Here is a 57,671-nt window from a genome sequence, read left to right on the forward strand (position 1 = left end):
GACGAATTCCTGAATCACCTTCGCGACGTGCGGCTGGACGTCTGAAGCCACCGGTTACTGCCCCCTGCGTATCAGGTAGATGAACAGATTGTCAGACTCCGCCTGACCCACCAGCTCGTGCCCGAGGAACTGGCAGAATCTTGGAATATCCCGTGTGGTGGAGGGATCCGTGGCAAGAACCCGCAAGATGCCTCCAGGTTCCACATCGTTTATGCGATTATGCAACATCATTACCGGTTCCGGGCAGAAAAGACCGCGGGCGTCCAGTTCAGCGTCGTATTCAGATGCACTCAAACCCTGTCTCCTGTCATTTGAGCTGATTTTTCGAAAATACCTGCTAAATTATTGTTTATAACAGTTAAAACATGTGGAGGTTTACCATGATCCGGGTTCTGATTGAACGTCATATTGCTGAGTCACTGGAATCAGCTTACGAAGAGCGCTCGCGCATGGTTTTGCAGCGTGCAGTCAGCGCCCCTGGCTTCATTTCAGGAGAAACACTGATCGACAGCCACGACCCGAATCACCGGATCACACTAGCCAACTGGAGATCCGAGGCAGACTGGGACCGCTGGTTCCATTCCGAGGAGCGTCGGGACCTGATGCTTGAGCTGATTCCCATGATGGATCAGGAAGAGCGCATAACTGTTCTGGAGCAGAGTGTTTTTTAACCTGTCCGCTCGATGAAACACGTTATTTCTTCTCGATCGTGATACAGGTGGCGGGCCCTCAGGCGAAAGCCTATGCCCGCCTCACTGAGCCCGTTTACCAGAATATCGCGGCATATCAGCCACTCATCATAGCGCTTCTTCATCGGCAACTTGAGGTTAAACACCGCGAAGCGGCATAAACCCTCACCAAACCAGGAAACCGCCAGTTTCGCGGTTTTTCTGGGCTGGTCCACAATGTCGCAAACCATCCAGTCGATGCCCCGCTCTGGGCGCCAGCCGTAACCATCCGCCTCAACATGCTCCACCTGGCCCGTGGCCATCAGTTCCGGATTCATCGGTCCGTTATCCACGGCCGTTACCATCATGCCTTGGCGAACCAGCTGCCAGGTCCAGCCACCGGGGGCAGCCCCGAGGTCTACGGCTTTTTTACCGCCGCCGAGGTAGTCCAGCTCCTGTTCGGGTGGAAGGAACACCTTCCATGCCTCCTCCAGTTTCAGGGCAGAACGGCTGGGCGCAGACGCCGGTAACCTGAGCCGTGGAATGCCTCCGGCATAACGGGCCCGGTTATCCGCGAGGCTGAATCCGACAACCGCACTGGAAAAATCTGACAGAAAAACCTCAAGGCGCGCTGGTGCCGGTGCATTCTGGTCTGCCTTGAGCAAACCGGCCCCACGCAGGCCCCGGGAAAGCGGTGAAACCCACTTTCGGGCAAAATTTCCAAGGTCCCGGTCTGTGTTATTTTCCGATAACCGGATTTCGACCCGTGCGCATCCGGGATAGCCTCGCCCCAGACCCTTCAAGCCATCAATAATAGCGCCGACGCGATCCGCGTCCGGCAACCGGAATTCGCCAAGCACCACCGTCCAGTCCCGGACAAACACCAAATCATCCAGAGCCAGGCGAGACATGATGTCATCGGCAGTTTCCGGCGCAGACGGGAAGAAACGCACCAATCCACGGTCTTTGTCCGGCTCGAAGTACCCGAAGACGCCCTTTTCTGCGACCGAGTCAGTCATTTCACGTCCAGCCTCGGTTTCAAACCCGGGCCGGCAAAATACAAGAATCTGTTCCATGCAATACCTGAAAGATGCGAACTGAAGGCCAACCCGCAAAAGTTGAATCTGTTTAACAGCGTCGATTGTCTTCTCTGGCTACACTTCCCGATCTGATATCCGCGGGAAGTACCGAATGTCGCCGATTTTGCGCCTGTTTGCCATCCTGAGCCTTTTGCTGTTTCCTGCCCTGGCAATGGCAGACACCGCCTCGCTAAGGACCGGGTGTCCGACGCTTGAAGCGACGGACAGTGGAGCGCGGGATTCACTGATGCAATACATCTGCTTCTACAGCGCGCCCCCCGGCGAACCCGCCCACAATGCATCGAGGCCCGAGCAACTTCCGGAAGATCTCGCGTGGACACCGGCACATGGCCGGGACCTGGTGTTCAGCGCCACGAAATCAGTGTACTGGGTTCATCTGCATATCCGGAACCCCGGGGAAGAACGCAGCCTGTGGTACCTCAAGCTCAACTACCCCCTGCTCGATGAAATCACCTTCTGGCAAACCGGGAATGATACTACAGAGTCCATCGTAACCGGTGATCAGCACCCGTTTTCTTCCCGTGGAATAGACTACCGGTATTTTCTGCTGCCGGTCTCACTGGATGCCGGGGAAACCCGCACGATTACGCTCCGGGTTCACAGCAGCGGAGCACTGAACGTCCCGTTAAGCCTGGAAACCCCGGCGGAAGTGATTGCCCACAGTAACCACCTGACGCTAACCCATGGGTTGTTCTACGGGGCGTTACTCGTGTTTGCCGTATTCAACCTGCTGCTCTTTTTCAGCTCCGGAACGGCTTACTACTTTTACAACGCCTTTTATTTGGCCGCCCTCGGGCTGTTTCTGTTTGCCATGGGCGGCTTTGCCAATCAGTACTTCTGGCCGAACAACCCCAGCTTTGCCAATGCTTCCATCCCGCTGTCTCTGTCACTGTGCGCGCTGTCCATGACTCTTTTTGGGCGCTCATTCCTGGAAGTCGCCAAAGGAACCATGTCGGAAACCGCTCTGAAAACCCTGGCCGGGTTTTGTATCGGCTTTCTCGCCCTCACGCTGATACTGCCCTACACAAAAACCATTCTTCTGAACACTGTCCTGGCACTGACGGTTATTTCAAGTCTGTTCATCATCGCTGCCGTTCGCTGGAAACAGGGTTACCAGCCGGCCATGTGGTACCTGCTCGCATGGCTGGTGATGCTGATTGGAGGTCTTATCTATGCCCTGGCGGCGTTTGGCTATCTGACTGATTTCCTGGCACGGGAAGCGCTGATGCAGTTCGCAGTGGGCGGACAGGTTATTCTGCTCAACTATGCCATGGTGCAGCGCTGGCGCCTGCTCAACCAGAAACTACTGGAGGTAGAGCACAATGCGCGCACGGAACTCGAATTCAAAGTGCATGAGCGTACCGCACAGCTGAGAAACACCATGCGAGAACTGGAAAAGGCTAACCGCAAACTTTCAACGCTGAGTTTGAATGATGCCCTTACTGGACTGCATAATCGCAGGCATCTGGATAACATATTCCCTGAATTGTGTGCCGAAGCGCGCCGAACGGGCCACACCCTGACACTGGCTCTGGTGGATGCCGATCATTTTAAAGTGATCAACGACACCTGGGGGCACAGTTTTGGAGATACCTGCCTTCAGTTCATAGCCGAAATGCTAACCAGGCATGTTAAGCGCCCCCGGGATATTGCCATCCGGTTTGGTGGTGAAGAGTTTGCGCTGCTGCTCCCGGGAACCGACGCGGCCGGAGCACTTAAAGTCTGCGAGGCATTGCTGGCAGACATCGCCGACACACCGCTGGCATCACCAAATGGAACCGAGGTCAGGATCACCCTGAGCGCAGGTATCGCATCCCTGAGGGCCGGCGAAAGCCAGACTCAGCTTTTCGAGCGGGCAGATGAAGCCCTCTACGCCGCGAAAAACGAGGGTCGCAACCGGGCCCTGCTCTCTGAGACAACCGAAGCCTGACATAACGCATGCCTGAAGCAACCGAATTGCCTTGGCCAGACTCTCAGGAGCTCAGACACTCATCAATGAAACGCCGCGTTTCCCGGGCAGCTTCGGTAATCAGGTCATTCTGGCTGAGCTTCTGGCTCTTCAGTGGCTGAAAATCGTGGTTGCCCCCCTCCAGCCAACGAAGTCTGACAACTTCAAGCTCATGTTCATGTCCGGTCACTTCCTCCGGTTTGCCAAAAGGGTCCCTGGTGCCCTGGAGGACCAGCATTGGCGATTTCAGCTCATGGAAGTGCCCGGTGCGCCACCGATCCGGCTTTCCCGGTGGATGGAAGGGAAACCCGAAGCACGCGACACCATCAATACCTTTACGTTGGCTCGCCAAAATGCTGGCAACCCTGCCGCCCATGGACTTGCCACCAACCAGCAACCTGGTTTGTTCGCCGAGCTCCCCGCGAATCTCGTCAACAAGCAGGGAATAACATTCAAGTAACGCAGGCTGTCGATCCGGCGGGCGCTTTTTTCCATCCAGACGCCTCTTCTGCATGTAGGGGAATTCAAAACGTACCGTGTCGATTCCTTCCTGGGACAGAGCTTTGGCAACTGCTTCCATAAAGGGAGAATCTGCCGGTGCACCGGCACCGTGCGCAAGAATAAGAACAACTTCCGGACGATTCCCACAGCCTTTGATCTTAATCAATCTCATGGAATTCACCTCTGGTGTTTGAGGGTCTATCATTGCAAATCAGGCAACACACATTCCAAGCGCTGAATAACTCCAATTACGGCATAGAAAAGGAAGCCATGTTGCTGATTTCGGCGCATTTGACGGATGTCAGGAGTTGACCTGAGTCATTGCAAACAGCTAATGGTTTCTCCATACTTGCGCCCGCATATTTCCCCACTTTAAACCCATTGGTAAGGCTATGAGCACAGTAAATGCAAACCTGACATACAACTACAAGGTGGTGAGACAATTCGCCATCATGACGTTAGTCTGGGGCATTGTTGGCATGGGAATGGGCGTGTTGATCGCGTCCCAGCTTGTCTGGCCATCGATGAACCTGGACATGCCCTGGACACACTTCGGGCGTCTCCGACCTCTTCATACCAACGCCGTGATCTTCGGCTTCGGTGGTAGTGCCCTGTTTGCCACCTCTTATTATGTGGTACAGCGTACCTGTCAGGCCCGCCTGATCTCAGATGGACTGGCGGCATTCACCTTTTGGGGCTGGCAGGCAATCATCGTTTCGGCAGCCATTACTCTGCCACTTGGCCTTACCTCTTCCAAGGAATACGCCGAACTGGAATGGCCGATCGATATTGCCATCACCATTGTCTGGGTCAGTTACGCTCTGGTGTTCTTTGGAACAGTCATGAAGCGAAGCACGCCACACATCTACGTCGCCAACTGGTTCTACGGGGCGTTTATCATCACGGTTGCTGCCTTGCATATTGGCAATAACCTGGCGCTGCCCGCCAGTGCTTTCAAATCCTATTCCGCCTATGCGGGTGTGACCGACGCCATGATGCAGTGGTGGTATGGTCATAATGCCGTGGGCTTCTTCCTGACAGCCGGCTTCCTGGGCATGATGTACTACTTCGTCCCCAAGCAGGCTAACCGTCCGGTTTACTCCTACCGTCTGTCCATCGTTCACTTCTGGGCCTTGATTGCGACCTATGTCTGGGCCGGTGGTCACCACCTGCACTACTCCGCTCTGCCAGACTGGGCACAAACGGCAGGTATGGTTATGTCCCTGATTTTGCTGGCGCCTTCCTGGGGCGGCATGATCAACGGTATGATGACCCTGTCTGGCGCCTGGCACAAATTGCGCACCGACCCGATCCTACGCTTCCTCGTGGTTTCCCTGTCGTTCTATGGCATGTCCACATTTGAAGGCCCCATGATGGCCATCAAAACAGTAAATGCGCTCTCCCATAACACCGACTGGACCATCGGCCACGTTCATTCTGGCGCCCTTGGCTGGGTTGCCATGATCAGTATCGGCGCGATCTATCATCTGATCCCTAAACTGTGGGGTGTGCAGGCGATGTTCAGCACCAGCCTGATCAACGTTCACTTCTGGCTGGCAACCGTGGGCACGGTGCTTTACATCGTTGCCATGTGGGTGAACGGGATCATGCAGGGCCTGATGTGGCGCGCAGTAAACCAGGACGGCACGCTCACCTACAGCTTCGTTGAAGCACTGGAAGCCTCGTATCCTGGCTACTTCGTCCGCTTCGTCGGTGGCGTGATCTTCCTGACCGGTATGCTTGTTATGGCCTACAACGTCTATATGACCGTGCGCCAGAAAGACGCGGTTGCGCAGGACAATGCAGCAACACAGCCTGCGTAACGGGAGAGAGATCAGATGAAACACGAAATTGTCGAAAAGAATATTGGTCTGATGATCGTATTGATTATCCTGACCATCAGCGGTGGCTTTCTTGCCGAAATAGTACCCCTGTTCTTCCTGAAGAGCGTAAACGAGCCAGTTGAGGGCCTTGAGCCCCTGTCCGCGCTCGAACTGGAAGGCCGGGATATTTACATTCGTGAAGGCTGCCACGTGTGCCATACCCAGCAAATCCGCCCGTTCCGTGCGGAGACCGAGCGGTATGGTCATTACTCCGTCGCGGGCGAGTTCGTTTACGATCGGCCGTTCCTATGGGGTTCCAAGCGTACCGGCCCGGATCTCGCCCGCGTAGGTGGTCGTTATTCCGATGCCTGGCAACGCCAGCACCTTTACAATCCGCGCAGCGTGGTACCCGAATCGAATATGCCAGCGTTCCCGTGGCTGTTTGAGGACCAGGTAGACCATACCAAGACCGCCGCGAAGCTGGAGACTCTCCAGACTCTGGGCGTGCCCTACACCGCCGAGCAGATTGCTGATGCATCCGCTCAGGTTGAAGGCAAATTTGAAATTGAAGCTCTGGTCGCATACCTGCAACAACTGGGTACAGTGATTTCAGAAAAACGGTGAACCCATGGATATTAATGAGTTACGCGGCATTCACACTCTTCTGGTAATGGCGGTGTTTTTTGGAATCGTCTGGTGGGCCTACAGCGCCCACCGCAAGAAGGCCAACGAGGAGGCAGCCCACCTGCCCTTCGACGACGACGACGTGGAAAAGCGTACGCTCGAACAGGAAAAAACGGAGAAGAAACAATGAGTACCTTCTGGAGCATCTGGATCAGTGTGATCGTGCTCGGTACCGTTTTTGGCTGCTGGTGGCTGCTTTGGGCAACCCGTAAGAGCCAGACGACCGATAGCGAAACCGACCGCACTATGGGCCATTCCTTCGATGGCATTGAGGAATACGATAATCCCCTGCCCAAGTGGTGGTTCTATCTGTTCCTCGCTACCTGTGTTTTCGCGCTCGGCTACCTTGCTTTGTACCCTGGCCTTGGCAACTGGAAAGGCCTTCTTGGCTGGACTTCGACGAACCAGTGGGAAGCAGAAGTTGCCGCCGCTGAAGACAAATACGGCGAGATTTATGCCCAGTTCGGCCAGACGCCGGTTCCGCAGCTGGCAGAAAACAGCGATGCCATGAAAATCGGCCAGCGCCTTTTTGCCAACAACTGCTCGGTCTGCCATGGCTCTGCTGCCCGCGGCCAGGTTGGCTTCCCCAATCTGACTGACGATGACTGGCTCTATGGCGGAACGCCGGATGCCATCCTGACAACCCTGCACAACGGCCGTATGGGCAACATGCCTGCTAAAGGCGTGATGCCTAATATGACCAATGAGCAAGTCGACCAGGTGGTTAATTACGTTCTGAGTTTCAGTGGCCGGGAAAAAGACGCCGAGGCTGCAAAGGCTGGCGAACAGGTCTTCGCTCAGGCCTGTGTGGCCTGTCACGGTGCTGACGGCAAGGGCAATCAGGCCGTGGGCGCTCCAAACCTGACAGACAACACCTGGCTCTATGGCTCTACCTATGACTGGATCAAAGAAACTGTCATGAACGGTCGCCAGAACCAGATGCCTGCCCAAAGCGGTCGGCTCTCCGAAGATCAGATTCAGATTCTGGCCGCTTACGTATACAGCCTGTCTAACTGAGTCACCCAGCCGGGGTCTGCCCCGGCTCGGTCTTTTCAACCCTGTGTCTGCTCTTGCGGGCACAGGCTTGAAAAGATCAGCAGCCCCAAAGACTGTTGCGCCGCAATAATCTTCATCTGGAGGTAACGATGAGCAGTGAGATCCCGGTCAAACAGGTTGACCCATCCTCTGACCCCTCCGACAAAAATAATAAATCCGGAACCGTCGAGCTTTACGCCAGCCGCAAGAAAATCTACGTCAAGGAAGTCCAAGGCTTTTTCCAGAGGATCCGGAACGTCAGTTTGCTGGCACTCATGGGCATGTACTTTGCGTTCGTCTGGTTCACTCTGGACGGACAGCCACTGATTCATTTTGACCTTCCCGCACGGGAGTTCCACCTCTACGGGGCAACCTTTTATCCAAAAGACTTCATCCTGCTTTCAGGGATGCTGATCATCTGCGCCTTTGGCCTTTTCTTCATCACGACCCTGTTTGGAAGGGTCTGGTGCGGTTACACCTGCCCTCAAACGGTGTGGACCTTCATCTTCATGTGGGTGGAGGAGCGTATCGAAGGCAGCCGAAACAAGCGAATGAAGCTGGACAAAGCGCCGCGTTCCGCAGAGAAAATGTTCAAGAAATCCGCCAAGCATACGATATGGCTGCTTATTGCGCTGGCCACCGGCCTGACCTTTGTCGGTTATTTCTACCCCATCCGGGAGCTGCTTGCAGATATCTTCACCCTTCAGGCCAATGGCTGGGCCTATTTCTGGGTCGGGTTTTTCACCGTCGCGACCTATCTGAATGCGGGCTGGATGCGGGAGCAGGTTTGCCTCTACATGTGCCCATACGCCCGCTTCCAGTCGGTGATGTTTGACCCCAACACCCGCGTCGTTTCATACGACCCGAACCGAGGCGAACCAAGGGGTGGCCGTAAGAAAGGCGTTGACCCTGCCGAAGCCGGTCTGGGTGATTGCATTGACTGCGGTCAGTGTGTGCAGGTGTGCCCCACGGGCATTGATATCCGTGACGGGCTGCAATACGAATGCATTGGCTGCGCCTTGTGTATTGATGCCTGCGACGAAATCATGGACAAGATGAATTACCCGAGGGGCCTGATTCGCTATACCACAGAGAACGAGCTGGAAGGCAAAACGTCAAAATTGCTGAGACCGCGCACCTTTGGTTATGGCGCGGTGCTGGCATTGATGATCGCGTCGATTATTTTCACCATTGCAACCCGGGTTCCAGCTCAGTTGGATGTACTGCGTGATCGCGGCGCCCTCTATAGCTTTAACGGCGAAGGCCGGATTGAGAACTCCTACACGCTGAAAGTTTCAAACCTTACCGAAGTGCCCCAGACCTTCTCCCTGTCGGTGACCGGCATGGAAGATATCCGGATTCTTACCGAAACCAGAATCATGGTGGAAAGCGGGGAAAACCGTGCGCTGCCTACGGTTGTTGACGTGCCGCCAGAATCCATTAAGGAATCGAATAGCAAAATTCTGTTCAGGGCCCAATCGGAAACAGATACTTCTCTGAACCTTGAAACTGAAAGCCGATTTGTCGGTCCAACGCGCTGATCCTTCATTTCGCGGCGGTTCCAATCATTTTTACTGGACACTGATTTATGACTACTGAAACGCAAATAGGCCCCTGGTATCGTCAACCCTGGTTCTGGTTCCTTGTCATGTTCCCTGCGGCGTCGATCGTTTATTGCGCCATCGCGATTACCATTTCCCTGAACATGGATAATTCGTTGGTGACGGACGACTGGTCGAAGCAAGGGCGCGGCATCAACATGTCCATCGCACGGGATGAAAAAGCTGCCGATCTGGGGATGGAAGCCCAGATAGACTTCAATCAAAGGGACGTCACCATCCACCTGAATACCGTTGATGGTCCTGCGAATTTTCCGTATCTGGTTCTTAACCTGTTCCACCCTACTTTGTCGAACCAGGACCGCACCGTCCAGTTCAATCAGCTTGCACCCGGCATATTCGCCGGCAAGCTTCATGAAGACATTGAAGGCCGCTGGTATTACGACCTTCGGGGACCAGCCAATGAATGGCGTTTGAAGGGCGAAACCCGGCTACCCTCGGAAAGCGGAATCACGGTCAAAGCTGCGGAGTATGCTCAAGGTTGACCGGCCTGGATTGCTTTCATTGCGGTGAGCCAGCCGACGGTGAGCCGCTCATTACCCTTGAACTGGATGGTACAACCCGCCATTTTTGCTGCCAGGGCTGCAAGGCGGTTTGCCAGACCATCCGCAACGAGGGTTTGACAGGGTTCTACGAGTTCCGGACAGAGCCTGCGGTTACCCCCAAACAGTTGACCCCCGCGGAGGTCCAGCGTCTGAGAGAAATGGACCATCCACTGGTCCAGGCGTCGTTTGTTGCACCCGTGAAAGGCGCTCAGGAAGCCCAGTTACTGATCGGCGGCATTACCTGCGCCGCCTGCATCTGGCTGTTAGAAAACCACATGAAAAAGCAGCCTGGCGTGGAGTCCTTCTCGGTCAACCATACCACGCAGCGGGCAAGACTGGTCTGGTCCCAGGATCAGGCGCCACTGAGCGACCTGCTGATTGCCATCCACGAACTGGGATACACCGCCCGCCCTTACCAGGCAGACGAAGCTGAACACGCCCTCAAGGTCGAACACCGGTCCATGCTGATCAGGCTTGCGATTGCAGGCATCGGCTCCTTCCAGAGCATGATGCTGGCGTTTCCGCTGTATTTTGAGTTGGTCAACGATTTGTCACCGCAGTTCGTCAGCTTCTTTCGCTGGTTTAGTCTGCTGGTCGCCACGCCGGTGGTTTTCTACAGTGCTGCGCCTTTTTTCCGGAACGCCCGGCGCGATATCCAGAGCCGGCAACTGACCATGGACGTGCCCGTTGCCATCGCTATTGGTCTTGCCTACGTCGCCAGTGCCTGGGTGACCGTGGTCGGCGGCGAAGAGGTGTACTTCGAGTCAGTATGCATGTTCACCTTTTTCCTGCTTCTGGGACGCTATGTTGAGGTTCAGGCCCGCTACCGCGCTGGGCTGACAGGCAATGCGCTTGCCGGATTCCAACCAACCGTTGCCACTCTGGTGAGGGATGATGACTCTGAAATTGTCCCCGCTCATCAGGTAAAACCCGGCGATATAATCCGCGTGCGCCCGGGAGAAACCCTACCCATTGATGGCGAGATTGTCCGGGGCCAGTCAACCCTCAACGAGGCGGCCCTGACCGGCGAGTATCTGCCTGAGACCCGGTTCCCCGGTGACCCGGTCCACGCCGGGAGCGTCAACGGTGAAAATCCCCTGGACATCCGGGTGGTAAAAGCCGGTTCCCAGACCCGGCTCTCTGGCATTCTGAGGGTCCTGGACCGGGTGCAGTCAGAAAAACCCCAGGTCGCTAGGATGGCCGACAGGATAGCGGGCAAATTCGTTGGGAGAGTTCTGATCCTGGCACCGATTGTCTGGCTCGGCTGGTGGCTGGCCGGTGCCGATAATGCGTTCGATATTACCCTCTCCGTCCTGGTTGTTACCTGTCCCTGCGCGCTATCGCTAGCGACGCCTACAGCGATCACCTCCGCAACAGTGAAACTGCGCCGCCTCGGATTCCTGCCAACCCGGGGGCATACGCTGGAAACGATGAATACTGTCGATACTGTGGTATTCGATAAGACCGGGACCCTGACCCGGGGTGAGCTGAGCCTGGTGGAAATCAACATCGTCGGTAGACTGGATGAAAAAACCTGCCTAAATTTTGCTGCTGGGCTCGAAAAATACTCCGAGCATCCCATTGCCAGAGTTTTCCATAACCGAACCGCTGCTTCGGTGGAAAACGTGGAAAATCACCTTGGCGGAGGACTTTCTGGAACGCTGGACAATCTCGCGCTTTTTATTGGTCATCGTGGATTCGTGGAACAACACACGGCGGCGCCATTCCCGGATATCGAGCAGCACCGGGGGATGGAAATCTGGCTGGCCTCTGACAGCGAATGGCTGGCCTGTTTCAGGCTGGACGACCAACTCCGTTACGATGCTTACTCAGCCATCAGGGCTTTGCAGAATGAGGGCATTCGTACACTGCTTCTGAGCGGCGACCGCTCGGGCCACGTCAATCAGGTTGCCGGCCTCCTGGGCATTGATGAGGCCATTGGCCAGGCATCTCCAGAAGACAAACTCGCCGTACTGGAAAAGCTGAAAGCCGAGGGCCGACACATTATGATGGTGGGCGATGGGCTGAATGACCTGCCCTCCATGGCCGGCGCCGGTATTTCGGTTGCAATGGGAACGGCCGCAGACCTGACTCAGCTGAAAGCCGATGCAGTTCTACTTAATGGTCAGTTATTACAACTGGTTGAAGCCCTGAAGACCAGCCGTCAGACCCGCCGAATTATTCGCCAGAATCTTTGGTGGGCCCTTGGTTACAATCTCTGCGCACTGCCGCTGGCTGCGGCTGGAATGGTACCACCCTGGCTGGCTGCGATTGGCATGTCAGTCAGCTCACTGGTCGTTGTCCTTAACGCACTGAGACTTGGCAAGGCCCCGGAACAGTCGCATCCGGACAATTCCCCGGTTGGCGTGCGGACACTGGCCTGATACCGTACCTTTATATTCTTTTCCGCGAGGTTTAACCCGTGCAAATCGTAATGTTCCTGGTCCCGGTGATGCTCATACTGGTGGCGCTGGGCATCGTACTGTTTTCATGGGCCGTAAAAAACGGCCAGTATGATGACCTTGAGGGGCCGGCCCACCGGATACTCTACGATGACGACAAGGACATGATCCCTGACGACGCCCGGACCGATAGACCAGCAAAAGGAACAACCGCTGAGCAGATAGCAGATACCCGCGAGGAGAGCGATCTGGACGAGAACAAGCCCAAAAAAGGATGAGCCCGGAACTTTATCTCAGCTATCCAAGTGCTTTCCTGATCGGACTGCTCGGCAGCACTCACTGCCTGGGAATGTGCGGGGGCATCAGCGCCTCCCTCTCCATGGCACTGCCCGTTGGTAAGGGCTACAGGCTTCGTCAGTCCGTGATGCTGCTGGCCTTCAACTTTGGCCGGATTGGCAGTTACGTTCTGATTGCGACCCTCGTTGCGCTGGCCAGCACCTCTGTTGCCAGCCAGTGGGCATCCGCTGGTGTTATCCTGCGGACTCTGGCGGGCGTATTGCTCATATTCATGGGATTGTCCATGGGCCAATGGTGGCAGGGCATCCGCTACGTCGAACGGGTCGGCGCCCCGATCTGGGGCCGACTTTCTCCCCTGACGCGCCGTCTGCTTCCGGTAAACCATGGGGGGCAAGCCCTTGCCCTGGGCGCGCTCTGGGGCTGGCTGCCCTGTGGTCTGGTTTATAGCACGCTGGGTTGGGCGGCACTGCAACCTACGGTGGGCTCTGCGGCATTGACCATGCTGTTTTTCGGGCTGGGAACCCTGCCGTCGATGCTGGCAACAGGGTATGCCGCGGGCTGGATCCGGGGCTTGCAGACACACCGGCTATTCCGGAAAGTGACCGGTGCCCTGCTCATTCTGTTTGGCGTCTGGACACTTCCCTTCCTGCATTTGGTTGGGCATTAGCGCGCCGTCCGAACGATCGCTAGATATTCAGTACATCCAGACGACCAAAGCTGCTTGCCTCTTCCGGTTCTGCGGTTTGCACCGCCTGGCGTTTTCCGCCCAGCCGTCTGCCTTCCCGAAAATCGTACAGGCTGGTATCGGCCAGATGGGACGGTTCAACGTTGCACATGGCTCGGAACATGGTTTCCAGACGGCCCGGGTGCTGCTTGTCCCAGCTCTGGAACATGTCCTTGATCACTTGGCGCTGGAGGTTCTCCTGGGAACCACAGAGATTACAGGGAATGATCGGAAACTCCCTCAGGGCCGCATAGCGGGCAATATCCTTCTCGCGGCTGAACGCCAGCGGCCTGATCACCGTATTGCGGCCGTCGTCGCTGTGGAGTACTGGCGGCATCGATTTGAGCTTGCCACCGTAGAACATGTTCAGGAACAGGGTTTCCAGAAGATCATCCCGGTGGTGACCCAGTGCGATTTTGGTAACACCATGCTCTACCGCGAAATTATAGAGAATTCCGCGACGTAGGCGGGAACACAGGCCACAGGTGGTCTTCCCTTCGGGCACCTTTTCCTTAACGATACTGTAGGTGTCTTTCTCGATGATGTGATACTCAATACCCATGGACTCAAGGTATGCGGGCAGCACTTCTTCCGGAAACCCGGGCTGCTTCTGGTCAAGGTTGACAGCAATCAGCTCAAACGAAACCGGCGCACTCTTCTGCAGGTTGAGCAAAATGTCCAGCATGGCGTAAGAATCTTTACCACCGCTGAGACAACACATGACTTTGTCACCGGCTTCAATCATCGAGAACTCGGCAATCGCCTGCCCGACTTCGCGGCGCAGACGTTTCTGCAGCTTGTTCAACTCAAGTTTCTGGCGGCGTTCGCGGTCTGGGTTGAGAGACTGTTCGGAACTGGCGATCATTGCTTCGGACATACCAACCATGGTCATAGGTAAAAATGAACGTGGGATTATACGCGCCACATGGATTGAGGGACAGGATACCAACCTGGATTTGTGCCCGTCGGCCGGCTGGAGACACTTCCCTGGCGGCCCCAAGTCCCCTACCATTGGATCTATGACAGATAACCACGCCAGCATGAGCCCCTCCTCTCCCCCTGCGATCGAAAGCGATCCCCTGCTTGAGCACCAGATTCAGCATCTGCTGGTGGCCGTGGAGCATGAGCTTCGAACGGCGCCTGCCGGAATGAACGAGCTGTCGCTGATCAAGTCACTCCAGAGACCACCGTGGGAACTTCTGGGCGCAGTCAGTTTCAACGAACCGGAAAAGCTTTACCCGGTTCATTTTCTGTTGTTCCACGTACTGTACCGGCTTCGTGACCAGTTATCCGAGTCGGGTGAGAGCCTTCGGATTTCACCGTTGAACATCTGCCTGGAAGCCCAGACTGTCATCGGTGGCAAAGGGGTTCCAGACGGTGTCGACACGCTGCGCCAATTCTATCTGGACCTTTCCCAGTATCGTTTACCGGAAGAGGCAATACACCAGATGATGGATGATTTCTGGACCGGCCGGCCCGGCAAGGGCCCGGCCCAGGCAGAAGCGAAAGCAGCCGCAGAGGCACTGGGGTTTGAGGCCTTGCCACCAGATTTCCCCGCAGTGAAGCTACGTTTTCGACGGGCGGTTATGCGGGCGCACCCTGACCGGGGAGGCAACACGGAAACTATCCAGCATCTGAATGAGGCGTTCGCCGTGCTGAAAGCCCATTTTCGTCATAGCACCTGATCAAACTTAAAGGGATCTGGTTTCAGTTCAGTCAATTCAGGAGACACCATGCCGATCAAAGCATTCGTTAAACCGCTTGCAGTGTTTTCACTGTTGGCGGCAGCCTCTCCAGTATGGGCTGATCTTGTCGTACTCCAATACCACCATGTAAGTGGCTCCACGCCGTCTGCGACTTCCACGTCAGTCTCGCTTTTCGAAGGTCAGCTCGAGATGATTTCGGATTTGGATGTCGAGGTCGTCGATCTACTCAAGGGTACAAGAAAAACACTGGCGGGCGGGAGCGAAAGTGGCAACCGCATCGCCATTACCTTTGATGATGCCTATGAGTCCGTCTATTCAGATGCCGCGCCCTTGCTGGCGTCCAAAGGCTATCCCTACACCATTTTCGTGAACACCCAGGCGGTTGGCCGCAACGGCTACATGACTTGGGATCAGATTAAAGAACTTGCCGAACTCGAAACCGTCATCATCGCCAACCACAGTGCCGACCATGGCCATCTTGCGAAAAAGCCCGGGGAGACAGACAGTGATTGGCAAATTCGAGTCTCGAACAGTCTCGACTCTGCCCAGGAAACCCTTGCTGCCAAACTCGGTTCGAGTGCCCCGCTGTTCGCTTACCCGTACGGCGAGTTCGACCAAGCGCTTGAGAAACAACTGGCAGCACGGGGATGGTACGGTTATGGCCAGCAGTCCGGGGCGATCGGACCGAAATCCGCCAGTACGCGACTGCCCCGCTTTCCCATGGCCAATGCCTACGGGCAACTGGGTAACCTTGAGAACAAACTTCTCAGCAAGGCCTTCCCGATAGATACGAAAAACCTGCCAGATGGTGTGATCTCTGAGAATCCTCCGACCCTGGCCTTTCCCCTTGCGTCACCCATCAATACAAACAGGTTGACCTGTTTTGCCTCTGGCCAGGGCCGGATCGATTTCGACGTAATAGATGGTGCCGTCAGGGTTAAGGCCCCGGATAGCTTCAACCGCAGGCGCTTTCGTTACAACTGCACCCACCCTGCAGGTGATGGCAGTTACTACTGGCTTTCTCAGCAATGGCTGGACCTGAGCAAACCGGAGGACTGAAACCTCAGCCCTCCACCTGCATCAACCCGAGTTCGCCCCGCCGTATGTGAGGGATCCTGCGCGGACCGAACCGGGTTTCAATAACGGTCTGGCCCTCCAGGTCCTTTTCACGGGTGAAAAGAACCATCCACCGCTCCCCCCGAGACGGAAATGCCGGGATCCAGGCTTCCAGATACCCACGGCGATGCCAGTTCTCCGGCTCGAAATCCATCACCAGGTCCATGACCAGGCGGACCGGCTCCATCTGTTCGTCGAGAAACACCACGGACGGGACGAAAACGCCGTTTTGGGCATAGGAGCGCAGCCTGATAACAAGGCTGTCCACCTTTTCCGGAGCCGGAAGCAGTACCAGCTGATAGGGGCTGGCGCCGGTCAGGAACGAATGAACATTCGAACCTTCCGAGAGCGTGACACCGAACTCACGGCCCGATTGCCAGCTCTCAGGATTCTGGATGTCCAGAGACTCACAGCAATTGGCCGAGAAGCGGGCGAGAAAATCATCGGCAACAGGCTCAATGCCCAGAATGGCGAACGCATCCGGATCATGTCCGGGTACCGGCTCCGGGGACGCCTGGCTATCGCCAGCATGGTAAACTTGGGCTTCAGTGATCTGGATAGGCGGTTCTACCAGGCCTTTCTGGCGATCCGTGCGGGTATCGGGCTGGTAATAGCTGACCCTGACATTACCTTGGGCGTCCCGCCATGTGAAGTAGGGTTGCCGTTGACCGGGGCGAACGTAGCCGTCCTTTTCCAACTGCTCCGCGTCCGGGTAATTCTCCAGGGTGTATTCGGTTTCTTCTTCCAGTCCCGCTGACTCGTCTGATCCGGGTTCCTGTGAACCCAATGGGGACCCAGCGACGGCCTCACCGGTTCTTTTATCGGAGTTGTTCCCGACGCTCTTGCCCATGCTTTTCCCGGTTGCTCCGACAATCGGTGAATAACGGACTCTGCCCTGCTCATCAACCCAAGTGAAATAGCCCTCCCGCTTAGAGACCACAGCGCCACCAACCTGGCAGCCTGTCAATAGTGTGGCGAGCAGCAGGTAAAGTGCGAATTTCGGAAAAGCGCCTTTGGTCACGGGGAATAGCTACCCTACGGTTCGCGGCAACTCTCAGAATTTTGTCCGGAAACTGAGGCCTGCCATCACAACCCGAAGCGAGGTTTTAACATCGAGGCCTGCATAGGGGTTGTAAATGATGTTGGTGATATTGTCGCAGTTTACGTTACAACTGGTGTCCGCAGGAATCGACTCCACCGAGTGAAGATAGCTGAGGTTCATATCAATCTCAGTATTCTTATCCCACTGGTACCCCATACCAACACTGTAGAGATTCGCACCACCAAATGGTGCCATTACCTGTCGCTGATCATCCGGGATAACCGAATCCCTTATTTCCACGCCCGCCCGCAAGTCCAGACGTGAAGATGCATGGAACTCCATGCCGAACGCCCAGTTCCACTGACTCTTGAAACCCAGTGGCAGCCTGAGGGTATTCGGTGTGGCGTTGTCCGGCGAAAGGATACGCGCCGCGTTCAGAAACTCCAGATTCCGGTCGAAACGAAAAACGAAAGCGTCCCACTGCTTGTAGTCTGTCCAGCCAATATCAGCGTTCAGGGTCAGTTTCGGATGCACATCGACACTGATGCCGGTCTGGAAATGCTGAGGATAGACCAGATCCATGCTGACGTTGCCGGCTTCCTTTGGAGCACCCGATGGGAGGCTCAGAATGGCGGAGGTAATGGCGCCCAGTACCGACCCGTTGACACTCTGCCAGAAACCAGACCAGTCGTCGGTATACTGAATTTCGAAGGTGCCCTTCATGTTCATGTCAGCTTCGGACGTGTAGCTCGCTCCCCAGCTGAACCAGTCGGTCGGCTCCCAAATCACACCCAGAGCGTAGGTGGGTGAGAGGGTTTCCTGAACGTTGATATTCAGGGCGCCGATATCATCCCAGGGACCCACGTTACCGCCACACAGCGCAAGCCAGGGCTGAAGCGGCTCATCACCACTTTCACAGTTGAAAGCGTCCTGAAGCACTTCCGCCACACCCAGCAAAAGATTGGGCGCCCGCATGTACTGGTCAGCTGCAACGCCCATGTGAGACAGGTGAATACCGGCACCCACAGACCAGTCATCGTTAATCTCGTAACCAATCGTTGGTGACAGGTACGTGGTTCTCTGCAAGGCCGTTGCCTGTGGCTGATACCGGCCAGGGTCGTCCTTGTCGCGATAAAAGCCCGCCGCCATCGGCAGATAAAACGCGTTCCCGAAAGTCAGCTTGGACCCGGGCGGGTTAATACTGATACCCGCTGACGGCGCGAGGGCCGGGCCCGGGGGCGTCCTTAAAATGCCATAACCTGGAAGATACAACGCCACGTTGTTGGTATGGCTGTGCGTATTGGCAACCGGGTCCCGCTGCCTGCCGGTTTGCGGATCAGTCTCCAGGCCATCAATTCCAAAAATCTCGTACCCTTCAGGCGCTATGAAGTCCGCGTCGATATCCAGGTAGACGCTCATCAGGTTAACTTCGAGCTGGCGACCCTCCAGCTTGGTCAGCCCCGCCGGGTTATAGTGAATCGCCATGATCCCCGGAGGATCAGCAGTCACCGCATTCCCAAGCGCCAATGCCTTGGGGTGGATCGTCAGGTTCTGCGCTAACTGGGCCTCGGCTCCACACGACATGGTCGTGGCAATCAGAGCCGCGAGAATCTGCCGGTTGTGGCTTTTCTGTCCCATGAAATCCTTCCCTTCCCGTAGATCGTCAACGACACCAATCACTCTTTGAGGCCGGAGAAGTTAATAGGCAGGGATACCCCCAGGGAAAAGTCCGGCGCATCCTCGGTGAGGCCAATCCCAAGGCTGGTGTTGACGATCGTGGTATCGCTGACACGGGTCCCAAGGGACATGCTCAGGAAACCGGTCATCTGGTCCTGGGCTACGGCCTGGTCGCCATTGGAGAAGGTCAGGATCGTTTCATCGCTGTAGCTGATCTGAGCCGAAATACTGAGCGAGATGTCGTAGGACAGGGAGTAGGCAAAGCCGGCCGAACCCGACAGCCCAAACCCAGGTTCCACTTCCGTCAGCAGGCGGGCTCCTCGAACCTGTTGAAGATCTTCTGCGGGCAGGTTGTAGGTGGCACTCACCGAGCCGAAAATCACGACCGGGTCCAGTACCTTGGACAAGCTTGCGCCACCACCGATGGAGTAATAGCCACTTCCGGTGGAAAGCTGCTCGTTGATATCAATCTCATAGGGGCTGACGCCGGTCTTGGTCGACAGGGTCCCGAACAGAGTCGTGGACATCTTGCCGGGTACATAGGCGAAAGGTTGCCAGCGACCGGTAAAGGAAACATCGCCGACATCGTAAACACTTAGCTCGTCCTGGGTGTCGTATTTGACCACCAGAGGAATACGGGTACCAACAGTAAGGTTGTCCAGAAGACCGTAATCGTAGGAAAACGAATTGGTAAAGCTATGGGTTGCCGACGGTACTACATCGAGATTCCTCACTGAGCCGTTGGTGATGGCAAGGTCCAGTCGCTGATCGGCGGTATAGGAGTAGTCGAAGGAGTAGTTCAGGGAATGGGACCCCTTCTTCTGCAGAGAATAATTCTTCTCCGCAGCCTGAAAGACTTCTTCCAGCTGCCGGGAAGCGTCTTCGTCTCCTTCCTGCCTGGCCAACGCCTCCCGCGCCTGGTCCACACTTCCTTCCTGCGCCAGGACGATGCCCGGAAGCAGACCTGCCGTGGAAACAAGGATAAAGCCTCGCACAAACCAACGATTCATCCTGACTCCCTTATTTTATTTGTAATGTTCCTGCCCCGGAGAACTCCCGGGAAATTAGTTACGACGGTAGTGCAATTGCTTTCGAGTGTTCTCAACACTGCCATCGGGATTGTTTTTCTGGCGTTCCAGCAGATTCTGGATTCGCCTCTGGGTGGATTCGTGAAACGCCGGTATACGTTCCAGCGCCAGAAGGGTCATTGTCTGGTCGTCCACAAAACGAAGGTCTTCCTCTTTCAGCTCCAGGTTATCCAGCGGTTTATCGCCGCCCGGAAAGACGATAAACAGGACGTTGTCATCCCACTTTTCCTCGAATTGCGCCAGGGTGAAGGAAATATTGCCCACCGAAGGGTCGGCCATGTAGACGCGCCCATCCCGGATCGTCCGCAACACAACAAAGTGTTTGAACCCGGCATGATGAATCGGAACGATTGCCGGATGGTCCAGGTCTTTAAGGTCATCGATGGTGGCCCGGAACCCCCCCGACGGGTAGCCCAGAGCCGTCACGAGACGTTTCATGTCAAGCATGGAGAAAGCCCGCCGCTCAACAATCCGCTCGCTTTCGCCGTAATGGAGCAAGCCTTCCATCACCTGGCGCTCGGACAGCGTCCGCCCGAGATAGAAGTTCAGCACCGTGGTCAGTGCCGCACTACCGCAACTGTAATCATAGGCCTGGCGAACGATGTTCCGGAACTTCTGCTCCACCAGAGGCTCAACCCGGACATCCGAGCGCAGGGTAACAGGGCTGGAGTCCACATCCTGCTGGATGACAATGGCGCCTTTTTCATAGGGCTCTACCAAAGTAGCTTCCTGCACCATGGTAAATGTGAGAATGGATCCAGCGAGCACCAGCAGCATGTCAGACGAAGTCCCTGTTTTTATTGGCCACGGTATTTATCGGGTTACATGTTGTTACGGTAAGATACCGAAAACCCTGCGCCCTTAAAGATAACTGTGCCTCAAATCTGTCGCTGCAGAAGGCGCCTTCCAGAACGGATTTAAGAGATGGGTCATGGCATTTGAAGAGCATGGCAATCTGTCACCGATCCAAACAGTCAGATTGAGCCGGGACGGGCAGCACAAGGAGTGCCAGGTTTAGAAAGGCAAAGACAGAGCCCGACATCGAGCCGGGCCCTCACCGCTAAATAGAAAAAACCAGGCCAAGCAGCAGGTAACTCAGAAGCGTCACAACCAAAATACCCATCAGGTTCAGGGCAAATCCCGCTCTGATCATGTCGCTGATCTGCATATGGCCACTGGAGAACACAATGGCATTGGGCGGGGTTGCTACCGGCATCATGAAGGCACAGCTGGCTGCGATGGCGGCGGGAACGGTCAGCAGCAGCGGTGACACACCCTGGCTCATGGCCAGTGCCCCTAATAGCGGCAGAAATGCGGCTGCTGTCGCGGTATTGCTGGTAACTTCTGTGAGAAAAATAATCACACCGGTCACCAACACAATCATCGCAAGCGTTGGTAGGGTGCCAGCAACCCCCAGGCTTTGCGCGATCCACTCTGCCAGACCGGAGCTACTGATCACGCCGGCCATGGCCAGACCACCACCGAACAGCAACAGAACCCCCCAGGGGATACCCCTGGCCGTTTCCCAGTCCAGCAGGAACTCCCGTTTGCTGGCATGTACCGGAATAATAAACATGACAATCGCGGCGGCGATGGCAATACCGGTATCGCTTAACCATGGCATCAGGCTGCCTGATAACAGCGGGCGGAAAATCCAGGCGCCGGCGGTGGCAAGGAATACCGCGGCAACCAGCTTTTCACCTTGGCCAAGCGGCCCTAAAGCATCGAGCTCCTCCCGTATCGCAGTGCCACCATCACCGGAACTGTCCAGGCCAAAGTCGCGACGGGTCAGCCACCACCAGGCCAGAACCAGCATAACAATGGTGACCGGAATCCCAAGTAGCATCCACTGGGCAAACCCGACCGAGATGCCCTGATTTTCACTCAGATACGCCGCCAGAAGTGCATTGGGCGGCGTGCCGATCAGTGTTGCAATGCCACCAATACTGGCGGAATAGGCAATGGCCAGCAAAAGCGCGGTGGCATAACGCCGAACCCCTTCCGGATTACCTGTATCCATCATGCCCACCACCGACAGACCAATGGGCAGCATCATGATGGCCGTTGCGGTATTGCTCACCCACATGCTTAAAAACGCGGTGGCCAGCATAAAGCCGCCGATCTGGCGACGCGGCTCACTGCCAACGGCCTTCAGGGTCATCAGGGCAATCCGCCGGTGCAAATTCCAACGCTGCATGGCAAGCCCAAGTGTGAAGCCGCCCAGAAAAAGGAAAATGATCGGATTGGCATACGGTGACGTGGCCTCGCCAACGCTCCCCAGCCCAAGCGCCGGCACCAGAACGATCGGCAATAAAGCGGTAGCCGGAATCGGGATGGCTTCCGTTGACCACCAAGTGGCCATCAACAGCATCAGCCCCAAGGCTGCCCAGGCTTCTGTGCCCATGGTTTCCGGGGGCGGGAGAACAATTGTTGCCAGCAGAAATGCGGCGCCAAGGATCAGGCCTATCACCTGACTGCGTGGAAGTCCGTCCGATTTGCTCTCAGCCAGTTGTTCTTCAGACATGCCGCTCTATTCCATTCTTCGGGATATGAACTTTGTAACGATAGCGACCTTACAGGGCCTGCAATTGTCGGTCATGAATACGACGCAGCAAGACCAGGGCAAGAATAGCACCGGACAACGCCCAAGCCATATCCGACTGGGTATCCCACACATAGCCCTGGGTTCCCAGAAACGCCTCCGAGGCCTCATCACTCAGCAGGGCAACCCACCATTCAATCAGCTCATAGAACGCACTCACCGCCAGACAGAAGCAGACGATAAAAAACGATTGCCAGCCGCGACGGGCGAAGACCTTGAGCCGAATCACCAGTTCCCGGGCAATGATTGCAGGCACGAAGCCCTGCGCCAGGTGCCCCAGTTTGTCGTAGTTGTTGCGCCCCCAGCCAAACCAGTCCCGGAACCAGTCAAATACCGGGACCTCGGCATAGGTGTAGTGACCTCCGACCATCAGGATAACGGCATGCACCAGGATCAGCTGGTACACGAGTGGCGTGAGCGGGTACCTGAAAAAGCACCAGACAACCAGGCCAAAACCGACAGCTGCCGGCAACACCTCCAGCACCCAGGTTGCCCGGTCCTTTGGCTCGATACCAGACCACACAAAAACGGCCAGAAATGCAGCCACCCAGACCACAGGTGCCAGTCGGTCGATCATGCTCTCACTCCAGTGTCGTGATTATTGAGCGGCGCCAGCACGGAGAAAACGGCCATACCCCGGTTGTTTACCGAGCTCCGCCTCCGGTTCGCCATTGGTCATTGCAGGCTGGCCATTGATCAGTACGTGTCGGACGCAGCCAGGCACTCGATTGACCAACCGGTCAAGACCAAAATTCTCCATTTCAGCCCACTCAACCTGCTCCAGATCCTGATCCAGGCCCCGGGGATCCAGCACGGTAATATCCGCCCGGTCGCCCTCCCGGATGTGGCCTGCATCTACTCCGAGCCAGTCCGCCTGTTCCCCCGTCAGCCGATGGACCGCCCGCTCCAGAGACATAACAGGCCCGCTCTCACCGTGACTCTCATGAACCAGCTTGAGGAACCGCAACGGCAGATTATAGAACGCCATATTGCGGATATGGGCTCCAGCATCGGAAAAGGTGATCAGGGCACCGGGATGAGTGACCATTTTTCGCAGCCGGTCCTTTCTGTGATTGCCGATGGTGGTATACCAGCGCAGGGACCGGCCGTGTTCAACCACCATGTCGAGGAAGAAGTCGACGACGTGGATGCCGCGATCGGCGGCAAGCTCGGCAAAATTGCGGCCGACAACGCTTTTATCAGGGCAGTCCAGAATCACCGCGTCGCCGAAGTCGCGCTGCCACACCCGGGGAGAGAGTTTTTCCTTGTAGAATTTCCGGAACTTCCGCCGGTACTGTTCATCCTTCAACAGCTCATTCCTTTCAAGCTGATCGCGAATATCGAGCGCCATCTCGCCCGCCCCGAACTCTTCGAACAGCACAATATCCATACCATCCGCGTAAATGGTGAATGGGGTCGGCAACAGCTGCCAGCGAAAGTTGCCGCCAAAGTTGTTGGCCAGCCAGGCCACCAGACTCGCCATGGGCTTCACCGTGGGATTGCCTTTGAGGTCGATCATCGCAATCAGCGTTGTTTTCAGGGGTTTGCGCAACCAGCCGAAGGTCTCTTTGAGGTATTGGGTAACCTGCAGTGGATTGGCGGCATTCGGTGCGCCCTGATGCACTCGCCCGTATCGGCGAAGGAGGCGGTTCAGCCGACTTACCTCACGCCATCTGGCATAGGTACTGGGCAGGCTCTTGGACCACTCCCGGTCACCATCGACCTTATCCCACTTCAGGCACATGGTGGATAACCCCAGAAACCCTTCCTGCAGGGCCTCCTCAAGCAATGCCTCCATTCGCACCTGCTCTTCAGCCGTTGGGCTTACAGTCCGGTCCGTTGCCCGCTGAAGACCCATCACGGCCGTTCGCAGGTCACTATGGCCAAGAAAGCTGATCACATTGGGTCCGAGCGGATGTCGGTCCATAAAGGCCACCCACTCCCTGGGGGTACGCCAGGATTTGTAGTGTTTCAGGATAGGCAGCACTTTTTCCCGGGGCACCGTCTCCACCCGGGTAAAAATATCAGAGGCGTCTTCCGGGTCTGCGCACACCATACTCAGGGAGCAGCTGCCTATAAGCACGGTGGTGACACCATGACGCACGGACTCGGACAAGGAGGGCGCAACCAGCAGTTCAGCATCGTAATGGGTATGGGTATCCAGAAAACCTGGCGTCACCCAGCAGCCCCGGGCATCAATCACCCGTTTTGCCTGGCCAGGATCCGGTTCCGCTTCAAATACCCGGGCGACCCGCCCGTCTTTGATCGCAACATGGGCGATGCGGGAGGGGCCACCGGTTCCATCGAAATAGCGGCCCCCGGTAATGAGAGTATCGTATCGGGTCACCTTGCCGGACTCCTGATTCTTGTTTTGATTGGTGTTCGAGCCATCAGTCTAGCCAGAAAAACGTGATACGTCCTCTCGTTTCATCGGTGATACCAAGGTATAAGAGGCCAATACCACCCAGCTCTCACCGGACTCTCACCCGGCTGCCATCCTCAAGCTGGCGATCCGGATGACGGACCACCCGATCGCCTTCGCTCAGGCCATCAAGAATGACCGTGTGAAACCCATTGGTGCGGCCTGTTGAAACGGCTGTGAGCTCCGCCCGCTCGTCCACGACATGGAATACCAGGGTCTGGCCATCCTTGCGGAAAATGGCGGACTCGGGAATCTGAAGCTCATCATCCGAGGCCCAGAGCACGAATTCCGCATCCACCCGATAGCCATCTCCGAGTGTCTCCCAGGCTTCCAGTGGACTGGTGATATCCGCAACCACCTGTACCCGCCTTTCTTCGACACCAAGCGCGGAGACGTCCTCAAATCCGACAGGTTCAACCCGCCTGACTACCGCATCCAGAGTTCCACCACCCCAGCCCGTGAGACGCACCGGCACACCGGGACTTAGCTTGACAGCATCGAAACTCAGGACGTCAATGACTACCTCAAGGGCGCCCGGATCACCCAGCTCCAGGATGGCCTCGCCGGCGTGTATGACGCCTTCACTTTTGCGCACAACCCCCAGCACCGAACCATTGACCGGGGACCGGACCGGAACCCGTTCCACAGAGCCATTACCGGAAGCCCTGGCGGCAGAGACTTCAAGGCGGGTCCTGGCGGCCGCCAACTCGTGTGCCATGACTTCTTCATCAAAACGGGCAGAGCGCAGTATGGCCTGGGCCTTGGCCGAAGCGGCTTTGGCTTGCTGTAACCGTTCTTCGGATACAAAACGATCGCCACTGAGCGCCTGCAGGCGGGCCAGCTCCCGAATCGCCAGATCCGCTTCCGCCTGGGCAGCTTCTACTTTCTGGCGAGTGGAGTTCAGCGCGGACCGGGCCGACTGCACCTTGGCCTCCGCCTCCGCCCGGCTACGGGCATCCAGGGTGCTGGCGGGCATGGGGTCGACCTCGGTGAGCAGCTCTCCAGGGATAACCGGATCGCCCACCTCCAGAATCACCCGATGAAGGTAGCCAGCAACCGGGGATGAAACCACATACCGATCCCGAACCCGGGTTCTGCCCTCCTCCTTGATGGTTATTTCCATCGGGCCACGGCTCACCGTCGCCAGATCCACCCACACCGGATCTGGGCGGATCGTGAACACGAGTGCGGCAATGCCAAGCACCACAAAAACGCCCCAGAACAGCCATTTTCCTGCAAACCGTTTTGCTGCCATAGCGTCAGTTCACTCCTTGTTTCCTGCAGCAACTATTCCCGTGTTTTCAGCACGGCCACCAGGTCCAGCTCCTTCAGGCGCCACCACGCAATAACGCCTGAAGCAATCGCCGATACCACCACAACCAGCGCCGAAATGCCCAGAGTCTGGGAAGTTATGGTGAGCGGCACCCGATAGAGCTCTGTTTGCATGGCGGTGACAATCAACAGCGCCAGGCCCTGTCCGATTAACCATCCGAGCGGCACGCCAAGTAGCAACAACAGCGCTACCTCACCCAACAATATATGCGCAACTTCATTGTGGGTGTACCCGAGCACTCTGAGACTAGCCAGCTCCCGTCCCTTTTCGGCAAGGGATATGCGGATTGTGTTATAGACAACACCAAAGGCGATAATGCCGCCCATCAGGCTGTTGAAGAAGGTAAACGTCAGGAAGGTCCGGGCCAGTGTTTCGTAAAAGCTGTCCAGCATGGACTGGCGAATACTCAGACCAAGAACCCCTGGTGTTTCCCGAAGGCTGTCATAGACGTCAGCCGCCCTGGTGGGATCCAGGTTGATCATGGCCTGGTTGATCAGGGGCCCATCTCCTAAGGCCCGGTTCAGGGCATCAAGGTTCATGTAGGCGCCTACGCCAAGAAACTCACTGGTAACCCCGGCCACAGGCACCAGTACCGTTCGACGGTCGCCTTCAAGTAGCTCCAGCTGAAGGGTATCGCCGGGCTTCACGCCCAGTTCCCGGGCCAGGTAATCCGTCAGCAGCAGACCCTCGCCCGGCAGGGTTACCCGCTCCAGGTCGCTATCGACAACAAATTGCAGGCGCGCGTCAGCGGGTATCCCGGTTACCGCACTGCGCCACTCCCGGTGCCCGAATTTCAGGCGCGCAGGCACTGTGCGCCGGCCCTCGACGTACCGGATTCCCGGCTGGCGTTGCAGGCCGTAGAGGGCTGCGCTGTTCACCGGATCGATAAACGTGGTGGCCAGATCCTGCTGCTGAACCCGTGCAAACTGGGTATGCACCATCAATGACACCGAATCAAACTGGAAATTACCAACCATGACAATGGCCGTGGCCATGGCAACGCCACTCATGGACAGCAGTGTCCGGGTGGGACGGCGGGAAAGTTGGCGCACGATCATTCGCGATGGCTGGGAGAACCGGACCCCCGAAAGCAGTTTTTCTGCCCAGGTAACCCGGTATCTGGCAGGCCCCTCCGGCCTCATGGCCTCAGCAGGCGGCAAGGCCGCTGCCTGCCGGATGGCTCTCCAGGCACCGAGCCAGGCGACGGTAATGGTCAGTGCACCCAGCAACACCAGCCAGAGCGGGTTGATACGGAACAGCAGCCCGGGAAACCGGTAGAAATCCATGTAAAGCTCGCCCAGTGACCGCCCCAGCCATAATCCGAGAGCCAGCCCGAGCAACAACCCGATAACCGCAATCACGATAACCAGTTTGCTGTAGTGCCAGGCGATCTGCCGGTTGCCGTAACCAAAAGCCTTGAGCACCGCGATGATATCCCGCTGGGTACTGATCAGCCGGCTGATCACCACATTCAGGAGGAACATGGCCACCCCCATGAAAATCAGGGGGAAAACCGTCGCCATGGTTTTCAGCTGGTTCAGCTCATCACTCAGGAAGCGGTGAGAGAGCTGGTCGTCCCGACCATAGGCTCCGGTCGCGCCATAGCGAGCCAGCAACCGATCAAGAGCGCCCGCCACGGAGGCAACCGAATAGCCCGGCCTGAGCGTAACCACCAGGCTGTTAAACGCACCCCCCATATCCATGGCGGCTTCCAGAGCCTCTCTGCTCATCCAGAGCACACCATACCGCTGGTAATCCGGCAGCATCGCGCCGGGCGGAATCACGTAAATGAATTCCGGCGATTCAACAATGCCGGTCAGAACCAGCGCCTGTCGCCGGCCATTGATAATTCCATGAAACTGATCACCCAGCGACAGGTCATGGGCTTCGGCAAAGCTCCCGATGACCGCAACTTCCTGGTTCCTGCCGGGAGCAGGAAGCCGACCCTCCCGGATGAAGAGGCGATTGATGTCCGGCTGGCCGTCCGGGGGGATCGACACCAGCTGGGCCGAGACCGGATCGGTAAAGCCGGGCATCTCCAGTTTGGCGCCACCTTCCACGCGGCCTTCGTAACGTGCGACACCTGGAAATTTTTCAATGTCTTGAAGGATATGGCGGGGCGCCCGCTTCAGGCTGGAAAACACCTCTGCAAACTGGTGTTGCTCGTAATACTGGGCCCGGGTTGCCAGCAGGGAGGAGTAGTTCACCAGCGACATGACACACACGGCCACGCCGCCGGCGATTACAAGGGCGATGGCGAGCACCTGACCCCGCATTTGCCAGAGTTCCCGGCGTAGCTTTATGTTCAAAACCGTGTTCAGTGCATTGCTGGCCATCTCGCTCATTTTTCTGGCCCGTTACCTGGCCCCATTACCACGACAGAGTCCGGGGATCCTGGCGCTGCTCGTTATGGCGTTCGCCGCTGATGTTGCCGTCGGATAGCGTGATTACGCGATCTCCCATACCGGCTATCGAAGCGTTGTGGGTAATGATAACGGTGGTAGTGCCCGTTTCCCGGTTCGCCTTTTCCAGTGCTTCGAGAACCAGCACGCCCGTGGCCGAATCGAGGGCTCCGGTCGGTTCATCGCAAAGCAGTACCTGCGGGCGCTTGGCAATGGCCCGGGCAATGGCAACGCGCTGTTGCTCGCCACCAGAAAGCTGTGCCGGAAAGTGGTCAATGCGCGCTTTCAATCCAACCAGTTCCAGAGCCTCTTCGGGCAACATTGGATCGGACGCAATCTCGGTAACCGCAGCCACATTTTCCCGTGCGGTCAGGCTCGGAATCAGGTTGTAGAACTGGAACACAAAGCCAACGTGCTCGCGGCGATAGCGGGTCAGTTCGCGATCACCGGCCGCGCTAAGATCAATGTCCCGATACCGGACCTCGCCGGAGGTCGGTACATCGAGCCCGCCGAGGATGTTAAGAAGAGTGGATTTGCCCGAACCGGAAGCCCCCAGCATCACCACAAGTTCTCCGCGATACAGATCCAGGTCCACTCCCCGGAGGGCGTAGACCTGAACCTCCCCCTGATCGTAGGTTTTGGTCAGTCCCCGGGTGTGAAATACCGGTGGTTCCGTCATGGCTGCCGTCCCTGGTTCCATGAGGTCAGTCAGTCTTCAGCACAGTCGACGCACAAGGTGGTGTAGGGCAGCACCTGCAATCGTCGGGGATCAATGGCTTCGCCACAAGATTCACATTCATCACCAACACCGTTCTCGATACGCTCTAGCGCACGCTCTATCTGCACCAGTTCGGTACGGGTTTCAGTTTCGAGGGAATCCACCACTTCATCGTTCTGGGTCTGGGTTGCCTGCTCCTCGAAATCCTTCTCAAGCGCACCACCTTCCCGATGCTGATGTGCCTCAAAACGGGAGAGCCTGGCTTGCAGGTCTGCCCGCAGTGTTTCCAGTTCCGATTTCCGGTCACTCATATTACGCCTCCTGCCACTTCGGATGGCCCGGGATAAACAAACACCTACAGTAAAGCATAAGCTGAACCCGGGATTGATGCCTGTCAAAATTGCGTAATACTGACTGGGGCAAAATAAAGCTTCAATCAACCTGTATGCAAGGGAGCTGTAACAATGACTAATGACCTGTTTGAAAAAGCCACACGCCTGAACGAGACCCTGTTCGAGCAGTTCAGCAAGGCGGCGGAAATGCAGATGAATGCCTTCCGACGGTATGCCGATGTCACCATGGAGCAGGCAAGAAAAGTTTCTGAAGTGCGGGATCTGGAGGGGCTGAAGGCTCTGACCGGAGACCAGGCCGAAACCCTCAAGTCCCTCAGCGAACAGTTCACTGCTGACTGGAAAGCCTGGCAGGACTACTTCAACGAAAGCCGTGAACAGTTCGGCAAGGTGTTTGAAAAAGTCCCTGAAGAATCCACAAAGCCCGGCCCGAAAGCCGCCAAGTAAAGGATTTTTATGTTCGGCCTGGATACTCTTGGGAAAGCCGTCAAACAGCTCGTCAACAGCTTTGAAACCAATGTCCGGCAGGGGCAGCACCAATTGGAAAAGCTGCTCGGGGATGCAGGCGTCATGGACGACGCGAAACTCTCTACCCTGACTGAAATGTCTGATGCCTACCGGACCATGGCCGAAAACCTGTTGCTGCATCCGCTCAGGTTTGCCGGTGCCGAGCTGGATTTGGCACGCAAGCATCAGGCACTGGGGCATTACACGCTTGTCCGGCTGGCTGGCGGGAACAGGCAACCGGTGGCTGAACCGGAGCCCGATGACCGACGTTTCCAGGCCGAAGACTGGCACAAGCATCTATCTTTTGATGTTCTGCACCAGGCTTATCTGATCAACTCGCGGGCGTTTCTGAACTGGGTTGCAGGCATGGAAGGCCTGCCCCCCGCCAGCAGGGATCAGATGCTGTTCTACGCCCGGCAACTGACCAGTGCGCTGTCACCCTCGAATTTCCCTGCCACCAATCCGGAGGTGCTCCGGATTACCTGGGAGCGGAAGGGCATGAACCTGATTGATGGTGGTCGCCAGCTGATCGAGGACCTGCGACAGAATCCGTCGCTGTTCAATGTCGGGATGACCGATCGCTCCGCCTTTGAGGTAGGCCGCAACCTGGCCACTACCCCGGGCAAGGTGGTGTTCCAGAACGAACTGATGCAACTGATCCAGTATTCACCCACCACCGAAATGGTCAGCAAACGCCCGCTACTGATTGTCCCGCCCTGGATTAACAAATATTACATTCTGGACCTGACCGCCCGGAACTCCTTTATCCAGTGGCTGGTGAACCAGGGCCAAACCGTGTTCGTGATTTCCTGGCGTAATCCTGGCCCTTCCCTCCGGGACAAAGGCTGGGAGGACTACATGGAGCTAGGGCCACTGGCTGCCATGGATGCGGTTGCCGAAGCCACCGGCGAAGAACGCATGAACGTCATCGGTTACTGCATCGGTGGCACCCTGCTGGGCTCCACTCTCGCCTGGCTGAAGAAAAAAGGCCGCAACCCAGTGGCCAGCGCCACCTACCTGACGACCCTGCTGGACTTCTCGGACCCGGGTGGCATCGGCGTGTTTATCAACGATCACTCCATCCGGGGTATTGAACGCATGCTGGAGCGCAAGGGTTACCTGGATGGCCGCGCCATGGCATTTACCTTCAACCTGCTCCGGGAAAACGAGCTGTTCTGGTCATTCTGGACCAACAACTATCTGAAAGGGCAAAAACCGGCGGCCTTTGACCTGCTTTACTGGAATACAGATGGCACCAACCTGCCGGCGAAGATGCACAGCTTCTATCTGCGGGAGATGTATCTGAACAACCGCCTGGTGGAGCCGGATTCACTGACCCTGGCCGGAGAAACCATCAACCTGTCCGCGATTGATGTGCCCTCCTTTTTCCTCTCGGCCCGACAGGACCATATCGCCAAGTGGAAATCCACCTACAAAGGGGCCCTGGCCCACGGCGGCGATGTTCGGTTTGTGCTCTCCGGTTCCGGTCATATCGCCGGTGTGATCAACCCACCATACAAAGAAAAATACGGCTACTGGACCAACGACACGCTAGTGCCTGACCCAGATAACTGGTTCGAAGATTCAGAACATCATCCGGGGTCCTGGTGGCCACACTGGATTGAATGGATTGCGCGCTTCTCTGGCGGAGACGTGCCGGCTCGCATCCCGGGCGAGGGGGCGTTGCCAGTGATTGAGAACGCGCCGGGAAGTTATGTGCGAGTCAAGGCGGCAGACGCGGCAAAATGTTAAACTAATAGAAGTATGTCCGGCATCTGAACGAAACGCCAAACCAACAACAAGACAAAAATCAGGAGAGCCCATGGGGCGGCCGCTACCGATATCACGCATCATGCATAGCGGTCTTTTACTGCGCTGCCCGCCGCAGACCTCAATTGCTGACGCCGCAGCACTGATGGCCGAAAGCTCGGTGAGCTCGATTCTGATCACCGAAAATGACCAGGTGACCGGAATCTGGACCGAGCGGGATGCGCTCACTGTGGATTTTTCCGACCCGGACAGCTTTGAATGCCCGGTCAGCTCAGTTATGAGCTCTCCGGTGCTGACTCTTTCCTGCGGCATGGATGCCGGGGACGCGGCCCTGCGTTTTCGGGAAACCGGAAAACGCCACTTTCTGATCGTCGATGATTCCGGAACCCCGGTTGGCGTTCTTTCCCAGACTGATCTTGCGCTGAATCAGGGTCTTGAACCCTATCTGCGCCTTCGAGAAGTAAGCACAGCCATAACCCGTCCCCCATTGGTTACCTATGGCAAGATACCGATCTCTGAAGTGGCGGCGATCATGCACCGACACCAGGCAGATGCCGTGGTCGTGGATTGTCATGACGAGGGGCTGGGTATTCTCACGGAGCGGGATATTGTGCGCCTGATTGCCCGCAATACTGGCAACGCACTGGCCTCTGACCTGGCCACCAGACCGCTGTTAACCGTCAGCGAGTCGGCCCCGTTGATTCATGCCAGGGACTTGCTGATCAACCACCGGATTCGCCATCTGGCAGTGACCAACAGTCAGGGCGAGGTTATCGGGCTGATTGGCTACAAGGACCTGCTCGCCGGTGCCGAACAGATGTATCTGGACGATTTACGCGAAGCCCTTGAACAGAGGGACCGGGCACTTGCCAAGTCCCGGCAGACTCTCCAGTTGGCGGAGCGGGTGATCGAGTCTTCCTTTGAGGGCATCATGGTTACCGACAAAAACGTCAACATTGAGTTCGTTAATCCAGCCTTCACCCATCTGACAGGCTACAGTCACGAAGAAGTTGTGGGTAAAACGCCGCAGATCCTGTCCTCTGGCCGGCACGACAGCGAGTTTTACCAGCGGATGTGGAATTCACTGGTCACCCATGGCTATTGGCGTGGCGAGATCTGGAACCGGCGCAAGACCGGCGAACTTTATCTTGAATTGCTGACGATCACCGCTATCACCGATGACGAAGGCAATACCACCCACTACGCCGGACTGTTTACCGACATTACCCAGAACCGGAAGAACGAGGAACAGATCCGTCAGCTTGCCTACTATGACGCCCTCACCGGCATTCCGAATCGCCGGCTTCTTGAGGACCGTCTGGAGCACGCCATTCGCCACGCCCATCGCCGCTCATCCCTGCTGGCGGTCATGTTTATCGACCTGGACCATTTCAAGGAAGTGAATGACCGACTCGGCCACGCCGCCGGCGATGAACTCCTGATTCTGTTCACAAACCGGGTTCAGGGTTGCCTGCGTGAAGACGATACGTTGGCCCGTCTTGGCGGGGATGAATTCATCGTCTTGCTACCCGACCTCGAAAAAATTGAAGATGCCTTCCAGGTTGCTGACCGTTTGATTGCGCAGAACCGGAAACCCTACCGCATCAACGGGGAATGCTTACAGGTGGGTGCCAGCATCGGCATCAGCCTCTATCCCCAGGACGGGGCAATGGCCTCAGAACTGCTGCAGGGTGCCGACATCGCAATGTACCGGGCCAAACAGGATGGACGAAATCTGTTCCGGTTGTTCAGCCCCGCCGTTACCGAAGGCGCCTGATCTCGCCCCGCAATCCCCGTTGTGGCACTATTGCCCGCTGAATAACTGGCGGAGACCCACCCCATGTTCTACACCACCCTTGTGGCCATCGCAGTCGCAATGATTCTGTTTGCCTGGCTCGGACTCAGGGCCCGTCTTGCGGACGGCGGGCTGGACGATTACGTGACGGCACGCAACAGCCAGGGAGCCCGGGCCCTCGGGCTTTCATTTCTGGCCTCCGGCATGGGGGGCTGGATTCTGTTCGCACCTCCGGAGGTGGGCGCCCTCGTTGGCCCACTGGCACTTGCAGGCTACGCTATCGGCGCTGCCCTGCCATTTATTGTGTTCGCCTTTTGCGGTCCTGCCATCCGTCGTTTCCTGCCTCAGGGCCGCAGCATCGGTGAGTTTGCGAACGCCTGTTATGGCACCGGAGTCCGCCATTATGTTTCCCTGATCTCGGTGCTTTACATGCTCTGTTTCCTGACCGCCGAGCTCACCGCCATTGGCGCGATCACCTCACTCCTGTCTGGCATCAATGGCGGAATTGTCGTTGTTGGCGTTGCCTTAACCACACTGATTTACACCGCAGTCGGTGGCCTTCGTGCCAGTATCGTCACAGATCAGTGGCAGGCACTCCTGCTTATCGGCCTTCTGGCTATCGTCAGCATTGTGGCAGTGGGCAAGCTACCCGATGCGGCACCGGCAGCACTTCCGGATATTCCGGCACCTGCTGCCCTCAGCGTCGCTCTAACACTGATCATTGCCGTAACCGCCGCCAACCTGTTCCACCAGGGATACTGGCAACGGTTGTGGTCAGCCCGGGATACTGATGCCCTCAGCCGTGGAGCACTGCTCGGCGGCGTGGTTACCATCGGCGTTGTCGCCGTGGTGGGTGGGCTAGGAATCCTGGCGGCCTTGAGTGGCGCCGACCTTGGTAACCCTCCGATTCCGTTCTTTGCCTTGCTGGCCGATGCTCCGGCCTGGCTGGCTTTGCCGGCCCTTATTCTGGCCATTACGCTGGTCGCTTCATCGGTGGATACCCTGCAGAATGCGCTCGCATCCCTGGCGGTTACCGAGAAACAGGGCCTTTCCATTGTCAGTGCCCGATGGTTCACGGTGTTGCTGATGATTCCGGTGGTTCTGGTGGCGCTTCAGGGAATTTCCGTGCTGCGGCTGTTTTTGATCGCTGACCTGCTGTGCGCTACGGCGGTGTTGCCTGTACTGATGGGGCTCTGGGGGAAGATGACCACTCGGGCGGCGATTCTGGGCTGTCTGGCAGGGCTGCTTGGCGCCATCCTTCCGGGATGGGTGTCCGGAGGCAGTTTCATGGCCGGTTTTGAGGCCGCCAGCTTCCCCGGCAGCATACCCACCCTGATGCCATTCGTCGGGGCCCTGGTCGGCTCCGGTGTCGTCAGCGTCTTGGTGGCTCTAGTCCGTCCGAAGCATTAACGGAAAGCGTGGTGAAGTCCCAATATTACTCAAATCGATGTAAAGGGGGCCTTACGGCATGCCGGGCCCCTCAGAGGATGCCAGGATTTGGACATTCATCACCAACCTACAAATTGTTACGAAAACTTCCACTTTAGTCCCATTGTTGGCCCCACAATCAGCGCAGAAACTAGTTCTTCTTGACTAATAACCAAAAAAAGAAAGCAGCAAGCTCCCCCAGTGACGCTGCAATTCTGGAGACCACCCCGAATGAATGTCAGAAAAGTGCTCTTTTCTGCTTGCCTGCTATTGCTGACAAGCACCACCATCTATGCCGAAACTCTGAAAATAGGCCTGAATTACCCTCAGACCGGCCGTTACAAGGATCAGGGGCTGCAGCAGCGTCTGGGTGCCTTTCTGGCGGTTGACGAGATTAACGCAGCCGGCGGCGTTATGGGCCGACAACTCGAACTGGTGATCCGAAATACCCGGGGTGAACCTGCCCGGGGTGCCAAAAACACTGCAGAATTGATCGATCGTGATGGCGTCCAGATGGTGTTCGGCGGTGTCTCCAGTGCCGTCGCCATCGCCTCAGGCAAAGCGGCCCGGGACCGTAACCGTGTCTACTTTGGCACCCTCACCTACTCGAACGCGACCACTGGTGCCGAGGGCCATTCACACATGTTCCGGGAGCCTTACAACGCCTGGATGACCGCCAAGGCCCTGAGCCAATACCTGAAAACCAACCATCAGAACGACGATTATTTCTACATCACCGCGGACTACACCTGGGGTTGGTCGGTGGAGGAGTCGGTCCGGAAGTTCTCTGGCACCGAAGACACCCAGCGCCACAAGGGCGTTAAAACTCCGTTCCCACGAGCCCTGATTACCGATTTCCGTGAGGCACTGGAGCAGGCAGATGCCAGCAATGCCAAAGTGCTGATGATGGTCCTGTTCGGCGACGATATGGTCCGGGCGCTGAATGTCGCCTACGAAATGGGACTCACCGAAAAGATGCAGATTGTTGTGCCCAACCTTACCCTCGGCATGGCGCGGCAGGTCGGCCCAACGATTATGGAAGGCGTGGTTGGCGGCTCCCCCTGGGTCTGGAATGCGCCTTACGAGCTGAACTATCCACGCGGCAAGGAATTCGTGGAAGCCTTCTCCAAGCGCTACGAGATGCGCCCATCAACCGCGGCAGCATCTGCCTACAGCATCGTCTACCAGTACAAGGACGCAGTGGAACGAGCAGGCACAACTGACACCAGTGCCATCATCAAAGCTCTGGAGGGCCATCGGTACACTTTCCTGAAAGACGAACAGTACTGGCGGGAATTCGACCACCAGAACATCCAGACCGTTTACGTGGTAAAGGTAAAGCCGCGCAACACCATCGTGGCCGACGAGTACAGCTCAGACTATTTCAGCATCATCGATTCCATGCCCGGCGATCAGGCGGCTCAGACCCGGGAAGAATGGGATGAGCGTCGCCGGGAGGCAGGCAAGCCCCCCCGGCTCTGAATTTCATTCTGAACGGGCTATCAGCAGTTCAGCTGCCGGCCAAAATCCTCCGTGACAACGGTGCTCTGCCTGCCGCAACAGAACGGTGCTGTTGCGGTAGGCATTGCTCTTAAAGAAACAGCTCGCCTCAGCGGGTTTCTTCCCAGGTTTTCAGCAGTTCGTCATAGGCAACGGTCTTGCCCTGCGGCTTCTCGTTTGCCAGCTTGGGCTTGGGCGCACCTGGCTGATCGAGCCAGTATTGCGGATCGCGGGGTTCGTTCAGCTTGGGGCCGCAAGTCGGCATTACGTTGGCACGCTCAAGACGCTCCATCACTCGATCCTGGGCTTCAGCGAGGCCGTCTAGAGCTTCCTGCGGAGTCGCTTCACCACTGGCGGCCTGAGCAATGTACTGCCACCAGAGCTGAGCCAGCTTCGGATAGTCCGGTACGTTGGTGCCGGTTGGCGACCACTGGACACGGGCCGGGCTACGATAGAATTCCACCAGACCACCAAGCTTCGGTGCCATCTCGGTCATCGCTTCAGATTCGATGTCGGACTCACGAATCGGAGTCAGGCCTGCAATGGTTTTTTCCAGCGAAACGGTCTTGGATACGGTGAACTGGGCATACAGCCAGGCAGCGAGGCGGCGCTTCTGCGGAGTAGACTTCATGAAGGTCCAGGAACCTACGTCCTGATAACCCAGCTTCATACCTTCTTCCCAGTAGGGTCCACGGGGAGACGGTGCCATGCGCCATTTCGGGGTGCCGTCTTCGTTAACCACCGGCAGGCCATCCTTGATCATGCTTGCAGTGAACGCGGTGTACCAGAAGATCTGCTGGGCAATGTTACCCTGAGCTGGCACCGGGCCTGCTTCAGAGAAGGTCATGCCCTGGGCCTCTGGCGGTGCGTACTCTTCAAGCCAATCAACATACTTGGTAGTTGCGTATACTGCAGCCGGGCCGTTAGTGGCGCCACCCCGGCTTACACTGGCACCAACAGGCTGGCACTCATCCACCCGAATACCCCACTCGTCCACCGGCAGGCCGTTTGGCAGGCCCTTGTCACCAGCACCGGCCATGGAGAACCAGGCATCCGTAAAGCGCCAGCCCAGGGACGGATCTTTCTTGCCATAATCCATGTGGCCATATACGCGCTTGCCATCAATCTCTTTCACATGGACTGAGAAGAATTCGGCAATGTCTTCATAGGCGGACCAGTTGACCGGCACACCCAGTTCATAACCGTAAATATCCTTGAACTGCTTCTTCAGGTCTTCACGCTCGAACCAGTCCGCACGGAACCAGTACAGGTTGGCGAACTGCTGGTCTGGCAGCTGATACAGTTTGCCATCCGGGCCAGTGGTGAAGTCCAGGCCAATGAAGTCTTCAAGATCCAGCGTGGGCAGGGTCAGGTCCTTGCCTTCACCGTTGATGATGTCATCAACCGGGAACACCTTGCCGTACCGGAAATGGGTACCAATCAGGTCTGAGTCATTAACCCAGCCATCATAGATGTTGCGGCCTGACTGCATTTGGGTTTGCAGCTTCTCGATAACGTCACCTTCCTGAATCAGCGTATGAGTCAGGTTGATGCCGGTGACTTCAGAGAAGGCTTTGGCCAGAACGTTGGATTCGTATTCGTGGGTAGCAATGGTTTCCGAAACAACATTGATATCCATGCCGCGGAATTCCTTCGCAGCTTCGATAAACCACTTCATCTCTTCCATTTGCTGTTCTTTGGTCAGGGTTGACCGCTTGAACTCTTGATTCACCCACTTCTCAGCCGCATCAGAGTACTGATCAGCGCTGACCTGCAGGCTCAAACCCAGTCCTGCAGCACCGATGGCGGCGCTCAGAAGCAGCGTTCCAGGATATTTATTGTTGTTGAACATATCCAACCTCGTTCGTCTTGTTTTGAGTGAAACGAATCACCGGGTGCTCCGTTCCGGTTACATAGCGCATTTAAGTCGCTATCCGTTAAAGTCAGAACCAATCAATGATCGATTCCGATCATAACTTAGAAAATAGTTCGTTTACGAAATCTTTACAAGGCTTTTCTCGACGGCATTTGCGCCCGAACGTTCGGTTTAACACAAAGCCCGGGCACGCCTTCCATTCAACCCCAGCGCAACAGCACCAGCAGCCAGACCGCGGAAACCGCTAACGCGATCCAAAGCGTGATGTCACTTACTGCAAGGAAAGTCAGATGGATATACGCGGCGGAAAGCAGGCCGATAAAAAGGCGGTCCCCACGGGTCGTCGAGATCGGAAGAAACCCCTTCCGTTCCACGCAGGGTGAGACAATTTCGTATACGGTCATGATCGCCAGAATTGTTGCAATCACGGCGAAGAAAATCGCCACGGACGGTGTCCAGTTCATCCACGCAAGCATGCTTGTTCTCCTTATACCCGTCCAAGGGCGAACCCAGTGGCTACATGGTTGCGAACGAACCAGATAACCAGGATCCCGGGAAGAATGGTGAGAACGCCAGCAGCGGCCAGCACACCCCAGTCGATACCGCTCGCCCCCACCGTTCGGGTCATGATCGCCCCAATCGGTTGAGCATCAACCGACGTCAGCGTTCGAGCCAGCAACAGCTCTACCCAGGAAAACATGAAGGCGAAGAACGCCGTTACCCCAATGCCGGAGCGGATCATCGGCAGAAATATCTTCACGAAGAACCTGGGAAAACTGTATCCATCAATGTAGGCCATCTCGTCGTATTCGCGAGGCACCCCGGACATGAACCCTTCCAGGATCCAGACCGCCAGCGGCACATTGAACAGGCAGTGAGCCAGCGCCACAGCAATGTGGGTATCAAACAGGCCGATGGAGGAATAGAGCTGGAAGAATGGCAGCAGGAACACCGCCGGCGGCGCCATCCGGTTACTCAGCAGCCAGAAGAACAGGTGCTTGTCGCCCACAAACTTGTACCTGCTGAACGCGTATGCGGCTGGCAGAGCCACCAACAGGGTGATCACCACGTTCATGGAGACATAGATCATCGAATTAATGTAGCCGTTGTACCAACTCGGATCGGTAAAAATGACGGCGTAATTCGCAAAGGTAAAATTCTCGGGCCAGAGTGTCAGACCACTGAGTATTTCCTGATTGGTTTTGAACGACATGTTCAGCAACCAGTAGATTGGTGTCAGCAGAATCACAATAACAATGGTGATGCCAACGTTCTTGGAACGCGTCTGTTTCATCACAGTCTCCTTATTTTTCTTTGTCGGCGGCAGTGATGGCGGTGAAGAACAGCCATGAAATCAGCAGCACAATCAGGAAGTAGATCAGCGAGAAGGCCGCCGCCCGGCCAAGGTCGAACTGGCCAATGGCCATGGTGGTCAACGTCTGGCTCAGGAACGTGGTTGAGCTTCCCGGCCCCCCACCGGTCAGAACAAAGGGCTCGGTGTAGATCATAAAACTGTCCATGAAACGCAGTAGCACTGCGATGATCAGAACATTTTTCAGACGCGGCAGCTGGATGTAACGGAACACGGCCCACTTGGAGGCTCGGTCAATCTCCGCCGCCTGGTAGAAGGCTTCCGGTATCGCTCGGAGTCCGGAATAACACAGCAGAGCGACCAGTGGTGTCCAGTGCCATACGTCCATCAACAGCACCGTCAGCCAGGCGTCCAGAGTGTCACCCGTGTAGTTGTAGTCGACCCCCAGGGCATTCAGGGCCCAGCCGAACAGACCGATATCACTGCGGCCAAAGATCTGCCAGATCGTGCCAACCACGTTCCAGGGAATCAGAAGCGGAATGGCCAGCAGTATCAGGGCCAGGGATGCCTTGATACCCGATTTCGGCATCATCAGGGCAACCCCGATGCCAAGCGGAATCTGAATCAGCAGCACGGCGCCGGAGAAAATGAACTGTCGCAGGAGTGAATCCTGAAGCCGCTGGTCATGGAGAATAATTTCAAACCATTCGGTACCAACGTAATAGGCGCTGCCGGGCCCAAAGATGTCCTGAACCGAGTAATTCACCACAGTCATCAACGGAATCAGCGCCGAGAAAGCCACGAGAAGAAAGACCGGCAGCACCAGCCACCAGGCGCGGTTGTTCGGTGTCTTGACCATTATTCTTGCTCCTTGATCAGAAACTCGTCCACGTAGAGCATCAGCCACTGGCTCGGGAAGGAGAGATGCACGCAGGCGCCGATGTCGGCCTCGAAATCTTCACTCTGGCGCACTTTCAGAGTTTCGTGGCCAAGCTTAACGGTAACGATCTTGTAGGTACCGAGATCCTCGACATCCAGAACCCCGGCTTCGTGGCTTTCGTCGGAAGGCTGCCCGGAAACCTCGATGAATTCAGGGCGAATACCGATCTTGATGTTGCCGGTTTTCAAGCGCTTGAGCGCATCCACCTTCCAGTTTTCCAGGGGCACCACTGTATTGCCAAAGCAGACCCCACGAGGGCAACGCTGCACTTCGATCAGGTTCATGCCCGGACTGCCGATGAAGAACCCGACGAAGGTGTGATTGGGCCGCTCAAAAAGCTCGGTCGGGGTGCCAAACTGGACAATCTGGCCGCCGTACATCACCGCAATCTTGTCGGCGAAAGTGGAGGCCTCCAGCTGGTCGTGAGTGACATACACCATGGTGATGTCAAATTGCTCGTGAATCTGCTTCAGCTTGCGCCGCAGCTTCCATTTGAGCTGAGGGTCGATAACGGTAAGCGGCTCATCGAACAGAATGGCCGATACGTCTTCCCGGACCAGACCACGGCCCATGGAGACCTTCTGCTTTTCATCCGCAGTGAGGTTCTTGGCCTTTTTGTAGAGCTTGTCTCCGATTTCCAGAACCTCCGCAATCTCATGAACCCGGGCCTTGATCTTGGAGGCCGGCATCTTGTTGTTCTTGAGGGGGAACGCCAGGTTATCGAACACCGTCATGGAGTCATAAATCACCGGGAACTGGAACACCTGCGCGATGTTCCGGTCTCGTGGCGACAGCTCGTTGACGCGCTTGCCATCGAAAAGCACATCTCCCTCGGACGGCTGCACCAGCCCCGAGATGATGTTCAGCATGGTGCTTTTGCCGCACCCCGACGGTCCCAGCAGAGCGTAGGCGCCACCCTTGTGCCAGACGTGGTCCAGTTGCCGGATAGCGTAATCATCCGGCCCCTCCTGAGTATCGGTGTAGCTGTGGGCGAGTGATTTCAATTGAATTTCAGCCATCAGACCGACCCTCCTGAAGCCCGGGATGGTGTGTGAACCAGCTGCTCGTTGTTGTCGAAAACGAACAGTTTGTTGATCGGCAGGTAGACCTTGATGGGAGCACCGGTGTGATACTGGTGAACGCCCATCAGCTGCAACACCATTTCGAAGTGACTGTTCTCGACATGCATGAAGGTTTCAGAACCGCTGATGTCACTGAGCTCGACCTCCATCGACATTTCGAGATCGTCATCGCTGGCAGGAACCAGGCCGATATGGCTGGGCCTGATACCGAACCAGTAATCACCCGGTTCGAGCCGTCGCAACTCCTTGGTCAGGGCATGGTGCGAATATTCGTCGAATGTCACCTCGGTATCCGTGACCCGGCCGCGAATCATATTCATCGGGGGTTCACTGAACAGTTGTGCAGCCAGAGTGTTCACCGGTGCCCGGTATACATCCATTACCGGCCCGTTCTGAATTACCCTGCCCTCATGCAGCAGCGTGGTATTTCCGCCCAAGGCAAGTGCTTCATTCGCCTCCGTAGTGGCATACACCGCAATACACTGGCGCTCACGGAACAGTTCCCGTAATTCCGCCCTTAGCTCTTCGCGCAACTTGTAATCAAGGTTGACCAGAGGCTCATCGAACAGAATGAGAGTGGCGTCTTTTACCAGCGCCCTGGCCATCGCGGTGCGCTGCTGCTGACCACCAGACAGCTCCAGCGGATAACGTTTCAACAGCGGATCGATCCGCAGCATTGACGCGGTTTCCTTAACTCGGCGATCAATTTCAGACTCGGGCATCTTTGCTAGCCGCAGCGGCGAGGCAATATTTTCGTAGACTGTCAGATTGGGGTAATTGATGAACTGCTGGTAGATCATTGAGATATTGCGGTCCTGTACGCTCTGCCCTGATACGTCCTTTCCGTTGTAGATCAAACGGCCAGTGTCGGGTTTGTCGAGCCCGGCCATCAGTCGCATGAGAGAGGTTTTTCCGGCCAGTGTCCGGCCGAGCAGAACGTTAAAGGAACCCGCCTCGAAGGTGAGGTTCGCATCCTGGATGTAGTCGACACCGTCAACCACACGGGAGAGGTTCTCCAGTGTTAAGGACATAGGTTTTCCTTTTTGTTCTTGTGGAAGCTTGCTCGGGACATACGTTGACAGTCCCGGAAATTCGATTTCGAAACTCGGCACGCAAAGCCTGTACCAGCTTTTGGTCCACTCTACGCGTTTTTACCTATCTCTCTGTTTTTACAGCCAACTTTGGATATTTCTAATTTCTTAAGCGAAAACCTGAATGTTCGTTTAGCAATACTTTGTTCAACATGAACATTGACGTGAACAGAATTTGCACAGATGATTGAACACTTGTCAGCTCGAAGTTGAACGGCTGTCCGGAGAATGTGGCAGCAGATAACAACAAACGAACGCGAGAGCGCGGCCTGATGAGAACAAGCGAATATTCGGATTATCGAAGCGTGATTGCGGATTCCTGGGACCGCTGCATCGCCTGGGGCCTTGATCATGAATACGAGCCGACCCACCTCGAGCCCGAGGCCGGCCGGCTGGAGGAAATACAGCGGGTCCACGGCGAGTTACTGTCAGTAACCGAGGCGGAGGTGCTTCCCTACTACCGGAATGTGCTCGCAAACAGTCGCTGCCTGATCCTTCTCGCCGACCAGCATGGTACCGTGCTGAACAGCTGGGGCGATGAACGCATCACCGATGCCCGCCTCAAGCCCTGGTTCCAGACTGGCGCCAACTGGCAGGAACAGAACTGTGGAACGAACGCGATCGGAACCGCGATCGCCGTCGGTGCACCGGTTCAGATCAAGCGCAACGAGCATTTTCTGAAAGCCAACCGTAGCATCATCGGCTCCGCCGCCCCGATTTTTGATGCTCACAAGCAAATTGCCGGAGTTCTGAGTGTTTTCAGCGATGCTTACCTGCCCCAGGCTCATACTCTGGGCATGGTGCGCCTGCTTTCGCAGTCGGTGGAGAATCGGCTTATCAGTCGCCTGTTTGGCCCGGATCACTTCCAGATAACGGTCAACACCACCGCTGACAATTTCGACAGTCCCTGGTCCGGCATCCTTGCCTGTGACGATTCCGGCCGGATTATTGCCAGCAACCAAAGGGCGGACCAGTTGCTCGGAACGCCGACGGTGGATGCGCGCCTTGATGAACTGTTTACCACCCATCGAAACCATATTCTGGGCCATCCCGAACATGAGTCGCTGCAACTTACAACTCGCAGCAAGGTTCGGCTGAGTGCGCGGCTCAAACGCCCGTCCATGACCAAACATGATCCTGAGCGAGCAGACCCGACCGCCGGCATCCGGGATGCCGGACAGGACGTGCCGCTACCGAGCATAGACAATCTGGAGTATGGAGATTCGGCGGTGAAACGCTGCGCCACCCAGAGCCTCAAGGTGCTTCAGCGCGGCGTACCGGTGCTGATCACCGGAGAAACAGGGGTCGGGAAAGAAGTTCTTGTTAAGGCACTGCACCAGGCATCGCCCCGAAAAGATCAGCCACTGGTGGCTGTGAACTGCGCGGCCATTCCACCGGAGCTCGTGGAATCGGAGCTGTTCGGTTACGAAGCCGGTGCCTTTACCGGAGCGCGAGCCCAGGGCTCCCTGGGCTTCATTCGAAAGGCCCACAAGGGCATTCTGTTCCTGGACGAAATCGGTGAAATGCCTCTGTCAGCGCAATCCCGGCTGCTGCGGGTGCTTCAAGAAAGGGTTGTTACTCCTGTTGGATCCACAGAGGGCGTACCGGTCGATATCCTCCTGGTGACTGCCACCAATCGCCCCCTCAACGCGCGCATCGACAGCGGCCATTTCCGGGCCGATCTCTACTACCGCATCAACGGACTGCGTGTAGAACTCCCGTCCCTTCGAAATCGGGCGGATCGGCGTTTTCTGATACAGAGCATCTATGCCCAGCATAGGGATCGGGGCCAGGCTGACGAGCTATCGCCAAAAGTACTTTCTGCCCTTGAAAACCATCCCTGGCCAGGCAATATCCGGCAGCTGGTGAATGTACTGAGGGTGGCCATTGCTATCGCCGATGGTGAAGAGATACAGATCTGGCACCTGCCAGAGGACTTCCTGGCGGAATTCGACTCGACAGCGAATAGCGACGCCAGAACCGAGGGGCCGGCGCCGACAGAGGCGACCAATAGGGATGAGGAGGTAACCGACCCACTTGCCCGAACACTACAGGTCTATCACAAGCACACTGGGAACGTAACGCAGGCAGCCAGAGAGCTGGCCATCAGCCGGAACACCCTCTACAAGCGCCTGCGTGACCTCGGGGTACGGTGACGCCGGTCAGGCATGAAGATGGAGTCGCTGTCAGAGTTTCTGTACAGCCGTAATCCAGCCACCGTAGAGCTGGTCCCGATTCTCTTTTGTCATCACCGGCTCGAAGTTCCTGTCACAACGCCACAACCCGGCCAGCTCTTCGAGGGACCCGTAGATTCCCGCCTCGAGCCCCGCCAGATAAGCCGCACCCAGCGCCGTGGTTTCGACCAGTGAGGGGCGGTCAACCCGAGCACCGAGAATATCCGCCAGAAATTGCAGAACCCAATTGTTCGCCACCATGCCCCCGTCCACCCGCAGCGTGACCGGTCGTATGCCATCCTTCTCCATGGCTTTTTGAAGGTCCTTGGTCTGGTAGCACACAGACTGGAGGCCAGCGGTCACGATTTCCTTGATACCGGTATCCCGGGTCAACCCGAAAATGGCCCCCCGGGCATTTGGATCCCAATAGGGCGCGCCTAGTCCGGTGAAGGCCGGCACCAGGTATACACCGTGATCCACAGGTGTTCCCTCTGCCAACGGTTCGGTTTCGCTGGCATCGCGGATAAGTCGCAAGCCATCCCGCAACCACTGAATAGTGGCCCCGGCGATAAAAATACTGCCTTCCAGCGCGTATGTGGGCTTCCCGTTCACCCGGTAGGCCACTGTAGTAAGTAACCGGTGTTCCGATTGAAGGGCCTTTTCACCGGTATTCAGCATCAGAAAACAGCCAGTTCCATAGGTGCTTTTGGCCATACCGGTCTGGAAACAGGTCTGGCCAAACAGAGCCGCCTGCTGATCACCTGCAACACCGAGCACCGAGGTGCCATTGAGAGCACCACCGTTAGTGATCTGGCCAAACTGGTCCGCTGAATCCATGACCTCAGGCAACAGAACCTCAGGGATTCCGAACAGTGCAAGCAATTCGGAATCCCAATCCTGAGTGTGAATATTGAACAAGAGAGTGCGGCTGGCATTGGTGGCATCGGTCCGGTGTTCCCGGCCGCCGGTCAATCGCCAGAGCAGAAAACAATCGATGGTGCCAAAAGCCAGTTCTCCCCGCTCTGCCCGCTCGCGGACACCAGCAACGTTTTCGAGAACCCAGCGAATCTTGGTGGCAGAGAAGTAGGGATCAATCAGTAATCCTGTCTTACTAATGACCCATGGCTCTAACCCCTCACTTTTCAGAGACTCACAATAGGGCGCCGTGCGCCGGTCCTGCCAAACGATAGCGTTGTATACCGGCTCTCCAGTTTTGCGGTCCCACAGAACTGTGGTTTCACGCTGGTTGGTGATCCCCACGGCAACAACTTCACCACTCTCCCCGCACTCTTCGGACATCACGGCGTCACAGGTGCGCTGGACCGACGACCAGATGTCTTCAGGGTCATGCTCAACCCAGCCGCTGGCGGGGAAATGCTGGGGAAATTCCTGCTGTCGGGTCGCGTGGATATTGCCTTGCAGGTCAAAGAGTATGGCCCGGGAACTGGTCGTTCCCTGGTCAATGGAAAGAATGTACTGACTCATAGTATTTTCGACCTCTAGTTCTTATTTTTTCGTATTTTTCCCTTTTTGAACATATATGCCAAGGTATTTTCACGAAATCCGCGCAAAGGCGAAAGCCAACCCTTTAAAAAAGCTGCATAAACTGCTGAAAACCACTAAACTTTGGACATGTTTTCGGACGCTCAATATTTCGCATGACAAAAATGACAACGCGGGGGAAGTATTAATGGCACAGCGTCGCCGACAGGATCTGATAATGGAACTGATCCAGCAGAACGGTTTCGTTACAACCGAACAGCTGGTTGACCAGTTCAGGGTAACGCCTCAGACCATCCGCCGGGATCTCAACGAGCTAGCGAAACAGAAGAAGCTTCGCCGGCATCATGGTGGCGCAGGGATCGATTCGAGTACGGTCAATACTGCCTACCAGGCCCGCAAGATCATGGACCTGGAAGCCAAGGAACGCATTGCAGAAGCCCTGGTGGAAATGATTCCGGACAACTCCTCCATGTTCATCAACATTGGCACCACCACCGAAACCATCGCCAAAGCCCTTCTGGCAAAGAACAACCTGCAGATTGTCACCAATAACCTCCATGTTGCGTCCATTCTCTCGGCAAAAGAGGATTTTCACGTGATCATTGCCGGGGGCGAGGTTCGAAACCGCGACGGAGGCATTGTCGGTGAGGCCACCCGCGACTTCATCAATCAGTTCAAGATGGATTTCGGCATCATTGGCATCAGCGGCATTCATAACGACGGTTCGCTGCTGGATTTTGATTACCGTGAAGTTCGGGTGGCCCAGGCCATTATCGCGAATTCCAACCAGGTTCTGCTTGCGGCTGATCACTCCAAGTTTGGCCGCAATGCCATGGTTCGCCTCGGTAGCATTACCCAGGCGGACCACGTGTTTACTGATCAGCAGCCTCCGGCCGAAATCCGCCAGCTTCTTAGCGAACACAACGTAGAACTTCACCTCGTCTGAGACTTTTCGATTAGACACCCAATCGAAAACGAGATCACCCTCTCCTTTTCGTTTTTTTTCTATTTTTTCCTTTACGAATATCCTGAGCTTTCGCATAATAGTTCTATACCGCATATTGAACATTGAAAAGTGCGCATGACAGCAAAGCGTCTTTTCCATTGGCGTCAGGAGATGACCAACAATGACTATGGAGCACGAACAGTTTGACGTTATTGTCGTGGGCGGCGGAGTTAACGGTACAGGCATCGCAATGGATGCCGCAGGGCGTGGTCTCAAAGTCCTGCTCTGCGAAATGAACGATCTGGCGTCGGCCACCTCGTCCAGCAGCAGCAAGCTGATACATGGCGGGCTGAGGTATCTCGAGCATTATGAATTCAGGCTAGTGCGGGAAGCACTGGCGGAGCGAGAGTCGCTACTTAGAAACTCGCCACACATTATGTGGCCGATGCGCTTTCGCCTGCCCCACCGGCCTCATCTTCGTCCTGCCTGGATGATCCGGACCGGATTGTTCCTTTATGATCACCTGGCCAAACGGGAAATCCTCCCGGGATCCCGCTCAATTCGCTTTACTGAGAACGATCCACTGAAGCCCGACATTACCAAAGGCTTTGAATATTCCGATGGCTGGGTCGATGACGCTCGCCTGGTGGTCCTGACCGCCAAGAAAGCCCAGCAATTCGGCGCCCGGATCATGACCCGGACCAAGTGCGTCAAGGCCGAACGTAACGCAAAGGATTGGTCGGTCACACTGCGTGACATGACCAACGAAACCGAAACAACAGTTTCAGCCAAAGCGATCGTGAACGCCTCAGGCCCCTGGGTGAGCCGACTGTTTAGCGAGACCCTCTCCATGCCTGCGCCGAAATCAATTCGTATGGTCAAGGGCAGTCATATTGTGGTGCCGCGCCTAAACATGGGCACCGAAGCCTACATCCTTCAGAACGAAGACGAGCGCATTGTTTTCGTGATTCCCTACGAAGACGAGTTTTCTCTGGTGGGCACTACCGACGTGGATTACGAAGGGGATCCGAAGAAAGCGAAAATATCCCCGGAAGAGACCGACTATCTACTGAACATCGTGAACGCCCACTTCAAGCGTCAGCTCGAACCGAAGGACGTGGTCTGGTCGTACTCAGGGGTTCGTCCGCTGATGGACGGCGAGGAGGAAAACGCGCAGAAGGCGTCTCGGGATTACTCCTTCGAAGTCAGCAGCGAGAAGGACAAGGCTCCGATTATTTCGGTGTTCGGAGGCAAGATTACCACTTACCGAAAGCTGGCCGAGGCGGCCACCGACAAGCTATGCCAGTTCTTTCCCGAGGCGGGAGGCCGATGGACCAAGACAGCGGTGCTGCCAGGTGGCGATTTTGATAACCACGCCTCGCTTGAGGAAAAGCTCCGCCGTGATTTCCCCTGGCTCTCGGAGAAGGTCATCAGCCGTTATGTTCGAACTTACGGCATGACGTCCTATGACATCCTCAAGGATTGCAGCTCAATGGAAGACCTTGGTACGCGTTTCGCGGGCACCTTGTATGAAAAGGAGGTGTTGCACCTGGTGAAAAGCGAGTGGGCAATGACATCCGATGACATTCTCTGGCGCCGGACCAAACAGGGCCTCTATGCGACAGACGAAGACGTGGAAGCCCTGGACCGGTTCCTCATGAAAACAGCAACACCCAAAAGTCACAAGACCGCTCTCCACCACAACGCCTAAGCGACGAAAACCTCCTGGGCAAAACCATCCGATATGACGGTCTTCTCCGGCAGTGGGATCTAGCCGCCAGCTGAAGAGTCCCATAAAGCACCAAGGGCGTTACTCTCCGCACTCCTCCTGAGCAGGGTCCAGCAGCCGGGCAACCCGCCGTTGCAGCTCGGGCACCACCTCGCTTTCGAACCATGCATTGCGACGCAGCCAGAGGTTGTTTCGGGGGCTGGGGTGAGGCATGGGCAGGACCTGGGGCCAATACTCCCGCCAGTGCTGAACGTTGGCCGTTACGGATGTCCGGCTGTTGGCCAGGTGCCAGGCATGGGCGTAGTGGCCAATAACCAGAGTCAGCCCGATGTCCGGCAGGCGATCCAGAAGAGCCTCACGCCACGCGGGCGCACATTCCGGTCGCGGGGGAAGGTCCCCGGACTTGCCGGATCCGGGATAGCAGAAACCCATGGGCAGGATTGCGAGCTTCTGCTCGTCGTAGAAGGTGTCCCGGGTAATGCCCATCCATTGCCGCAGCCGATCCCCGCTGGGGTCGTTGAACGGCAGCCCGGTTTCGTGCACCCGTCTGCCCGGCGCCTGACCGACCACCAGAATTCGTGCGCTTTCGGACATCTGTATGACCGGCCTTGGCTCATGGGGCAAAACATCGGCACAAATGGTGCACGCCCGCACCCGGCGAACCAGGTCATCAAATGAAAGCTGGTACAGGTCTTCAGTCATTGTCTTACCGTCATCCTGGCGATTGCATAAACCGACATTTCCCGTAACGATAGTGGCACAATCACAACACAACAAGTCGCGAAGGCCACACCATGAACGCAAAAGCAGGCTCCCTCCCACTGCCGGAAATTGACGTCGAGGAATTCCGGAAAGTGGTACGCAGCCGCCGCTCGGTCCGGCGCTTTACCAATGAGCCGATTCCAACGAAGGTTCTGGAAGACTGCCTGGAGCTGGCAACGCTGGCGCCCAACTCCAGCAATCTGCAGCCCTGGGAATTCTTTGTTGTCCGGACTCCCGAACTCAAACAGAAACTGGCACAGGCCTGTCTTGGCCAGAATGCAGCCAAAACCGCTGCCGCTCTGATAGTGATCGTTGCGCGACCAGACACCTGGAGGGACCACGCCCGACAGGCTCTGGAGGAATGGCCGGATGAGAAACTCCCGCCAATTGTCGAGAAATACTATCGGAAAGTAGCGCCCATCCATTACAACCAGGGGCCGTTTGGGGTACTGGGGCTGGCCAAGAAGGCAGCAGGTCTGGTGGTGGGGCTTACCCGCCCTGTACCCCGGGGCCCCTACTCGTCCAATGAAATGAAGATCTGGGCAACCAAATCCACTGCTCTGGCGGCAGAGAACCTGATCCTGGCCCTACGTGCCCATGGCTACGATTCCTGCCCGATGGAAGGTTTTGACGAGCATCGCGTAAAGAAACTGCTGAATCTCCCGGGCAAGGGCCTGGTAACCATGGTACTGGCCGCCGGGCGCCGGGCAGAGAATGGTGTGTACAACCGCCAGTACCGTTTTGATCAGCGCCAGTTGGTACACTTTCTTTGATCCAGCTTGATCCGGCCAGAACCCTTCGGAATCAGACCTCCGGATTGCCCAGCGCTTCTGCGGCTCCCAGCAGCCCGGTGTAAGGCTCTGTCACGACATAAACCGGTGTGAATTCCAGCAGCGGCCGCATCCTGCCCTTGTCCACAAAGCCATGACGGAACGGACTTTCCAGGAAGAACTCAAGAAAGCGCGGCAGGATTCCGCCACACAGGAAGACCCCGCCGGTGCTCCCAAGGGTGAGAACCCCGTTTCCCGCTACCCGACCGAGGATTTCACAGAAATGGCGAAGGGTGTGACGAGCCAGACTATCTGTGTTTGCTACCGCCGCCGCAGTAATTTTCTCCGGCGCATCCAGCGGTGCCGCCACGCCCTGAATTTCTGCATGGGCCTGGTACAGGTTCAGCAGGCCTTGGCCGCACAAAATCCGCTCTACCGAAACTCGGCCGAACCGGGCCTTCAGGATCCGCAGAACCGCCATTTCGGTGTCGTCTGTGGGCGCGAAATCCACGTGCCCACCTTCGGTCATCAGCGGCACCCAGCCATGCTTGATGGGCACCAGACCGGAGACCCCCAGCCCGGTACCCGGGCCCATTACCAGCCTGGGACGGCGGCGATCACCAGGACCACCGCAGACATGAACGAGTTGATCCTCGGAAACATGAGGAACACCCAGCGCCATGGCCGTGAAGTCATTTATCACCTTGAAGGCTGACCAGCCAAACTGCTGCCGGACTTCTTCGGTATCAAAACACCAGTGATTGTTGGTCATCCGCACTTGGGTTCCGCGCACCGGCGAGGCAACTGCCAGGCAGGCTTCACCGACTCCGGCAACCCCGACCCGTGCAAGGTAATCCCGTACCGCGTCATCAAGGTTGTTGTAATCACCGCAGGACAGGACTTCGATAGCGTGCGGCCGGACACTGCCCTGCTCCACGAGGGCGAAGCGCGCATTGGTGCCGCCAATATCACCGACCAGTGAATGATGTGCTGCTGTCATGCGTCATGATTCCAGAAAAAGCTGGCCCCTTCTTCGGGATTGCCGGCGGCGCGACGCATCCAGCCAAACAACTCCCGACCATAGCCTTGATGATAGCCGGTCAGGTCCACCTTTTCAGATTCCCGGGCGGCAAATTCCTGCTCATCAAGCTGAATGGCAAGCACTCCCTGCTCGGCATCCAGGCACACTGGATCACCGTTTCTGACTTTCGCCAGGGGCCCGCCATCCAGGGCTTCCGGATACACATGGATCGCTGCCGGCACCTTACCGGAAGCGCCGGACATCCGGCCGTCGGTCACTAGGCCCACCTTGAACCCACGGTCCTGCAACACACCCAGGTAGGGCGTAAGTTTGTGCAGTTCAGGCATACCATTACTCCTCGGCCCCTGGAAACGAACAATGACGATGCAATCCCGGTCCAGGTCGCCGGCCTCAAACGCCGCCTTGAGTTCGTTCTGATCGTTGAAGACCACCGCCGGCGCTTCCACCTTCCGGTGTTCTGGGGCCACAGCAGACACCTTGATCACACCACGGCCAAGGTTGCCATCGAGCACCCGCAAGCCGCCATCCGGCGCAAAAGGCTCTGCCACCGTGCTGAGCACTTCCGTGCGCAGACTTTTTTTCGGGGCCGGCTTCCAGACCGGTTTATCGTTCTCCAGCTCCGGCATTTCGGTGTAGCGCTCCAGACCATGACCAACAACGGTATTCACATCGTTGTGCAGGTACCCGCCACTGAGCAGCTCTCTGATCAGGAACGGCGTACCGCCGGCTTCGTGAAATGCATTCACATCTTCCTGACCATTGGGGTAGATCCGGGTCATCGACGGAACCACGGAGGACAGCTCGGCGTAATCGTTCCAGTCGATGATAATGCCCGCCGCCCGGGCAATCGCGATCCAGTGAATGGTGTGGTTGGTGGAGCCACCGGTCACCAGAAGCGCTACCAGGGCGTTGACGATGCTTTTCTCATCCACCATGTCGCCCAGACCCAGCTCGCCGCCCTGGGGCTTCGATAACCGGATGACCTGTTCGGTTGCAGACCGGGTAAGTTGATCACGCAGAGGCGTGTTGGGATTCACAAAGGCCGCCCCCGGCAAATGCAGCCCCATCACCTCCACCAGCAACTGGTTGCTGTTGGCTGTGCCGTAAAACGTACAGGTGCCCGGGCTGTGATAGGACTGGCTCTCGGCTTCAAGAAGCTCGTCTTTGCCGACTTTGCCTTCCGCATAGAGCTGACGGATCCGCTGCTTTTCTTTGTTGGGCAGACCTGAAGGCATCGGGCCCGCCGGCACCAGGATGGTGGGCAGGTACCCAAAGCTCAGCGAGCCAATCAAAAGGCCGGGAACGATCTTGTCACAGATTCCCAGCAGCATGGTCGCATCAAACATATTGTGGCTCAGAGCCACTGCGGTACTCATGGCAATGGTATCCCGGGAAAACAGACTCAGCTCCATACCTGGCTGGCCCTGGGTAACGCCGTCACACATCGCCGGTGTGCCACCGGCCACCTGCGCCACCGACCCCATGCCACGAGCGGCTTCCCGAATCAAATCCGGGAACCTTTCATAGGGTTGGTGGGCCGAAAGCATATCGTTGTAGGCGGTCACCATGGCCACATTGGCCTTGTTCATGAGCTTCAGGGTGTCTTTATCCCCCGGCTCACAGGCCGCAAAGCCGTGAGCCAGGTTGCCGCACGAAAGAGAGCTGCGGTGCGGGGATTGGGCTTTCAGTGCATTCATCCGGCTGAGGTAGTCCTGCCGGCTGGCACGACTGCGCTCGATAATTCGCCGTGTCACCTTATCTACGGTCGGGTGCATGGAGGGCTCCATTTCCTATTTTTTGAGTGTTCGTCTTTAAACGTAATTTTACTTCCTTTTTTTGTCATTTCCACCTTTGTATCGTTCATTTATTCTTTTTTTGTTGTTATATTTACTACATTACACAGGGTAATCGAACAAAAAACACCCAACCAAGGAGCCGAAAGATGACTATCCGCATCGCCATTAACGGTTTTGGCCGCATCGGTCGCAATGTGTTACGGGCACTGTACGAAAATCACTACCGCAAGCAGATTCAGGTTGTCGCTATCAATGATCTCGGGGACGCGGAAACAAACGCCCATCTTTTAAAGTATGACAGCGTTCATGGCAGATTTGACGGCGTTATCAGCCACGATGCGGAATCCCTCACGGTCAACGGTGATCGTATCGCCATTACAGCGATCCGTAATCCGGAAGAGCTGCCCTGGAAGGACTTTCATGTCGACGTAGTCTTCGAGTGCACTGGATTATTCACCAAACGGGACAAAGCGGCGGCCCACCTCAGTGCCGGCGCGAGTAAAGTCATCATATCGGCACCAAGCCCGGATGCAGACGCCATGGTGGTCTATGGGGTGAACCATGATGTTCTCACGGCCGAACACGACATCATTTCCAACGCCTCCTGCACCACAAACTGTCTGGCGCCAGTGGTCGAAGCGCTGAACAGGGCTGTTGGCATAGAGAGCGGACTGATGACAACCATCCACTCCTACACCAACGACCAGAAACTGAGCGACGTTTATCATTCCGACCTTTACCGCGCGCGCTCGGCCACCCAGTCAATGATTCCGACCAAGACCGGCGCCGCTGCGGCAATTGGCAGGGTTATTCCGGAGCTTGACGGCAAACTGGACGGCCTGGCTGTCCGGGTTCCCACCATTAACGTATCGCTGGTAGATTTCGGCTTTATTGCCGGTCGGGAGACAACCGCAGAAGAAGTGAACAACATTATGAAAGCGGCCGCCGAGAAAAATCCGGTTCTGGGCTACAATGTCGAGAAACTGGTGAGCGTGGATTTCAACCACAACGCTCTCTCAAGCATCTTCGACGCCAACCACACCCGGGTCCTGGGCCGTCATGTGAAAGTCATGGCCTGGTATGACAATGAGTGGGGCTTCTCGAATCGCATGCTGGATAACGCCATTGCTTTGATGAACGCCGGCCAGTAAAACTGGTCGATTTGAGTTAATCCACCACTCTATTCGGGAATATTTTGAAGAACCAAAGGACACCAACCATGCTCAGGCGTACCAAGATCGTCGCCACCCTCGGCCCCGCAACCGACTCACCGGAATCCTTGGCCGGCATTATTGCTGCAGGGGTAGATGTTACACGGCTGAACTTTTCCCATGGCAGTGCAGAGGAACATATCAGTCGAGCCCGCCGGGTTCGTGAAACAGCAGCCGCCCAAGGACGGTTTGTCGCTCTGCTGGCCGATTTGCAGGGCCCGAAACTCCGTATCGCCCGCTTTACGGAAAACAAGGTTACGCTGAAAGTCGGCCAGACCTTCATCCTTGATGCGGACATGGACAAGGAAGCCGGTACTGAGGAGAAAGTCGGGATCGATTACGAGCAACTGATCCAGGATGTGGAACCGGGCGATATTCTGGTGCTCGATGACGGCCGCATCGAAATGGAAGTGCAGTCAGTGAACGATCACAGCATCACCTCAACTGTACTCATTGGCGGCCCCCTATCCAACAACAAGGGCCTGAACAAGCGTGGTGGCGGGCTATCTGCTGAAGCACTTACGGAGAAAGACAAACAGGATATCGTCACGGCAGCCAAGCTGGGCGCCGATTACGTTGCGGTTTCGTTCGTCAGAACGGCAGAGGACATGCACGTTGCCCGGCGCCTGCTCAAGGATGCCGGGTCGGAGGCTGGTCTTGTCGCCAAAATCGAACGCGCAGAACTTGCCGACGACATGGACGCACTGGATGCAGTGATTGAGGCCTCGGATGCGGTGATGGTTGCCCGGGGCGATCTGGCGGTTGAAATTGGCGATGCCCAGCTGGTGGGCGTTCAGAAGTACATTATTTCCCGGGCCCGAGTGCTCAATCGCGCGGTAATAACCGCAACCCAGATGATGGAGTCCATGATCACCAGCCCGATGCCCACCCGGGCCGAGGTATCGGACGTTGCCAACGCGGTGATGGACTACACTGACGCGGTCATGTTGTCAGCCGAAACCGCCGTGGGCGATTACCCGAAAGAGGCGGTGGAAGCCATGGTGCGCATCTGCCTGGGCGCCGAACGACACCCGTCCATGCACCAGTCAAAGCACCGTATTCACGAAAGCATGGAGGAGGTTGACGAGGCCATCGCGCTTTCTGCCATGTACGCCGCTAACCACCTGGAAGGCGTCTCTGCGATTATCTGCATGACCGAAACCGGCGCAACACCAAGACTGATGTCCCGCATCAAGTCCAGCTTGCCGATCTTTGCATTCTCACGGCATCATTCGACCCAGCATCGGGTGGTGATGTTCCGCGGGGTGCAAACGATACCGTTTGATTCCGCGAGGATTCCGAATGAGCGGACCAATGCTCTGGCGGTGTCTGAGTTGATCAGCCGTGAAGCAGTGAAGGATGGGGACCTGGTGGTGATCACCAAGGGTGATTATGTGAATGCCCAGGGCGGAACCAATACCATGAAGATTGTTCGGGTTGGTTCTGATATTCGCTGATTCTCTCCTTTTAAGCCCGCTGTCATTGGTGCATGACCTCGTAGCCTGAGGGTATGTGCCAGGCGGCAGTGGACTTACCCTTTCCACAAACCGCTACGAGCACGTCCATGTGCGCTTGGCTGTGGCCATCCTTGGCCACAGACATTTTTGGAAAGGGTAAGCCCACTACCACCGTTGAACTCCACAAAATTATCGCCAGGTTCAGGCATTGCCAATGGACTGCGGTATCGTGAGGCCAAACGAGCAGTTTGGGGTGGGGCTTTTCGGGAATGTGGCTGGCCATGGATGGCCAGCCCCAAGCGCACATGGATGTGCTCGTAGCGTTTCCCGAAAAGCCCCACCTCAAAGTGCGAAAACTCCATAGGTGCAGGCTATGGAATCAAGACGCCAATGTCAGAGGTCCGTCAGGCTACCCCGCGCAATCTCGGTAATCTGCGCCCAGTCTTTCGCAGCCACGACATCCGCAGGGGTCAGCCAGGTGCCACCGACGGCCTGGACGTTGCCGAGGGCCAGGTAGTCTGCTGCGGTGTTGCGGCGAATTCCGCCGGTCGGGCAGAAGGTGACGTCCGGAAAGGGCCCGCCGAAGGCTTTCAGGGCAGGAATACCGCCGGCCACTTCGGCTGGAAAGAACTTGAACTCCCGGTAGCCCAGGTTGTAGCCAATCATCAGTTCGGAAATAGTGGCAATACCCGGCAGCAGAGGGGCTTCCGAAGTCAACGCAAACTCCAGGATGGCCTCGGTAACACCCGGGGTAATCACAAACTGGGCGCCTGCGGCTTCGACTTGCCGGTATTGGGCAATGCTGGTCACGGTGCCCGCGCCTACCCAGGCATCCGGGATGGCTTTCCGGACTTTTTCGATGGCTTTGATACCGTGCTCGGTTCGCAGGGTGATTTCCAGAACGTTGATACCACCATCAACCAGCGCCTGACACAGCGGCACAGCGTCGTCGAGATCGTTAATAGTGATTACCGGCACCAGGGGGGAGGAATTCAGCACCGCCCGGACGCGCTCACGATGGTAATCGGAAAGTCGGCTCATAATTTTCTCCACAATCAATTCAGGGCGCTTCAGGGGCTCCAGAACACCTGCAGGCCGGGTTTCAGGAAGGCCCTGACGGGCATTTCCATAACGTTTTCCATATTGGAAATCGCTTTTCCGAGAGTGTCCAGCTTGTC

52 protein-coding genes (2 of these 52 cut by a window edge) are annotated in these 57,671 nt (G+C 56.5%); 25 read left to right on the plus strand and 27 right to left on the minus strand.

Features of this window, described 5'->3' with window-relative positions; genetic code table 11:
• Positions 1-45: the 3' portion of a protein-disulfide reductase DsbD gene (gene dsbD, locus ACN0XM_RS10885; protein ID WP_417566951.1), read on the plus strand. It extends 1,854 nt beyond the left edge of the window; only the last 45 of its 1,899 coding nucleotides appear in the window; its start codon lies beyond the left edge, outside the window; its stop codon occupies positions 43-45.
• Between the two features lie 9 nt (positions 46-54).
• On the opposite strand, the gene tusA is transcribed toward dsbD, so the two are convergent.
• Positions 55-294 (minus strand): sulfurtransferase TusA, encoded by a 240-nt coding sequence (tusA, locus tag ACN0XM_RS10890; protein ID WP_417566952.1) that lies wholly within the window; start codon positions 292-294, stop codon positions 55-57.
• 86 nt (positions 295-380) lie between these two features.
• Here tusA and ACN0XM_RS10895 point away from each other — a divergent pair, with 86 nt between their 5' ends.
• A complete protein-coding gene (locus ACN0XM_RS10895; protein ID WP_417566953.1) occupies positions 381-671 on the plus strand; it encodes an antibiotic biosynthesis monooxygenase family protein in 291 nt (96 codons plus the stop codon).
• On the opposite strand, the gene rlmM is transcribed toward ACN0XM_RS10895, so the two are convergent.
• Positions 668-1,744 carry a 23S rRNA (cytidine(2498)-2'-O)-methyltransferase RlmM gene (gene rlmM / locus ACN0XM_RS10900; RefSeq protein WP_417566954.1) on the minus strand — a complete coding sequence of 359 codons (1,077 nt, stop codon included), beginning with the start codon at positions 1,742-1,744 and terminating at the stop codon, positions 668-670. The two genes, ACN0XM_RS10895 and rlmM, sit on opposite strands and share 4 nt — an antisense overlap.
• 115 nt (positions 1,745-1,859) lie before the next feature.
• On the opposite strand from rlmM, the gene ACN0XM_RS10905 reads away from it, so the two are divergent.
• Positions 1,860-3,698 carry a diguanylate cyclase gene (locus ACN0XM_RS10905; RefSeq protein WP_417566955.1) on the plus strand — a complete coding sequence of 613 codons (1,839 nt, stop codon included), beginning with the start codon at positions 1,860-1,862 and terminating at the stop codon, positions 3,696-3,698.
• A 43-nt stretch (positions 3,699-3,741) separates the two neighbouring features.
• Here the strand turns inward: ACN0XM_RS10905 and ACN0XM_RS10910 are convergent, their stop codons facing one another.
• Positions 3,742-4,389 (minus strand): alpha/beta family hydrolase, encoded by a 648-nt coding sequence (locus ACN0XM_RS10910; RefSeq protein ID WP_417566956.1) that lies wholly within the window; start codon positions 4,387-4,389, stop codon positions 3,742-3,744.
• A gap of 220 nt (positions 4,390-4,609) precedes the next feature.
• Here ACN0XM_RS10910 and ccoN point away from each other — a divergent pair, with 220 nt between their 5' ends.
• From ccoN to ACN0XM_RS10955, 9 genes are all read left to right on the plus strand, one after another.
• Positions 4,610-6,040 carry a cytochrome-c oxidase, cbb3-type subunit I gene (gene ccoN / locus ACN0XM_RS10915; protein WP_417566957.1) on the plus strand — a complete coding sequence of 477 codons (1,431 nt, stop codon included), beginning with the start codon at positions 4,610-4,612 and terminating at the stop codon, positions 6,038-6,040.
• A 15-nt stretch (positions 6,041-6,055) separates the two neighbouring features.
• The gene (gene ccoO, locus ACN0XM_RS10920; protein ID WP_417566958.1) at positions 6,056-6,664 is read left to right on the plus strand and encodes a cytochrome-c oxidase, cbb3-type subunit II; all 609 of its coding nucleotides are present in this window, start codon (positions 6,056-6,058) and stop codon (positions 6,662-6,664) included.
• A gap of 4 nt (positions 6,665-6,668) precedes the next feature.
• Entirely contained in the window at positions 6,669-6,854 is a 186-nt protein-coding gene (locus tag ACN0XM_RS10925; RefSeq protein ID WP_117617436.1) for a cbb3-type cytochrome oxidase subunit 3, read from the plus strand.
• The gene (gene ccoP / locus ACN0XM_RS10930) at positions 6,851-7,741 is read left to right on the plus strand and encodes a cytochrome-c oxidase, cbb3-type subunit III (protein ID WP_417566959.1); all 891 of its coding nucleotides are present in this window, start codon (positions 6,851-6,853) and stop codon (positions 7,739-7,741) included. Before ACN0XM_RS10925 ends, ccoP begins: the two co-directional genes overlap by 4 nt.
• A gap of 128 nt (positions 7,742-7,869) precedes the next feature.
• Positions 7,870-9,300: a cytochrome c oxidase accessory protein CcoG gene (gene ccoG / locus ACN0XM_RS10935; RefSeq protein WP_417566960.1), complete on the plus strand. Its 1,431-nt coding sequence runs from the start codon at positions 7,870-7,872 to the stop codon at positions 9,298-9,300.
• 47 nt (positions 9,301-9,347) lie between these two features.
• The gene (locus tag ACN0XM_RS10940; protein WP_417566961.1) at positions 9,348-9,863 is read left to right on the plus strand and encodes a FixH family protein; all 516 of its coding nucleotides are present in this window, start codon (positions 9,348-9,350) and stop codon (positions 9,861-9,863) included.
• On the plus strand, positions 9,860-12,307 hold the full coding sequence (locus ACN0XM_RS10945; protein ID WP_417566962.1) for a heavy metal translocating P-type ATPase: 2,448 nt from the start codon (positions 9,860-9,862) through the stop codon (positions 12,305-12,307). Before ACN0XM_RS10940 ends, ACN0XM_RS10945 begins: the two co-directional genes overlap by 4 nt.
• Positions 12,308-12,345: 38 nt before the next feature.
• The gene (gene ccoS, locus ACN0XM_RS10950; protein WP_417566963.1) at positions 12,346-12,603 is read left to right on the plus strand and encodes a cbb3-type cytochrome oxidase assembly protein CcoS; all 258 of its coding nucleotides are present in this window, start codon (positions 12,346-12,348) and stop codon (positions 12,601-12,603) included.
• A complete protein-coding gene (locus ACN0XM_RS10955) occupies positions 12,600-13,289 on the plus strand; it encodes a sulfite exporter TauE/SafE family protein (protein WP_417566964.1) in 690 nt (229 codons plus the stop codon). Before ccoS ends, ACN0XM_RS10955 begins: the two co-directional genes overlap by 4 nt.
• Positions 13,290-13,308: 19 nt before the next feature.
• Here the strand turns inward: ACN0XM_RS10955 and ttcA are convergent, their stop codons facing one another.
• Entirely contained in the window at positions 13,309-14,223 is a 915-nt protein-coding gene (ttcA, locus tag ACN0XM_RS10960; protein WP_417566965.1) for a tRNA 2-thiocytidine(32) synthetase TtcA, read from the minus strand.
• A gap of 142 nt (positions 14,224-14,365) precedes the next feature.
• Between ttcA and ACN0XM_RS10965 the strand changes: the two genes are divergently transcribed.
• Complete coding sequence (locus tag ACN0XM_RS10965; RefSeq protein WP_417566966.1) at positions 14,366-15,031, plus strand: DNA-J related domain-containing protein; 666 nt, start codon at positions 14,366-14,368, stop codon at positions 15,029-15,031.
• Between the two features lie 48 nt (positions 15,032-15,079).
• Positions 15,080-16,111, plus strand: coding sequence for a polysaccharide deacetylase family protein (locus ACN0XM_RS10970; RefSeq protein ID WP_417566967.1), 1,032 nt, complete (start codon positions 15,080-15,082; stop codon positions 16,109-16,111).
• 4 nt (positions 16,112-16,115) lie between these two features.
• Here ACN0XM_RS10970 and ACN0XM_RS10975 read toward each other — a convergent pair whose 3' ends face one another.
• From ACN0XM_RS10975 to ACN0XM_RS11025, 11 genes are all read right to left on the minus strand, one after another.
• A complete protein-coding gene (locus ACN0XM_RS10975) occupies positions 16,116-17,189 on the minus strand; it encodes a MalM family protein (protein ID WP_417566968.1) in 1,074 nt (357 codons plus the stop codon).
• A 33-nt stretch (positions 17,190-17,222) separates the two neighbouring features.
• Complete coding sequence (locus tag ACN0XM_RS10980; RefSeq protein ID WP_417566969.1) at positions 17,223-18,848, minus strand: OmpP1/FadL family transporter; 1,626 nt, start codon at positions 18,846-18,848, stop codon at positions 17,223-17,225.
• Between the two features lie 38 nt (positions 18,849-18,886).
• On the minus strand, positions 18,887-19,897 hold the full coding sequence (locus tag ACN0XM_RS10985; RefSeq protein WP_417566970.1) for a transporter: 1,011 nt from the start codon (positions 19,895-19,897) through the stop codon (positions 18,887-18,889).
• Positions 19,898-19,951: 54 nt separating this feature from the next.
• Positions 19,952-20,752, minus strand: a complete 801-nt coding sequence (locus ACN0XM_RS10990; protein WP_417566971.1) for a C39 family peptidase — start codon at positions 20,750-20,752, stop codon at positions 19,952-19,954.
• 283 nt (positions 20,753-21,035) lie between these two features.
• On the minus strand, positions 21,036-22,499 hold the full coding sequence (locus ACN0XM_RS10995) for an SLC13 family permease (RefSeq protein WP_417566972.1): 1,464 nt from the start codon (positions 22,497-22,499) through the stop codon (positions 21,036-21,038).
• Positions 22,500-22,548: 49 nt separating this feature from the next.
• A complete protein-coding gene (locus tag ACN0XM_RS11000) occupies positions 22,549-23,154 on the minus strand; it encodes a DUF2238 domain-containing protein (RefSeq protein WP_417566973.1) in 606 nt (201 codons plus the stop codon).
• Between the two features lie 21 nt (positions 23,155-23,175).
• The gene (locus ACN0XM_RS11005; protein WP_417566974.1) at positions 23,176-24,924 is read right to left on the minus strand and encodes an N-acyl-D-amino-acid deacylase family protein; all 1,749 of its coding nucleotides are present in this window, start codon (positions 24,922-24,924) and stop codon (positions 23,176-23,178) included.
• A 124-nt stretch (positions 24,925-25,048) separates the two neighbouring features.
• Positions 25,049-26,254 (minus strand): efflux RND transporter periplasmic adaptor subunit, encoded by a 1,206-nt coding sequence (locus tag ACN0XM_RS11010; RefSeq protein ID WP_417566975.1) that lies wholly within the window; start codon positions 26,252-26,254, stop codon positions 25,049-25,051.
• 32 nt (positions 26,255-26,286) lie between these two features.
• Positions 26,287-28,677 carry an ABC transporter permease gene (locus ACN0XM_RS11015; protein ID WP_417566976.1) on the minus strand — a complete coding sequence of 797 codons (2,391 nt, stop codon included), beginning with the start codon at positions 28,675-28,677 and terminating at the stop codon, positions 26,287-26,289.
• Positions 28,678-28,702: 25 nt separating this feature from the next.
• Positions 28,703-29,413, minus strand: a complete 711-nt coding sequence (locus ACN0XM_RS11020) for an ABC transporter ATP-binding protein (protein WP_417566977.1) — start codon at positions 29,411-29,413, stop codon at positions 28,703-28,705.
• 29 nt (positions 29,414-29,442) lie between these two features.
• The gene (locus ACN0XM_RS11025; RefSeq protein WP_417566978.1) at positions 29,443-29,763 is read right to left on the minus strand and encodes a TraR/DksA family transcriptional regulator; all 321 of its coding nucleotides are present in this window, start codon (positions 29,761-29,763) and stop codon (positions 29,443-29,445) included.
• A gap of 153 nt (positions 29,764-29,916) precedes the next feature.
• Between ACN0XM_RS11025 and ACN0XM_RS11030 the strand changes: the two genes are divergently transcribed.
• The 5 genes from ACN0XM_RS11030 to ACN0XM_RS11050 all read left to right on the plus strand — a co-directional run bounded on the left by ACN0XM_RS11030 (position 29,917) and on the right by ACN0XM_RS11050 (position 36,784).
• Positions 29,917-30,249, plus strand: a complete 333-nt coding sequence (locus tag ACN0XM_RS11030) for a phasin family protein (RefSeq protein ID WP_417566979.1) — start codon at positions 29,917-29,919, stop codon at positions 30,247-30,249.
• A gap of 9 nt (positions 30,250-30,258) precedes the next feature.
• Positions 30,259-32,061: a PHA/PHB synthase family protein gene (locus ACN0XM_RS11035; protein WP_417566980.1), complete on the plus strand. Its 1,803-nt coding sequence runs from the start codon at positions 30,259-30,261 to the stop codon at positions 32,059-32,061.
• Between the two features lie 70 nt (positions 32,062-32,131).
• Positions 32,132-33,856, plus strand: a complete 1,725-nt coding sequence (locus ACN0XM_RS11040) for a diguanylate cyclase domain-containing protein (RefSeq protein ID WP_417566981.1) — start codon at positions 32,132-32,134, stop codon at positions 33,854-33,856.
• Between the two features lie 63 nt (positions 33,857-33,919).
• Complete coding sequence (locus tag ACN0XM_RS11045; RefSeq protein ID WP_417566982.1) at positions 33,920-35,284, plus strand: sodium:solute symporter; 1,365 nt, start codon at positions 33,920-33,922, stop codon at positions 35,282-35,284.
• A gap of 249 nt (positions 35,285-35,533) precedes the next feature.
• The gene (locus ACN0XM_RS11050; protein WP_417566983.1) at positions 35,534-36,784 is read left to right on the plus strand and encodes a substrate-binding protein; all 1,251 of its coding nucleotides are present in this window, start codon (positions 35,534-35,536) and stop codon (positions 36,782-36,784) included.
• 127 nt (positions 36,785-36,911) lie between these two features.
• Here the strand turns inward: ACN0XM_RS11050 and ACN0XM_RS11055 are convergent, their stop codons facing one another.
• The 6 genes from ACN0XM_RS11055 to ACN0XM_RS11080 all read right to left on the minus strand — a co-directional run bounded on the left by ACN0XM_RS11055 (position 36,912) and on the right by ACN0XM_RS11080 (position 43,043).
• Positions 36,912-38,654, minus strand: a complete 1,743-nt coding sequence (locus tag ACN0XM_RS11055) for an extracellular solute-binding protein (RefSeq protein ID WP_417566984.1) — start codon at positions 38,652-38,654, stop codon at positions 36,912-36,914.
• A 224-nt stretch (positions 38,655-38,878) separates the two neighbouring features.
• Positions 38,879-39,154: a DUF2160 domain-containing protein gene (locus ACN0XM_RS11060; protein WP_417566985.1), complete on the minus strand. Its 276-nt coding sequence runs from the start codon at positions 39,152-39,154 to the stop codon at positions 38,879-38,881.
• Positions 39,155-39,165: 11 nt separating this feature from the next.
• Positions 39,166-39,972: a carbohydrate ABC transporter permease gene (locus tag ACN0XM_RS11065; RefSeq protein WP_417566986.1), complete on the minus strand. Its 807-nt coding sequence runs from the start codon at positions 39,970-39,972 to the stop codon at positions 39,166-39,168.
• Positions 39,973-39,982: 10 nt separating this feature from the next.
• Positions 39,983-40,849, minus strand: a complete 867-nt coding sequence (locus tag ACN0XM_RS11070) for a carbohydrate ABC transporter permease (protein WP_417566987.1) — start codon at positions 40,847-40,849, stop codon at positions 39,983-39,985.
• Positions 40,849-41,949, minus strand: coding sequence for an ABC transporter ATP-binding protein (locus ACN0XM_RS11075; RefSeq protein WP_417566988.1), 1,101 nt, complete (start codon positions 41,947-41,949; stop codon positions 40,849-40,851). Before ACN0XM_RS11075 ends, ACN0XM_RS11070 begins: the two co-directional genes overlap by 1 nt.
• Positions 41,949-43,043, minus strand: coding sequence for an ABC transporter ATP-binding protein (locus ACN0XM_RS11080; RefSeq protein ID WP_417566989.1), 1,095 nt, complete (start codon positions 43,041-43,043; stop codon positions 41,949-41,951). The genes ACN0XM_RS11075 and ACN0XM_RS11080 overlap by 1 nt, the downstream gene beginning before the upstream one ends.
• Before the next feature lie 332 nt (positions 43,044-43,375).
• Between ACN0XM_RS11080 and ACN0XM_RS11085 the strand changes: the two genes are divergently transcribed.
• Positions 43,376-45,259, plus strand: coding sequence for a sigma-54-dependent Fis family transcriptional regulator (locus ACN0XM_RS11085; protein WP_417566990.1), 1,884 nt, complete (start codon positions 43,376-43,378; stop codon positions 45,257-45,259).
• Between the two features lie 30 nt (positions 45,260-45,289).
• Here ACN0XM_RS11085 and glpK read toward each other — a convergent pair whose 3' ends face one another.
• Positions 45,290-46,762, minus strand: a complete 1,473-nt coding sequence (gene glpK / locus ACN0XM_RS11090) for a glycerol kinase GlpK (RefSeq protein WP_417566991.1) — start codon at positions 46,760-46,762, stop codon at positions 45,290-45,292.
• 205 nt (positions 46,763-46,967) lie between these two features.
• Between glpK and ACN0XM_RS11095 the strand changes: the two genes are divergently transcribed.
• Positions 46,968-47,726, plus strand: a complete 759-nt coding sequence (locus ACN0XM_RS11095) for a DeoR/GlpR family transcriptional regulator (protein WP_417566992.1) — start codon at positions 46,968-46,970, stop codon at positions 47,724-47,726.
• A gap of 181 nt (positions 47,727-47,907) precedes the next feature.
• On the plus strand, positions 47,908-49,437 hold the full coding sequence (gene glpD, locus ACN0XM_RS11100; RefSeq protein WP_417566993.1) for a glycerol-3-phosphate dehydrogenase: 1,530 nt from the start codon (positions 47,908-47,910) through the stop codon (positions 49,435-49,437).
• A 99-nt stretch (positions 49,438-49,536) separates the two neighbouring features.
• On the opposite strand, the gene ACN0XM_RS11105 is transcribed toward glpD, so the two are convergent.
• Positions 49,537-50,157, minus strand: coding sequence for a uracil-DNA glycosylase family protein (locus ACN0XM_RS11105; protein WP_417566994.1), 621 nt, complete (start codon positions 50,155-50,157; stop codon positions 49,537-49,539).
• Positions 50,158-50,249: 92 nt separating this feature from the next.
• On the opposite strand from ACN0XM_RS11105, the gene ACN0XM_RS11110 reads away from it, so the two are divergent.
• Positions 50,250-50,990 carry a nitroreductase family protein gene (locus ACN0XM_RS11110; RefSeq protein ID WP_417566995.1) on the plus strand — a complete coding sequence of 247 codons (741 nt, stop codon included), beginning with the start codon at positions 50,250-50,252 and terminating at the stop codon, positions 50,988-50,990.
• 31 nt (positions 50,991-51,021) lie between these two features.
• On the opposite strand, the gene ACN0XM_RS11115 is transcribed toward ACN0XM_RS11110, so the two are convergent.
• Together ACN0XM_RS11115 and edd are read right to left on the minus strand one after the other, a co-directional pair.
• Positions 51,022-51,987 carry a glucokinase gene (locus tag ACN0XM_RS11115; protein WP_417566996.1) on the minus strand — a complete coding sequence of 322 codons (966 nt, stop codon included), beginning with the start codon at positions 51,985-51,987 and terminating at the stop codon, positions 51,022-51,024.
• Positions 51,984-53,804 (minus strand): phosphogluconate dehydratase, encoded by a 1,821-nt coding sequence (gene edd / locus ACN0XM_RS11120; protein ID WP_417566997.1) that lies wholly within the window; start codon positions 53,802-53,804, stop codon positions 51,984-51,986. The genes ACN0XM_RS11115 and edd overlap by 4 nt, the downstream gene beginning before the upstream one ends.
• Positions 53,805-53,971: 167 nt before the next feature.
• On the opposite strand from edd, the gene gap reads away from it, so the two are divergent.
• Both gap and pyk read left to right on the plus strand, forming a co-directional pair.
• On the plus strand, positions 53,972-54,976 hold the full coding sequence (gap, locus tag ACN0XM_RS11125; RefSeq protein ID WP_417566998.1) for a type I glyceraldehyde-3-phosphate dehydrogenase: 1,005 nt from the start codon (positions 53,972-53,974) through the stop codon (positions 54,974-54,976).
• 68 nt (positions 54,977-55,044) lie between these two features.
• Positions 55,045-56,493, plus strand: a complete 1,449-nt coding sequence (pyk, locus tag ACN0XM_RS11130) for a pyruvate kinase (RefSeq protein WP_417566999.1) — start codon at positions 55,045-55,047, stop codon at positions 56,491-56,493.
• 393 nt (positions 56,494-56,886) lie between these two features.
• Here pyk and ACN0XM_RS11135 read toward each other — a convergent pair whose 3' ends face one another.
• Together ACN0XM_RS11135 and pgl are read right to left on the minus strand one after the other, a co-directional pair.
• Positions 56,887-57,534 carry a bifunctional 4-hydroxy-2-oxoglutarate aldolase/2-dehydro-3-deoxy-phosphogluconate aldolase gene (locus tag ACN0XM_RS11135; RefSeq protein WP_417567000.1) on the minus strand — a complete coding sequence of 216 codons (648 nt, stop codon included), beginning with the start codon at positions 57,532-57,534 and terminating at the stop codon, positions 56,887-56,889.
• 29 nt (positions 57,535-57,563) lie between these two features.
• A protein-coding gene (gene pgl / locus ACN0XM_RS11140; RefSeq protein ID WP_417567001.1) for a 6-phosphogluconolactonase crosses the window boundary here: on the minus strand, positions 57,564-57,671 show its 3' end. The gene runs 612 nt beyond the window's last position; 108 of the gene's 720 nt are visible here — the last part of the coding sequence; its start codon lies beyond the right edge, outside the window; the stop codon is at positions 57,564-57,566.

The sequence above is a fragment of the Marinobacter sp. genome (assembly GCF_048269445.1).
Lineage (GTDB): Bacteria > Pseudomonadota > Gammaproteobacteria > Pseudomonadales > Oleiphilaceae > Marinobacter.

Coding starts and splice junctions, on each gene's coding strand:
- ACN0XM_RS11020 (WP_417566977.1), bottom strand. CDS start 29,413: ATGACGGAACCACCGGTATTTCACACCCGGGGACTGACCAAAACCTAC.
- ACN0XM_RS10910 (WP_417566956.1), bottom strand. CDS start 4,389: ATGAGATTGATTAAGATCAAAGGCTGTGGGAATCGTCCGGAAGTTGTT.
- ACN0XM_RS11095 (WP_417566992.1), top strand. CDS start 46,968: ATGGCACAGCGTCGCCGACAGGATCTGATAATGGAACTGATCCAGCAG.
- ACN0XM_RS10990 (WP_417566971.1), bottom strand. CDS start 20,752: ATGCTGCTGGTGCTCGCTGGATCCATTCTCACATTTACCATGGTGCAG.
- ACN0XM_RS11135 (WP_417567000.1), bottom strand. CDS start 57,534: ATGAGCCGACTTTCCGATTACCATCGTGAGCGCGTCCGGGCGGTGCTG.
- ccoP (WP_417566959.1), top strand. CDS start 6,851: ATGAGTACCTTCTGGAGCATCTGGATCAGTGTGATCGTGCTCGGTACC.
- ccoO (WP_417566958.1), top strand. CDS start 6,056: ATGAAACACGAAATTGTCGAAAAGAATATTGGTCTGATGATCGTATTG.
- ACN0XM_RS10955 (WP_417566964.1), top strand. CDS start 12,600: ATGAGCCCGGAACTTTATCTCAGCTATCCAAGTGCTTTCCTGATCGGA.
- ACN0XM_RS11055 (WP_417566984.1), bottom strand. CDS start 38,654: ATGTTCAACAACAATAAATATCCTGGAACGCTGCTTCTGAGCGCCGCC.
- ACN0XM_RS11105 (WP_417566994.1), bottom strand. CDS start 50,157: ATGACTGAAGACCTGTACCAGCTTTCATTTGATGACCTGGTTCGCCGG.
- ACN0XM_RS10985 (WP_417566970.1), bottom strand. CDS start 19,897: ATGAATCGTTGGTTTGTGCGAGGCTTTATCCTTGTTTCCACGGCAGGT.
- rlmM (WP_417566954.1), bottom strand. CDS start 1,744: ATGGAACAGATTCTTGTATTTTGCCGGCCCGGGTTTGAAACCGAGGCT.
- ccoG (WP_417566960.1), top strand. CDS start 7,870: ATGAGCAGTGAGATCCCGGTCAAACAGGTTGACCCATCCTCTGACCCC.
- ACN0XM_RS11110 (WP_417566995.1), top strand. CDS start 50,250: ATGAACGCAAAAGCAGGCTCCCTCCCACTGCCGGAAATTGACGTCGAG.
- ACN0XM_RS11025 (WP_417566978.1), bottom strand. CDS start 29,763: ATGAGTGACCGGAAATCGGAACTGGAAACACTGCGGGCAGACCTGCAA.
- ACN0XM_RS11015 (WP_417566976.1), bottom strand. CDS start 28,677: ATGAGCGAGATGGCCAGCAATGCACTGAACACGGTTTTGAACATAAAG.
- ACN0XM_RS10895 (WP_417566953.1), top strand. CDS start 381: ATGATCCGGGTTCTGATTGAACGTCATATTGCTGAGTCACTGGAATCA.
- ACN0XM_RS10970 (WP_417566967.1), top strand. CDS start 15,080: ATGCCGATCAAAGCATTCGTTAAACCGCTTGCAGTGTTTTCACTGTTG.
- ACN0XM_RS10925 (WP_117617436.1), top strand. CDS start 6,669: ATGGATATTAATGAGTTACGCGGCATTCACACTCTTCTGGTAATGGCG.
- ACN0XM_RS11050 (WP_417566983.1), top strand. CDS start 35,534: ATGAATGTCAGAAAAGTGCTCTTTTCTGCTTGCCTGCTATTGCTGACA.
- ccoN (WP_417566957.1), top strand. CDS start 4,610: ATGAGCACAGTAAATGCAAACCTGACATACAACTACAAGGTGGTGAGA.
- ACN0XM_RS11000 (WP_417566973.1), bottom strand. CDS start 23,154: ATGATCGACCGACTGGCACCTGTGGTCTGGGTGGCTGCATTTCTGGCC.
- ACN0XM_RS11065 (WP_417566986.1), bottom strand. CDS start 39,972: ATGAAACAGACGCGTTCCAAGAACGTTGGCATCACCATTGTTATTGTG.
- ACN0XM_RS11070 (WP_417566987.1), bottom strand. CDS start 40,849: ATGGTCAAGACACCGAACAACCGCGCCTGGTGGCTGGTGCTGCCGGTC.
- ACN0XM_RS11040 (WP_417566981.1), top strand. CDS start 32,132: ATGGGGCGGCCGCTACCGATATCACGCATCATGCATAGCGGTCTTTTA.
- ACN0XM_RS11075 (WP_417566988.1), bottom strand. CDS start 41,949: ATGGCTGAAATTCAATTGAAATCACTCGCCCACAGCTACACCGATACT.
- ACN0XM_RS10980 (WP_417566969.1), bottom strand. CDS start 18,848: ATGGGACAGAAAAGCCACAACCGGCAGATTCTCGCGGCTCTGATTGCC.
- ACN0XM_RS11080 (WP_417566989.1), bottom strand. CDS start 43,043: ATGTCCTTAACACTGGAGAACCTCTCCCGTGTGGTTGACGGTGTCGAC.
- ACN0XM_RS11115 (WP_417566996.1), bottom strand. CDS start 51,987: ATGACAGCAGCACATCATTCACTGGTCGGTGATATTGGCGGCACCAAT.
- edd (WP_417566997.1), bottom strand. CDS start 53,804: ATGCACCCGACCGTAGATAAGGTGACACGGCGAATTATCGAGCGCAGT.
- ACN0XM_RS10965 (WP_417566966.1), top strand. CDS start 14,366: ATGACAGATAACCACGCCAGCATGAGCCCCTCCTCTCCCCCTGCGATC.
- ACN0XM_RS11045 (WP_417566982.1), top strand. CDS start 33,920: ATGTTCTACACCACCCTTGTGGCCATCGCAGTCGCAATGATTCTGTTT.
- ACN0XM_RS10940 (WP_417566961.1), top strand. CDS start 9,348: ATGACTACTGAAACGCAAATAGGCCCCTGGTATCGTCAACCCTGGTTC.
- glpD (WP_417566993.1), top strand. CDS start 47,908: ATGACTATGGAGCACGAACAGTTTGACGTTATTGTCGTGGGCGGCGGA.
- ACN0XM_RS10905 (WP_417566955.1), top strand. CDS start 1,860: ATGTCGCCGATTTTGCGCCTGTTTGCCATCCTGAGCCTTTTGCTGTTT.
- glpK (WP_417566991.1), bottom strand. CDS start 46,762: ATGAGTCAGTACATTCTTTCCATTGACCAGGGAACGACCAGTTCCCGG.
- ACN0XM_RS11060 (WP_417566985.1), bottom strand. CDS start 39,154: ATGCTTGCGTGGATGAACTGGACACCGTCCGTGGCGATTTTCTTCGCC.
- ACN0XM_RS11085 (WP_417566990.1), top strand. CDS start 43,376: ATGAGAACAAGCGAATATTCGGATTATCGAAGCGTGATTGCGGATTCC.
- ACN0XM_RS11035 (WP_417566980.1), top strand. CDS start 30,259: ATGTTCGGCCTGGATACTCTTGGGAAAGCCGTCAAACAGCTCGTCAAC.
- pyk (WP_417566999.1), top strand. CDS start 55,045: ATGCTCAGGCGTACCAAGATCGTCGCCACCCTCGGCCCCGCAACCGAC.
- ACN0XM_RS11010 (WP_417566975.1), bottom strand. CDS start 26,254: ATGGCAGCAAAACGGTTTGCAGGAAAATGGCTGTTCTGGGGCGTTTTT.
- ACN0XM_RS10995 (WP_417566972.1), bottom strand. CDS start 22,499: ATGTCTGAAGAACAACTGGCTGAGAGCAAATCGGACGGACTTCCACGC.
- ACN0XM_RS11030 (WP_417566979.1), top strand. CDS start 29,917: ATGACTAATGACCTGTTTGAAAAAGCCACACGCCTGAACGAGACCCTG.
- ttcA (WP_417566965.1), bottom strand. CDS start 14,223: ATGTCCGAAGCAATGATCGCCAGTTCCGAACAGTCTCTCAACCCAGAC.
- gap (WP_417566998.1), top strand. CDS start 53,972: ATGACTATCCGCATCGCCATTAACGGTTTTGGCCGCATCGGTCGCAAT.